At 53.0% G+C, this 53,626-nt stretch carries 48 protein-coding genes and 1 pseudogene; 37 read left to right on the top strand and 12 right to left on the bottom strand.

Annotated features, from left to right (window positions below; translation table 11 throughout):
• Positions 1 to 219, top strand: a pseudogene (locus A8990_RS31880) (group II intron reverse transcriptase/maturase); the annotation flags it as partial.
• Between the two features lie 104 nt (positions 220 to 323).
• Here the strand turns inward: A8990_RS31880 and A8990_RS26300 are convergent.
• Entirely contained in the window at positions 324 to 1,337 is a 1,014-nt protein-coding gene (locus A8990_RS26300) for a LacI family DNA-binding transcriptional regulator (RefSeq protein ID WP_281272531.1), read from the bottom strand.
• A 306-nt stretch (positions 1,338 to 1,643) separates the two neighbouring features.
• Here A8990_RS26300 and rpiB point away from each other — a divergent pair, with 306 nt between their 5' ends.
• A complete protein-coding gene (rpiB, locus tag A8990_RS26295) occupies positions 1,644 to 2,108 on the top strand; it encodes a ribose 5-phosphate isomerase B (protein WP_116192006.1) in 465 nt (154 codons plus the stop codon).
• Positions 2,095 to 2,493 carry a helix-turn-helix domain-containing protein gene (locus A8990_RS26290; protein ID WP_116192005.1) on the top strand — a complete coding sequence of 133 codons (399 nt, stop codon included), beginning with the start codon at positions 2,095 to 2,097 and terminating at the stop codon, positions 2,491 to 2,493. The genes rpiB and A8990_RS26290 overlap by 14 nt, the downstream gene beginning before the upstream one ends.
• Here the strand turns inward: A8990_RS26290 and A8990_RS26285 are convergent.
• Entirely contained in the window at positions 2,490 to 3,425 is a 936-nt protein-coding gene (locus A8990_RS26285; RefSeq protein WP_116192004.1) for a nucleoside hydrolase, read from the bottom strand. The two genes, A8990_RS26290 and A8990_RS26285, sit on opposite strands and share 4 nt — an antisense overlap.
• A 140-nt stretch (positions 3,426 to 3,565) precedes the next feature.
• Between A8990_RS26285 and A8990_RS26280 the strand changes: the two genes are divergently transcribed.
• The 4 genes from A8990_RS26280 (at position 3,566) to yunB (ending at position 9,238) form a co-directional block, all read left to right on the top strand.
• A complete protein-coding gene (locus A8990_RS26280; protein ID WP_116192003.1) occupies positions 3,566 to 4,633 on the top strand; it encodes an ADP-ribosylglycohydrolase family protein in 1,068 nt (355 codons plus the stop codon).
• Positions 4,634 to 4,680: 47 nt separating this feature from the next.
• Entirely contained in the window at positions 4,681 to 5,784 is a 1,104-nt protein-coding gene (locus A8990_RS26275) for an ADP-ribosylglycohydrolase family protein (RefSeq protein ID WP_116192002.1), read from the top strand.
• A gap of 222 nt (positions 5,785 to 6,006) precedes the next feature.
• Complete coding sequence (locus A8990_RS26270) at positions 6,007 to 8,286, top strand: ATP-dependent helicase (RefSeq protein WP_116192001.1); 2,280 nt, start codon at positions 6,007 to 6,009, stop codon at positions 8,284 to 8,286.
• A gap of 76 nt (positions 8,287 to 8,362) precedes the next feature.
• A complete protein-coding gene (yunB, locus tag A8990_RS26265) occupies positions 8,363 to 9,238 on the top strand; it encodes a sporulation protein YunB (RefSeq protein WP_116192000.1) in 876 nt (291 codons plus the stop codon).
• A gap of 69 nt (positions 9,239 to 9,307) precedes the next feature.
• On the opposite strand, the gene A8990_RS26260 is transcribed toward yunB, so the two are convergent.
• Positions 9,308 to 10,381: a M23 family metallopeptidase gene (locus tag A8990_RS26260; protein ID WP_116191999.1), complete on the bottom strand. Its 1,074-nt coding sequence runs from the start codon at positions 10,379 to 10,381 to the stop codon at positions 9,308 to 9,310.
• A gap of 192 nt (positions 10,382 to 10,573) precedes the next feature.
• Between A8990_RS26260 and lipA the strand changes: the two genes are divergently transcribed.
• Both lipA and A8990_RS26250 read left to right on the top strand, forming a co-directional pair.
• On the top strand, positions 10,574 to 11,473 hold the full coding sequence (gene lipA, locus A8990_RS26255) for a lipoyl synthase (RefSeq protein WP_116191998.1): 900 nt from the start codon (positions 10,574 to 10,576) through the stop codon (positions 11,471 to 11,473).
• A gap of 19 nt (positions 11,474 to 11,492) precedes the next feature.
• On the top strand, positions 11,493 to 12,455 hold the full coding sequence (locus A8990_RS26250; RefSeq protein ID WP_116191997.1) for a YutD family protein: 963 nt from the start codon (positions 11,493 to 11,495) through the stop codon (positions 12,453 to 12,455).
• A gap of 409 nt (positions 12,456 to 12,864) precedes the next feature.
• Here the strand turns inward: A8990_RS26250 and A8990_RS26245 are convergent, their stop codons facing one another.
• From A8990_RS26245 to ylbJ, 3 genes are all read right to left on the bottom strand, one after another.
• Entirely contained in the window at positions 12,865 to 14,604 is a 1,740-nt protein-coding gene (locus A8990_RS26245; RefSeq protein WP_116191996.1) for an ABC transporter ATP-binding protein, read from the bottom strand.
• Complete coding sequence (locus tag A8990_RS26240; RefSeq protein ID WP_116191995.1) at positions 14,605 to 15,402, bottom strand: NAD kinase; 798 nt, start codon at positions 15,400 to 15,402, stop codon at positions 14,605 to 14,607. It abuts the gene before it with no gap.
• 121 nt (positions 15,403 to 15,523) lie between these two features.
• Positions 15,524 to 16,597: a sporulation integral membrane protein YlbJ gene (gene ylbJ, locus A8990_RS26235; RefSeq protein ID WP_116192013.1), complete on the bottom strand. Its 1,074-nt coding sequence runs from the start codon at positions 16,595 to 16,597 to the stop codon at positions 15,524 to 15,526.
• Between the two features lie 478 nt (positions 16,598 to 17,075).
• Between ylbJ and A8990_RS26230 the strand changes: the two genes are divergently transcribed.
• Both A8990_RS26230 and A8990_RS26225 read left to right on the top strand, forming a co-directional pair.
• Positions 17,076 to 17,453: a globin domain-containing protein gene (locus A8990_RS26230; protein WP_116191994.1), complete on the top strand. Its 378-nt coding sequence runs from the start codon at positions 17,076 to 17,078 to the stop codon at positions 17,451 to 17,453.
• Positions 17,454 to 17,503: 50 nt separating this feature from the next.
• Positions 17,504 to 18,208 (top strand): DUF2225 domain-containing protein, encoded by a 705-nt coding sequence (locus tag A8990_RS26225; RefSeq protein ID WP_116191993.1) that lies wholly within the window; start codon positions 17,504 to 17,506, stop codon positions 18,206 to 18,208.
• Positions 18,209 to 18,267: 59 nt separating this feature from the next.
• On the opposite strand, the gene A8990_RS26220 is transcribed toward A8990_RS26225, so the two are convergent.
• On the bottom strand, positions 18,268 to 18,504 hold the full coding sequence (locus tag A8990_RS26220; protein WP_116191992.1) for a hypothetical protein: 237 nt from the start codon (positions 18,502 to 18,504) through the stop codon (positions 18,268 to 18,270).
• A complete protein-coding gene (locus A8990_RS26215; protein WP_116191991.1) occupies positions 18,501 to 18,674 on the bottom strand; it encodes a YycC family protein in 174 nt (57 codons plus the stop codon). Before A8990_RS26215 ends, A8990_RS26220 begins: the two co-directional genes overlap by 4 nt.
• 168 nt (positions 18,675 to 18,842) lie before the next feature.
• Between A8990_RS26215 and A8990_RS26210 the strand changes: the two genes are divergently transcribed.
• Positions 18,843 to 20,654, top strand: a complete 1,812-nt coding sequence (locus A8990_RS26210; protein WP_116191990.1) for a M3 family oligoendopeptidase — start codon at positions 18,843 to 18,845, stop codon at positions 20,652 to 20,654.
• A 165-nt stretch (positions 20,655 to 20,819) separates the two neighbouring features.
• Complete coding sequence (ndk, locus tag A8990_RS26205; protein ID WP_116192012.1) at positions 20,820 to 21,308, top strand: nucleoside-diphosphate kinase; 489 nt, start codon at positions 20,820 to 20,822, stop codon at positions 21,306 to 21,308.
• Between the two features lie 91 nt (positions 21,309 to 21,399).
• Here the strand turns inward: ndk and A8990_RS26200 are convergent, their stop codons facing one another.
• Positions 21,400 to 22,038, bottom strand: coding sequence for a nitroreductase family protein (locus tag A8990_RS26200; RefSeq protein ID WP_116191989.1), 639 nt, complete (start codon positions 22,036 to 22,038; stop codon positions 21,400 to 21,402).
• A gap of 297 nt (positions 22,039 to 22,335) precedes the next feature.
• On the opposite strand from A8990_RS26200, the gene A8990_RS26195 reads away from it, so the two are divergent.
• From A8990_RS26195 to A8990_RS26130, 14 genes are all read left to right on the top strand, one after another.
• Positions 22,336 to 23,463, top strand: coding sequence for a P-loop NTPase family protein (locus A8990_RS26195; RefSeq protein WP_116191988.1), 1,128 nt, complete (start codon positions 22,336 to 22,338; stop codon positions 23,461 to 23,463).
• The gene (locus A8990_RS26190; RefSeq protein WP_116192011.1) at positions 23,408 to 24,649 is read left to right on the top strand and encodes a TadA family conjugal transfer-associated ATPase; all 1,242 of its coding nucleotides are present in this window, start codon (positions 23,408 to 23,410) and stop codon (positions 24,647 to 24,649) included. Before A8990_RS26195 ends, A8990_RS26190 begins: the two co-directional genes overlap by 56 nt.
• Entirely contained in the window at positions 24,646 to 25,494 is an 849-nt protein-coding gene (locus tag A8990_RS26185; RefSeq protein ID WP_245996231.1) for a type II secretion system F family protein, read from the top strand. Before A8990_RS26190 ends, A8990_RS26185 begins: the two co-directional genes overlap by 4 nt.
• A gap of 209 nt (positions 25,495 to 25,703) precedes the next feature.
• Complete coding sequence (locus tag A8990_RS26180; RefSeq protein WP_181909789.1) at positions 25,704 to 26,405, top strand: type II secretion system F family protein; 702 nt, start codon at positions 25,704 to 25,706, stop codon at positions 26,403 to 26,405.
• A 31-nt stretch (positions 26,406 to 26,436) separates the two neighbouring features.
• Positions 26,437 to 26,622, top strand: a complete 186-nt coding sequence (locus A8990_RS26175) for a Flp1 family type IVb pilin (RefSeq protein ID WP_116191986.1) — start codon at positions 26,437 to 26,439, stop codon at positions 26,620 to 26,622.
• A gap of 61 nt (positions 26,623 to 26,683) precedes the next feature.
• Positions 26,684 to 27,295 carry a hypothetical protein gene (locus A8990_RS26170; RefSeq protein WP_147306873.1) on the top strand — a complete coding sequence of 204 codons (612 nt, stop codon included), beginning with the start codon at positions 26,684 to 26,686 and terminating at the stop codon, positions 27,293 to 27,295.
• 37 nt (positions 27,296 to 27,332) lie between these two features.
• Complete coding sequence (locus tag A8990_RS26165) at positions 27,333 to 29,516, top strand: hypothetical protein (RefSeq protein ID WP_116191984.1); 2,184 nt, start codon at positions 27,333 to 27,335, stop codon at positions 29,514 to 29,516.
• Positions 29,479 to 30,447 (top strand): TadE family protein, encoded by a 969-nt coding sequence (locus A8990_RS26160; protein WP_147306872.1) that lies wholly within the window; start codon positions 29,479 to 29,481, stop codon positions 30,445 to 30,447. Before A8990_RS26165 ends, A8990_RS26160 begins: the two co-directional genes overlap by 38 nt.
• Positions 30,448 to 30,478: 31 nt before the next feature.
• Positions 30,479 to 30,964, top strand: coding sequence for an A24 family peptidase (locus A8990_RS26155; RefSeq protein ID WP_116191982.1), 486 nt, complete (start codon positions 30,479 to 30,481; stop codon positions 30,962 to 30,964).
• Between the two features lie 20 nt (positions 30,965 to 30,984).
• Entirely contained in the window at positions 30,985 to 32,520 is a 1,536-nt protein-coding gene (locus A8990_RS26150) for a DUF6382 domain-containing protein (protein WP_181909788.1), read from the top strand.
• Positions 32,521 to 32,711: 191 nt separating this feature from the next.
• Positions 32,712 to 34,916, top strand: a complete 2,205-nt coding sequence (locus tag A8990_RS26145) for a helix-turn-helix domain-containing protein (RefSeq protein ID WP_116191980.1) — start codon at positions 32,712 to 32,714, stop codon at positions 34,914 to 34,916.
• Between the two features lie 245 nt (positions 34,917 to 35,161).
• The gene (locus tag A8990_RS26140) at positions 35,162 to 36,148 is read left to right on the top strand and encodes an ABC transporter permease (RefSeq protein ID WP_116191979.1); all 987 of its coding nucleotides are present in this window, start codon (positions 35,162 to 35,164) and stop codon (positions 36,146 to 36,148) included.
• 15 nt (positions 36,149 to 36,163) lie between these two features.
• Entirely contained in the window at positions 36,164 to 37,063 is a 900-nt protein-coding gene (locus tag A8990_RS26135; RefSeq protein WP_116191978.1) for a carbohydrate ABC transporter permease, read from the top strand.
• A 111-nt stretch (positions 37,064 to 37,174) separates the two neighbouring features.
• The gene (locus A8990_RS26130; protein WP_116192009.1) at positions 37,175 to 38,848 is read left to right on the top strand and encodes an ABC transporter substrate-binding protein; all 1,674 of its coding nucleotides are present in this window, start codon (positions 37,175 to 37,177) and stop codon (positions 38,846 to 38,848) included.
• 99 nt (positions 38,849 to 38,947) lie between these two features.
• On the opposite strand, the gene A8990_RS26125 is transcribed toward A8990_RS26130, so the two are convergent.
• Positions 38,948 to 39,853, bottom strand: a complete 906-nt coding sequence (locus tag A8990_RS26125) for a TIGR01777 family oxidoreductase (RefSeq protein ID WP_116191977.1) — start codon at positions 39,851 to 39,853, stop codon at positions 38,948 to 38,950.
• Between the two features lie 70 nt (positions 39,854 to 39,923).
• Positions 39,924 to 40,355 carry a DUF2621 family protein gene (locus tag A8990_RS26120; protein ID WP_116192008.1) on the bottom strand — a complete coding sequence of 144 codons (432 nt, stop codon included), beginning with the start codon at positions 40,353 to 40,355 and terminating at the stop codon, positions 39,924 to 39,926.
• A gap of 234 nt (positions 40,356 to 40,589) precedes the next feature.
• Here A8990_RS26120 and A8990_RS26115 point away from each other — a divergent pair, with 234 nt between their 5' ends.
• The 4 genes from A8990_RS26115 to ppnP all read left to right on the top strand — a co-directional run bounded on the left by A8990_RS26115 (position 40,590) and on the right by ppnP (position 45,360).
• On the top strand, positions 40,590 to 41,717 hold the full coding sequence (locus tag A8990_RS26115) for a deoxyribonuclease IV (protein ID WP_116191976.1): 1,128 nt from the start codon (positions 40,590 to 40,592) through the stop codon (positions 41,715 to 41,717).
• 75 nt (positions 41,718 to 41,792) lie between these two features.
• Entirely contained in the window at positions 41,793 to 42,692 is a 900-nt protein-coding gene (gene purU, locus A8990_RS26110) for a formyltetrahydrofolate deformylase (RefSeq protein WP_116191975.1), read from the top strand.
• A gap of 230 nt (positions 42,693 to 42,922) precedes the next feature.
• Positions 42,923 to 44,938, top strand: a complete 2,016-nt coding sequence (tkt, locus tag A8990_RS26105) for a transketolase (RefSeq protein ID WP_116191974.1) — start codon at positions 42,923 to 42,925, stop codon at positions 44,936 to 44,938.
• Positions 44,939 to 45,042: 104 nt separating this feature from the next.
• Positions 45,043 to 45,360, top strand: coding sequence for a pyrimidine/purine nucleoside phosphorylase (ppnP, locus tag A8990_RS26100; protein WP_116191973.1), 318 nt, complete (start codon positions 45,043 to 45,045; stop codon positions 45,358 to 45,360).
• Between the two features lie 463 nt (positions 45,361 to 45,823).
• On the opposite strand, the gene A8990_RS26095 is transcribed toward ppnP, so the two are convergent.
• Entirely contained in the window at positions 45,824 to 47,137 is a 1,314-nt protein-coding gene (locus A8990_RS26095; RefSeq protein WP_116191972.1) for an NAD(P)-binding domain-containing protein, read from the bottom strand.
• Between the two features lie 146 nt (positions 47,138 to 47,283).
• On the opposite strand from A8990_RS26095, the gene A8990_RS26090 reads away from it, so the two are divergent.
• From A8990_RS26090 to A8990_RS26065, 6 genes are all read left to right on the top strand, one after another.
• On the top strand, positions 47,284 to 48,633 hold the full coding sequence (locus A8990_RS26090) for a glucose-6-phosphate isomerase (protein ID WP_116191971.1): 1,350 nt from the start codon (positions 47,284 to 47,286) through the stop codon (positions 48,631 to 48,633).
• Positions 48,634 to 48,642: 9 nt separating this feature from the next.
• Positions 48,643 to 49,275, top strand: a complete 633-nt coding sequence (locus tag A8990_RS26085; RefSeq protein ID WP_116191970.1) for a YigZ family protein — start codon at positions 48,643 to 48,645, stop codon at positions 49,273 to 49,275.
• A gap of 186 nt (positions 49,276 to 49,461) precedes the next feature.
• Positions 49,462 to 50,265 carry a sulfate ABC transporter permease subunit CysT gene (cysT, locus tag A8990_RS26080; RefSeq protein WP_425463932.1) on the top strand — a complete coding sequence of 268 codons (804 nt, stop codon included), beginning with the start codon at positions 49,462 to 49,464 and terminating at the stop codon, positions 50,263 to 50,265.
• Positions 50,262 to 51,059, top strand: a complete 798-nt coding sequence (locus tag A8990_RS26075; RefSeq protein ID WP_116191968.1) for a sulfate ABC transporter permease subunit — start codon at positions 50,262 to 50,264, stop codon at positions 51,057 to 51,059. Before cysT ends, A8990_RS26075 begins: the two co-directional genes overlap by 4 nt.
• A 3-nt stretch (positions 51,060 to 51,062) precedes the next feature.
• Positions 51,063 to 52,127, top strand: a complete 1,065-nt coding sequence (locus A8990_RS26070; protein ID WP_116191967.1) for a sulfate/molybdate ABC transporter ATP-binding protein — start codon at positions 51,063 to 51,065, stop codon at positions 52,125 to 52,127.
• 22 nt (positions 52,128 to 52,149) lie between these two features.
• Entirely contained in the window at positions 52,150 to 53,244 is a 1,095-nt protein-coding gene (locus tag A8990_RS26065) for a sulfate ABC transporter substrate-binding protein (protein ID WP_116191966.1), read from the top strand.
• Positions 53,245 to 53,626: the final 382 nt, after the last annotated feature.

Genomic DNA, 53,626 nt, shown 5'->3' with positions numbered 1-53,626 from the left:
ATGGTGTACTGGAAACAATGGAAACGAGTGAAGACAAGGTTTACGAACCTAAAAGCATTTGGGATCCGCGCCAAACAAGCATGGGAATACGCCAACACAAGAAAGGGCTACTGGAGAACCTCCCATAGCCCGATCCTCTCCAAATCCCTCGACAACAATACCCTCAAAGAACTCGGATTCTTATTCTTTTCAGATTACTACCGACAAGTTACAACGTAAACTTAGGAACCGCCGTATACCGAACGGTACGTACGGTGGTGTGGGAGGTCGGCTACTCAACTAATGGGTAGCCTCCTACCCGATTGTGGAGGATTTCCCTACCCTTAGATCCCCTTGCGCGCCGTACTCTCCCGTATAATAAGCTCCGGCTTCCTCGGCGGTTCGGGCAGTATCGCTGCACCGTCGATCCGCTGCAGCAGCATTTCGACCATTCGGCCGCTCGACCATCCGATATCGAAGCTGACGCTGGTCAATTTCGGACGCAGCTTGTGGAAAAATTCCGTAGGGCCGAAGCCGATGACCGACAGGTCCTGCGGGATACGGTAGCCGTAATCGTAGAAATAATTGAGCGCTGCGACCGTCGTAATTTCATTGGAGATCATAAGCGCCGTCGGCTTCCGCGATTGCAGCAGCTGGTGGAGCGCGGCGTAGCTTTCTTCCATTTGGCCGGGAACTCGTACGATTATATCCTCGTTAAACGGAACGCCGTATTCTGAGAAAGCTCGCTTCACGCCTGCAATGCGATCGCTGTTGAAGGAGATAACTTGGCCGTTAATGCTTCCGACGATAAAGCAGATGTCAGAATGGTTGAGATCCAGCAAATATTTGGCTGCCATATAGCCGGCTTCCATATCGTCATGGGAAGCATAGTAGATGTCCTCGGTATTGCTCGAATATTTCATGTTGAACACATACGGAATGCCCGCTTCATCCAGCATGGCAGCAAGCGTCTCGCTCCCGGATGGGCTCAAGATAATGAATCCGTCGGCAGCTTGGCTCTTGATTACATCGAAGAAGGAGTCGGAATCGGCATTCGCCGACGTAATAACAAGAATATTGTAGCCCAATGCATGGGCCTTCTCCGTCAGCGCTTTGAAGAGCGCCTGGAAGCCCGCGTTATAGATAAGCTCGCTAATATGCTGCGCGCTCACGACAAGGCCGAGAATGCCGCTCTTGCCGGATTTGAACATGCGGGCGGTCCGGCTAGGGACATAACCGAGACTTTGGATCGCATCGAGTACGCGCTGCCTGGTATTTGGCTTGACGAGATTTGAGCCGTTCATAACTCGCGATACGGTGGAAGGCGTCACCTTCGCACGTTCGGCGACATCGTGTATGCTTGGTTTCTTAATTGCAATTTCCTCCTTGGGCGTGCTTCAATCCATGCAATGCAAACGATGCCATCATCTATCAACGATTTTAATGAATCCGCGTCCAAAATGCTAGCAAGATGTACGGTAAAATTTTGGCTGAAGCAGGTTGACAGCTGCAAGCGGCATGAGCTATGATCGGCTTGAAATGGCAACGTTGCCATAAAGTCAGTCAGTTCCATGATATGGACTGAAGGATGTAGATTATCTTCAAAAATGGCAACGTTACCATTTTATTGCGAATGATCCACTTTACTTGGGAGGGATGCGAAGATGAACATTTCACTCGGCTGCGATCACGCTGGTTTTCAGCTGAAATCGGCGGTTGCAGCACATCTGCAGTCGCTCGGCTGCGAGGTGACTGACCATGGCTGTCACAGTTCGGATGCCGTAGATTTTCCCGATATTGCCCGGCTTGTGTGCCAATCGGTTCTAAGCGGCGAAGCGGAGCGAGGCATCATGGTATGCGGAACTGGCGTCGGTGCGAGCATTGCCGCCAACAAGATTCCCGGCATACGGGCGGCGGTATGTCACGACTATCACTCGGCGCATCAGAGCGTTGAGCATGACGACGTGAACGTCATGTGCATCGGCGCTCAAATTGTCGGGGCGTGGCTCGCCAAAGATCTGATCACTTCCTTCGTGCAAGCTACATTCAGCACCGAAGAACAATTTCGCAGAAGAGTCGAGAAGCTAGCCGTGCTGGAGCGTGAAGCTGTACAGTATGTCAAACCATAATGATCATGCTTCTCTGGAGGCCTTCTACACTTCGTTTATTTACGAGTATCGCAATCAACGTAAAGTCGAGGAGGCGCTGGCATATATCGATTCGAATCTCGGAAGAGACGTTGGCCTGACGCAAGTGACGGATGTGATGAAATGCTCGTCAACTTATTTGAACCGGCTGCTTAAACAGTATACGGGCTATACCTTCTACAGCCTTCTGACCCGGAAGCGGATGGAACGTTCCAAATTGCTGTTGGCAGCGGACGGCCAGACGGTGCATGCGATCAGCGGCGCTGTCGGTTATACCAACGTACACAGCTTCATTCGCGCTTTTAAGCGCAGCGTCGGCGTTACGCCAGGACGATACCGGGAGGATCGAATTTCGGCATGCCGCTAATTCTTTGACAGCTTCTCGAACAAATCGATATAAACAAGACTGCGGTCGATATCTATCGCTTCTTTATAGAAATGCCTTGTGTCGTCGCTTGAATAGGTAAAGTTCGGATTCAAAATCGGCGTTCTGCGCACGATCGAAGGCACCCACTCCTCGCTCAGCAGCCAAGCAATTGCCGAGACATCCCACAGCACTTTGGACCAGCCCGGGCGATTGCGGCCGAACCGTTCAAATCTGCCGTGGAACAAATCGCTGAAGTATGTGCCGAGCTTGTTGCGACCGCGCAAGCAAGCATCGATCTCGTAGGTGGTTGTGAGCAGGTGCGAGGCTACGCTATGGCAAGGCAGAATGACGAGCGGAACGCCGCTGTCATAGATAATGCGCGATGCGTGATAGTCCTGCGAAAGGTTGAAAATGTCCTGTGTCGGCCACCAGTACGAGTTAGGTCCCAGCCAGACGACGACAATGCTGCGTATTATCTCCGGGCATTTGGCGATAGCGGAGGCGACGTTCGTAATGGCTCCGATTGCAACGACGTAGAGCGGCTCTTCACCAGCACTCAGAGCCAACTCGATAATCCGGTCGACGGCCTCGCTTGGAACAGGCTCATCGACACTGTTCATGAACTGGGCAGATCCCCGATATACCGGAGGCGTCTGCTCGAGCTCCATTAGTTTGTAGATATTGAAGATTTCGTTATAGCTTTTCTCCATACCCTCGCCTGGGCTTGTCGAGTTCCAGTTGAAGAATGGAGCTGCTGTTACGGCCAGCAGATCCAGCTTATCCGGCGACAGCAGGGAATAGGCCAGCGCAAACTGATCGTCTACTTCATTGAATGCATCCGTATCCAGTATCATCCTGACCCGATCTTTCGGATGGGCAAGCCGTTTCAGCATCATAGCGTCATCCAATCTATACTTTGCGTATCTTTCCATTTTACCCCGCACCCTCTCATCAATAGGTTTGTTGCTTCGAGTCCATTATAGGTGAGCTGCGAGCCCTGCGAATATGTGCATATTTCAAAGTCGGTCATTATTGCCTAGCATCCTACCAAACCAAAAGGAGATAACAAGCAATGAGCGAGCAAGTTAGCTTGTTTGATAAATTTTACGGCTGTATTGCCGGTGTTCATATCGGCTCAGCGATGGGCGCGCCGGTCGAAGGCTGGGACTATGAGCGCATCGATTCCGAGTACGGCATACTGGAGGAGCTGTTGCCTTATGAGCATTTTCATAATGGCTGGAAGCGTGAAGCGGGCACGACGGAGGACGGCGTAGAACGCCAGAAGCTGATGATATCTGCCATCATGGAGAAGCAGGACCGCGTAACGGCTGAGGATGTCCGGAAAATGTGGATCAAAGGCATTAAACCTGAATCGGCCGGCATGATCTCCGAACCGTTCGAAGCGGTATTGCTCGCTATGGCCAAGAGCGGCATTCCAGCCCGTGACATCGGCAAATATTGCGATTACGCAGGTCTCAACAGCTTCTCCCGTTCCTGCCATCCGATCGGGCTTATCAACGCCGGAGATATCTCGGCCGCCATCGACGATGTGAACGAAGTCGGGCAGCTGTATCAGACGATGAACGGACGCGGGCTGAAGTGGGCGACAGTGACCGCCGTTGCGATCGCTTCCGGCACGAAGCCTGGCGCGACGCTCGACAGCGTACTCGGCGAAATCTATGATCAGTGCGATCCGGATGTCGTCGTCGCAGAGCTTGACCGCGAGCTGAAGCGGACGGCTCATATACAGGACTATCGCGAATTTCGAAGAGCGCTCTACGATTCGTATAACATCCGAGGCATCCCCTATGAAGTCAGCTATGCGAATGAAGTCGTAACCAAGGCGGTCTGCATCTTCAAATGGGCGAAAGGCAATGTGAAAGACGCGATGGTCGCTGCAGTGAACATGGGGCGCGACACCGACTGCGTTACCGCGGTTGCCGCAGGTATATCCGGCGCGCTCACCGGCATCTCGACCGTGCCCGAGGCTTGGATCAAGCAAACCGATTATGCTACGACGCTGCATGTCGTAACCAATTCCCAGCGGACGATCAAGGAGCACGCGGAAGGATTATATCAAGCCTACCAATCCAGGTTGACGCAGCTGAAAGCCTATTCTGTACGGATGGGATCATTATAATAGCGGACGAATCGAGCGAGAGAACATAGAGAAGGAGCGTGCGAGAGATGAGTGGCAAAGTGAGCTTGCGGGATAAATTTTACGGCTGCATCGCCGGTGCACAAGTCGGTGCGGCGATGGGAGCTCCGGTACAAGGCTGGAGCTGGCAGGAGATTGCCGGCCGGTACGGCGTGCTTGATAAGCTTCTGCCTTATGAACGTGTCTGGTCACGGCCGGCGGGAACGACGGAGAGCGGCATCGAGCGGCAGAAGCTGCTAATAACGGCCATCTGCGAGCGGCAGGATCGCGTTACGGCAGAAGATGTGCGGACAATATGGAATTCGGATTTACGCAGGATCAATGCTGAGAAGGTCATGGAGCCGTTCGATATCGGCTTGATGGCATTGGCGAATAATGGCTTGCCGGCTCGTGATTTAGGCAAGTATTGCGATTATGCAGGACTGAACAGCTTCGCCGGGTATTGCCATCCAGTTGGTCTCATTAATGCAGGCGACGTGAAGAGCGCGGTTCGCGATGCATTCGAGCTCGGACAGCTGTATCAAGCTTCGCGAAGCTATGGGGTGAAGTGGTCAGGCGTCACTGCGGCGGCAATTGCGGCGGCCACCAAGCCGGATGCGACGATCGATAGTGTGATCCGCGATCTGTATGAGCATTGCGATTACTCCGACGTCGGCGCGCAGATTGACGGCTATAAGTACGGCTACTTGCGTGACAATGTGCTCGAAGAGCTGGACAAAGGGCTTGCCCTGACAGCCGGCTGCACCGATTTCGAGCAGCTGAGGCAAGCTTTCGATCGAACCTATCATGGACACGGCGTACCGTACGGAAACAGCTTCGCGAATGAAGTGGTGACCAAAGCGATCTGTATTGTCAAGATGGTTCATGCCAATGTACATGATGCGATTATCGCCGGCGTGAATATGGGCAGAGATACGGCCAGTGTTACTGCGCTCGCAGCCGGTATTGCCGGCGCTTTGAGCGGCGGCGCGTCGCTGCCGCAGGCGCTCGTTGCGCAGGTGGATCTGGCAGCGAGCGCGAACAAGTACAGCTGCAGCAAGAAGACGATCGCAGCTCAGGCGGATGGGCTGTACGGAGCATTTCAAACGCGGCTGCGAAGCATTAACAGCTTTGTGGGAGAGATGCTGGGCTAACAAGATGATGGTTAGGTTCACAAGGAAGGGCAGACGAATATGTCTGCCCTTCTTGCTATCTCGCCCCCTTTCCCCTACTAGGCAGAAAATAACTATTGCAGCATACGGCACCACAAGCGATACTAGTAACATCGGAAAAATGGGAACGTAGATTCCCTTCTTCATGTGCGAGGAAGAGGAATCGCTATCGTTTAGTGGAAGAAACGGAAGGGTTAGAACGCAATGGCGAACAGGGCGACAACGAATTTTTTTGAACGGAAGAAGGCCGAGCTTGGCGTCCAGCTGAACGAGGTTCAGCGGCAGGCGGTGCTGCATACGGAAGGTGCGCTGCTGCTGCTCGCATCGCCGGGCTCAGGCAAGACGACAACGATTATTATGCGGATTGGCTACTTAATTGAGGTAAAAGGCATTCACCCGAGCCGGATTAAGGCGGTCACTTTCAGCAAGGCGTCTGCGCAGGATATGAAGGAGCGGTTCAGCCGATTCTTCCCGGACCATCCTGCCGGCAGCGTCGATTTCTCTACGATTCACAGTCTCGCTTTTGAGCTGATGAGAGAGTATTTGCGACGGAATAAGGTGAATTGGCAAATTATCGAAGGTGCCGTAGAGGACGAAAGCGATGGCGATGCAGAAGGTGGGGACAATCTGCCGCTGCACAAGAAGTTCATTCTGCGTGATCTCTATAAGCGGATTCACCATGACAATATCACGGAAGAGCAGATGGAAGAGCTGACCACCTATATCAGCTTTATCAAGAATAAAATGATCCCGGAAGACCAGTGGGCATCCGTGAACTGCGACGTCAAGGAAGCCGCGCTGATTATGAAGGAATATGAAGCGTTCAAGCGCTCGCGCAGCGACAAGCTGCTGATCGACTACGACGATATGCTCGTGATTGGCAATAAGGCGCTCGAAGAGAGCAACGAGCTGCTCTGGAAATATCAGAACCGGTACGACTATGTGCTGACGGATGAAAGCCAGGATACGTCGATGGTCCAGCATGCGATTATCGAGAAGCTCGTGCGCCGGCATGGCTGCCTGTGCGTTGTCGCGGATGACGATCAGAGCATCTATACGTGGCGCGCGGCGGAACCGCAATATTTGCTCGATTTCAAGAACGTGTACCCGGATGCGGCGATTCTCAAGATGGAGCAGAATTACCGGTCATCGAAGAATATCGTTGCCATCGCGAACCAGTTCATTAAGCGCAACAAGAACCGTTACGACAAGAACATGTTCACCCGCAACGCCAACAACAGGCCGATTCGGATTAAGAGCCTTGCCGACTACAAACAGCAAGCGAAGTATGTAGCGGAGAAGGTTTCGCGGATTGAGGAGCTGCGCGAGGTGGCGCTGTTGTACCGGAACAATTCGTCCTCGATTACGCTGATGAATGAATTCGAACGCCGCGGCATTCCTTTCTACATGAAGGATGGCGATAACCGATTCTTCTCGCACTGGATTCTCGAGGATATTCTCGGATTCATGCGGATGGCGTATACGGACAAGAGACCGGAGCTGCTCGAGAAGATTCATACGAAGATGAGCGGGTACATTTCGAAAACGCAAATGGCGGCGCTGCTCCGCATTCAGAATAACGAGTCGGTGTTCGACAACTTGATCAACCATGTGCCGCTGCAAGACTATCAGCCGAAGCAGCTGCTGGAGTGCAAGGAAAATTTCCAATCGCTGAAAGAAATGCCGCCGCGCAAAGCCATTCGAACGATTCGGAATAAGCTCGGCTACGAGCGGGCGCTGGATCGGATGTGCGAACGGCTCGGTTTTCGCAAGGAGAGCTTGATCGGGATCTTGAACACGCTCGAGGATATTGCGGATGGCCTGGAGTCGCTGGAGGATTTTGCGAAGCGGCTGAAGTACTTGGAGGCGGTCATGAAAGCGTCCAAGAAGAACAAGAACGCCAATGCGGTCACCTTCTCAACACTGCATAGCGCAAAAGGGCTTGAGTTCGAGCGCGTGTACATGATCGATCTCATCGATGGCATCATTCCTTCGAGCGAAGATACGAAGAAGGTGGACGGTGAAGTGTCCGAGCAGATGGAGGAAGCGGTGCGCCTCTTCTACGTCGGCATGACGCGGGCGAAGCAGCAGCTGGAGCTGATTGCATACGGGAAGCGGGACGGCGAGGACGTGCGGGAATCCGAATTCGTCTCGGCGGTTCGTTATATCCAGGACCCGAACGCGGAGCCGCCGGTGCCTCAGCATTCAGCTGGTCTTACAACTTCGACGCGTAAACATGCGGGGACGCAAACATCAAGCGGCGTCACGGTCAGCAGACCGGAGGAGGGCTTCGTTCCGCCGAATCCGAATGCGCTCAAGAGCTTCAAAGGCGTAGCACCTGGCGCGCAGCTGAAGCATCGTGTGTTCGGCAGCGGCGAGCTGCTTGCTATTGATGGCGAGTCGATTGAGATCCGGTTTACGACCGGCGTGCGCAAGCTCGCGGTCAGCGCCTGCTTGCAGCTCGGTTTAATCGAGATGAACTAGCTTTCTTCTTTTTTGCCAGTTGTCCGCATAAGCTTGGAATGACACAGCGGACAACTGGTGAGAGGGGGGCGCCCATATGCGAAGATGGGGAAGAAGGGGATGGCGAAGCAGCGGACGCCGGCGCCGGTCAGGCGGCAGCGGGAAGAAGATGAGCCGCCGGAAGCTGGTTCTTATTTTGCTGCTCATATTCGGGCTGTTCTTCTTCCAGATGTTTATTTTCGTGGAGCGGAACTTGCAAGGTCCGCTGATGGCTGTTGCCAAGATTCGCGTGAAGCAGGTGGCGACGCAATCCATTAACAAAGCGATTACGGAGCAGGTTGCCCAGCAATCGAACGCCGATAAGCTCATTGATTGGAAGACGAACGCGAGCGGCAAAATATCCGGCTTCATGCTGAACTACTCCGAGCATATGCGAATCACCTCAGAGACGATCGATACCGTGCAGACGACGCTGAACAAGATGGGCGACATTCCGGAGAAAATCCCGCTTGGCCAAGCGCTTGGCAGTGCGATCATCGCCTCGTTCGGCCCGCGTATTCCAGTTAAATTCGAGCCGATCGGTGCGGTAAAGGTCGATCTGGATACACGGCAAAAGGATGCCGGCATCAATATGATCCTCGTCGAGGTGTATATGCACATCGTAGCGGAAGTATCGATTATTATCCCGTTCGACACGCAGCCGGAGCTCGTGGATACGGAGATTCCGATTTCGTACCTGCTGGTTGTTGGCGATGTGCCGATGTACTATTACGACAATAAAGGCAATCCGGTCGGAGATTCGGCATCGAATGCGCCGAACATTTCGCTTCCGATGCAGAATGGCAAGAACGGCGTGACTACGACGTCGACCGAGGATAGTGCTGCGACTAGCGCAGCGCCTGATACGTCGGCTAATGGGGACGCAAATACGAATATGAATTCGAATTCGAATGCAGGTTCAGCAGGGGAATGACCGGTATTAGCATGAAAAAAGAGCGCTCATCATACAGCTTATCGCTGCTTTGACGAGCGCTCTTCTTATTTACCATTTACGTTTGCGCAGTTTCCGTCGTTCATCGGATTCCCATTGTCTCAGCGACGGGTAAGGATCGAACGCCCACTCCACTAAACCGCGGTCTCGGTAGATGCCGTAATGCAGATGCGGCGGGAATTTGCCCGATGTTCCCGGACGACCGTAGCCGGAGCTGCCGACCCAACCGACGACTTGACCGGGTTTAACTGCAGTACCCACGGCGATAGTCTTGTCATAGCCGGACAGATGCGCATAATAATGATAATAATTATTGAGATCGCGGATGCCAAGACGCCAGCCTCCGTAAGGATTCCACCCTTTGATCTCAATAATGCCGTAGCAGGTGCTGCGAACAGGAACGCCATGACCTGCAAAAATATCGGTTCCCTCGTGAATGCGGCGGCCGCCCCAGCCGCGTTTCGTTCCCCATGTTCCTTTGTAGGAATAGTTATCGCCGATCGGGAGCGGGAACGCGTGCTCGAACAGATTGAGCGTTCCGAACGTCTCGTAGAGGCGCGAAAACTGGCGAATGCGCTGGACCGCTCTCGTATTGTGATAGTACTGCCATAGCCCGATTGAAAAATCGTCCTCCTCCGTGCCAAATCGCATCAAATGATTGGCGACGGAATACAGTAAGTCAGTGTCATTCGTGCGTACCGCGAGCCCATCTCCGTCTCCATCCTCGCCGAGCCCGCTGAACCAGCGAATCGATACGGGTTGATCATCGTTCATGTCAGGGTTTAGTTCCCCGGCCCAATCGGATTCGGATACGAATACGCTGATGTATTTTCCCAGCTGCTCGCGTGTCTTGGGGCGGGCCTTCGTGATCGTCCGTTCATACTGGTCGATCGCAGCCAGCCGGTACCAAGGAATCCGGGTGACGATGCTAATCTCATCGTAGAGAATGCGCCGTTTCATGAATGAGTCATCTTTGGTTTCTGTTTTTTGGGCGCTCGCGCTCTGCGCGCTCGGGGCTTCCCTTGCTTTTGGAGCACGAGCTGCGGCGCCAACAGTATGTTCCTGGACTTGGCCGAAGAACTGCAGGTTAATAACTAGAACGACCGTTATTAAGCGTAAACACATGGATCTCAGAAGTATCGGCCTCCAAGTGCCAACCGGCACGTTAGCTTAGGGTATCGCCGCCGGTTGAATGATTAAAATGGTTGCAATTGGTACGAGTGATGCTCTTCTGTTATGATTTGCAAATCATTGGTTTTTATCCGAAACGTGCTATAATAAGACGCAGAGATTACAGAAAGCAGGTTAACTCCCTTTATGAAGAACGAGAAAGAACGAGTACCAAAGCCGGACTGGCTTCGCATACGATTGACGACTGACGGCAATTATGCCGAAATTAAAGAGATGATGCGCACGAAGACGCTGCACACGGTGTGCGAGGAAGCGCGTTGTCCGAATATTTATGAATGCTGGGCGAACCGCACGGCAACCTTCATGATTCTCGGCGACATTTGTACGCGTGCATGCCGGTTCTGTGCAGTCAAGACGGGCTTGCCTACAGAGCTTGATCTGCAAGAGCCGGAGCGTGTAGCTGAAGCTGCAGAACAGATGGGACTGCGTCACTGCGTAGTAACGTCGGTTGCCCGCGATGATTTGAAGGACGGCGGCGCGATGATTTTTGTGGAGACGATCAAAGCGATCCGCAAACGTCTCCCGCTCTGCAGAGTGGAAGTGCTGATCCCGGACTTTATGGGCAATTGGGATGCGCTTCAAGCGGTCATGGATGCGAATCCGGATATTTTGAACCACAATATTGAAACCGTTGCCCGTTTGTCGGACCGCGTTCGGGCTAAAGCGAAGTATGCTCGTTCGCTCGAACTGCTGAAGCGTGCGAAGGAAATGAAGCCGAACATCCCGACGAAGTCGAGCATTATGCTTGGCGTCGGCGAGGAATGGGATGAGATTTTGCAGGCGATGGACGATTTGCGCGCTGTGGACTGCAACATCTTGACGCTCGGCCAGTATTTGCAGCCATCGAAGAACCATCTGCCGATTGCACGTTATGTGCATCCGGATGAGTTCAAGAAGCTGAAGGAAGAAGGTTTGAAACGCGGCTTCAGCCACGTGGAATCGGCACCGCTCGTACGCAGCTCGTATCACGCGCATGAGCAGGTTCAATCCGCATCGGCAACGGACAAATTATCGGCAACCCTGTGAGAAGGAGTGAGAAGCAGACTTGATCCATATCGGCGGTAGAACCTACGAATTAATTCATGAAAACAGAAACGGCTGGAATTTCGAAGCATTTCGCGAACGATTCAGTGAAGTACTGGAACGGTACGATTACGTAATCGGTGATTGGGGATATAATCAGCTGCGGCTCAAAGGGTTCTTCCGTGACAATCATCCGAAGGTGACTCGCGAATCCGCGATCTCCTCCATGGTCGATTATATTAATGAGTACTGCAATTTCGGGTGCGCTTACTTCGTTTTGGAGAAGCAGCCTGGCGGCTCCCGGTCCGGCGAAGACGGCGAGCTGCATGACGAGATTGATGGCGAAGATCTCGCGATGGCAGATGGTGCGCTTGACGCATATGTGACCGCTTCCCGCGCTGTCGCAGCAGCCGCGCAATCGAGCGAGGCGCCTGCGCACGAGTATCAGCAGGTGAAGTTCATGCCGCGCGCTGAGCGTGACCTGCGCCGTGAGCAGCAGCGCAACAACAACCGCAAGGACTCGGCGAAGGATCCTGAGAAGGAAGGCGGCCGCGAGGGCCGCAAGCCGTTCAACAAGGATCGCGGCGATAATGGCGGTCGTCCGGCCCGGAACGAGCGTCAGGAACGCGGCGGCGGTGAGCGTCAGGAGCGTGGCGACCGCGGCGAGCGTAATGAACGCGGCGGCCAGGAGCGCGGCGGTCAGGAGCGCGGCGGCCAGGAGCGCGGCGAACGTGGCGGCAATCAGGAGCGCGGTGAGCGGCAGGATCGCAATGATCGTGGCGAGCGCGGGGGCAGTCGCTCCGAGCGTTCGGAGCGCCGCAACAAGCGCCAGCACTTCAATAACAACAAAGCGCCGGTGGCCGCTGCTTCGGAGCAGTCGAACCACCAGCCGCGCGAACGCGGTGACCGCGACCGCGGCGGCAAGGAGCATAAAGAGCAGAGAGAGCAAAGAGAGCAGAGGGACCACAGTCCGAAGCAATCTTAATAAGAAACGCCGACTCATCGTGTGATGGGTCGGCGTTTTTTGGTGCTGAGAGTCGGAAAATCCGACTCTCGAGAGTGCGAGGTGTCTGTCTGGCTAAGTTTTTCTCCGCCACCTCCACGACCCCCGCCAACCCCGCCAATCCACCAAACCCAGCGCTCGTCGCCTGCTGAGAGAGGAAAAAAACCTCTCTCGGCGACCTCAACCGCGCAAAAAGCAAGCTGAGAGCGGAAAAAACCGCTCTCAGCATCTCCAACCCCACCAAACCAGCGCTTCTCGCCCGCCGAGAGAGGGAAAACCCTCTCTCAGCGATCTCAACTTCGCAAAAAGCAAACTGAGAGCGGGAAAACCCGCTCTCAGTCCCACCGACCACGGACAAAAAAAGCTGAGAGCGCAAACCCGCTCTCAGCCCTTACAAGTACTGTACATTATAAAGCCGTGCGTACGATCCGTTCTTCGCCATCAGCTCATCATGCTTGCCCTGCTCCACGATTTCGCCATGCTCGACGACGACGATGAGGTCGGCATGAGTGATGGTGGAGAGGCGGTGCGCGACAATTAGCGTCGTCCGGTTCTGTGCCAGTTCAGCAAGCGACTCCTGAATCGCATGCTCCGATTCGAGATCGAGTGCCGACGTCGCTTCATCGAGCACGAGAATCGCCGGGTCCTTGAGGAACACGCGCGAGATCGCGATCCGCTGCTTCTGGCCGCCGGACAGCTTCACGCCGCGCTCGCCGATCTCGGTGTCGTAGCCATTCGGCAGCGACATGATGAAGTCGTGCGCATTCGCCTTCTTGGCCGCCGCGACGATTTGCTCCTCGGAGCTTTCGGGATTGCCAAGCATGATATTTTCGCGAACCGAGCCGCTGAATAGAATATTGTCCTGCAGCACCATCCCGATATGCGAGCGCAGGCTTTCCTGCGTCACGGAGCGGATGGACCGCCCATCGATCGTGATGTCGCCTTCCTGCGTGTCGTAGAAGCGGGCGAGCAAGCTGACCAGCGATGACTTGCCGCCGCCGCTCATGCCGACAAGCGCGACCGTGTGGCCTTGCGGAATCGCCAAGTTGATGCCCCGCAGCACCCACTCGCCGTCACGTCCGTAGCGGAACGATACGTCACGGAACTCGATGTCGCCTTTCACTGTCCGAAGTAAGGATGCATCCTGCGGGTCCGTAATTTCCGGCTGCTCCCCGAGCAGCTCCATGACACGTTCCAATGAAGCTGAAGCTTGCGTCAGTTCCGTTGAAGAATTGACGAGCCGCCGAAGCGGAGCGTACAGCCGATCCAAGTAGCCGTAGAAAGCAACGAACTCGCCAAGCGTGAGCGACTTCTGCACGACCAGATAACCGCCGCAGGCAAGCACGAGCAATGGAGCAATCTCCGTCAGCGTATTAATGATCGACTGTGTGAGCGCATTCCAGCGTGTCAGCGCAAAGGCGCGCTCCAGGAATGTCTGATTTCTTTTGCCGAACTGCTGCTGCTCGTAACGCTCAAGCGTAAAGCTTTTGACAACCGGGATGCCGTTCACATGCTCGTTCAGATAACCTTGCATCTCCGCCATCGCTTGCGAGCGCGAACGGGAGTAACCGCGAAGCCGCTTGTACAGCTTCTTCACCGCATAGCCGTAAAACGGCAAAATCGCAATCGACACGAAGGTCAGCATCACGTTCATGTTAAACATGATGATAAGCGCTAGCACGAGCGTAAACATATCGAGCCAGATGTTCATGAGTCCCGTCTCGACGAGCGACTTGGTCTGCTCGGTGTCATTCATCATCCGCGAGATAATCTCGCCGGATTTGCGGTTCTGATAGAAGCGGATCGACAGGCGCTGAAGATGCCCGTACAGCTTGTTCCGCAAGTCAAAAAGCACGCGGCTCGTCGTTAGCTGCGCGAAATATTGACGGTAATATTCGACTGGATATCGGACGACGACGAAGAGAAAGAAGGCAAGCCCGATCGCCTTCATCAGCTTCGATGTTTTATCGTCCACGGACAAGTTCGACAACAGGATGTCGTCGACGACATGTTTAATAAAGAGCGGCAGCGTCAGTGGAATCGCAAACTTGACAATGCCGATAACGATCGTCACCAGAATGAGCCACTTGTAAGGCGCGACGATCCGCAAATAAGCCCGATAATGATTCATCTATTTCACGTCGTAGCCAAGAAACGCTTCGCGCACCCGGTTCCAGAAGGTGAATGGGCGGTAACGGGCAAAGCTCACCTTGCGCGTATCGACGCTGCAGCGGATCGAGCGGATATCGTTTCGAGTCATCGTCAGCTGATCGATCGTTAGCTGCAGACGCTGATCTTTGCGCGGGATAATATCGCAGTGATGATGCTGCGGCAGCACGAGCGACGAACCAAGCGTCCGGTAGACGCGATTGTTGATCGACGCGATTTCGGCGATTTGAAGCGATTCTATCGACGGGTGGATGACGGCGCCGCCTAAGCTTTTGTTATAAGCGGTACTTCCTGACGGCGTGGATACGACGATGCCATCGCCTCGGAACATTTCGAACAGCTCATCATTGACGTCAATTTGGGCAACAAGCATGTTGTTGACGCCTTTGAGCGTAAATTCATTCAGTGCTGTATAGGTCGTAATTCCCTCATCTGTCTCGAGCGCAATCTGTGCCAGCGGATAACGGACAATGCGCGGCTCGCATTCCGCCATCATGCGGACGAGCTCTTCGATTTCATCGGCCTTCCAATCGGCGAAGAAGCCGAGGTGCCCCGTATGGATACCAATAAAAGCTACATCATGAATCCGGTCTGCGTACGTGTGAAAAGCTTTCAGAAGCGTTCCATCGCCTCCGATAGAGATAATGGTGTCCGGCATTTCATCGTTGCGCGCAAGTCCTCGTGCAGCTGCAAGCTCATGGAAACGGTCGACAAGCTCCTTCGACAACTTATCGCCTCTGTCAATAACGACATAGTTCAAACAAACAAGCTCCTTCCGCGCGGGTAGTAATTTCTCCGAGTTCGTTCAGCGATTGCCGCGAAAAAACGCGACGACAGCCGTTTACACTTGATGATAGCGGAAAATGATGCTGAATACAACGTTAGCGAACAGGTCCGAGCCAGTCCCAAAGCACATAGATGAGCCCGGTCGCAATGCAGCCGTGGAGGAATCTGGCGATGAAAAAAGGTTTATAGCGCAGGTCGGTGCGGCTTAGCAAGCTGGCGACCTGGGCATGAACGGAGAGGCCTGCCCATGAGAGGACGAAGGCGGCAATTGCCGCTTGATGCACCAATCCGCTGCTCGTTGCCGTGCCCGCAGAGCGTGCGCCTAGCGTTACTTCGAAGATGCCGTTGACGACAGCATCGGACAGTGCAGGCGGCACATGGATGAGGCCGAGCAGCCCGCGTACGCCGGAAGCGAGCAGCTCAATCCCGCCGGCTTGCCGGAGCAGCTCCATAATGACGGAGAAGACGACGACGAGGCCGCCGACGACGATCATTAGCCGCAGCGCCGCTTGTACGGCGTCCTGCAGCAGCGTGCCGAAGGAACGCCCGTCCACCATCCGGGCGGTATGCATCGCCTTGATCGCTTCGGCGAGGCGGCTCTTGCGCCTGCCGCTGCTCTTCTCCGGCGAAGCTTGAGGCGTTGCCGGTGCTTTCCGGTCGTGAAAGCGCATGAGCAGGCCGATGATGAGGCCGCCGCCGTAATGCGCTGCAGCGAGCACTGGAGCGAGCGCTACATTATGGAAGAAGCCGACCGAAACGGCGCCGATCAGGAAGATGGGATCCGACGTCGTCGTGAAAGCGACGAGGCGCTCGCCTTCCGAGCGGTTGATGAGCTTCTGCTCCCACAACTGCGCCGTAAGTCTTGCCCCGACTGGGTATCCCGACGCATAACCCATCGTGACGACGAAGCCGCCGATACCGGGAATGCGGAAGAGCGGACGCATGAGGGGATCAAGGATTTTGCCGAAGAAGTGGACAATGCCTACGCCTAGAAGCAGCTCCGATATGACGAAGAACGGGAAAAGGGCAGGAAACAGCACTTCCCACCAAATAGACAGCCCTCGGATGGAAGCGCGCAGCGCCTCACTAGGAAAGCTGATCATGAGCAGCGTCAGGATGACAGCGGACCACGCTGGAATGACGGCAGGCCGTAATAAATATCGAACGATTTGCAAACGGATGTCCCTCCCTGTGAGCCGGACAAACAGCCCTACTATTGCTATATGTGGGAGGTGGGACAATCATCACTCGTTGGCTTCGAAAGGCACGGAAAGCGTCATATATTTCCCTTATATTACAGCAATATTACATTTCGAAAACGCTTGCAAATTTGATGTTATTTTGTCCGACGGTATGATAATATTGACTCACGACAATAGAACTTGGAGTGATGACTAATGAGTATTATTGCGGGCATTCTCGTCTGTGCATTCGTCTATGTCATCCGCGAGTCACTGGTGGCTCCTGGAGAAGAGGATTACGAAAGCTAAGCAACCTGCCGCCATCTATTCGTACCACACTACTTACACCACAATGCCCTCTTGATCAAGAGGGCATTTTTTTGTTGTTTTAGCCAGTCCTGAAAAGTGTTAAAATATTTTTGAGGTACCACTACAAAAGACCTAAAAAACGGAGAGAAATGTGACGATGAATAACTATAGTACTATATATGAGGCTGTTGGCGGGGCAAAGGGCATCGAAGGGATCGTTCAGGCCTTTTATCCTAAAGTGCAGCGGCATCCGCTGCTGGCACCGCTTTTCCCGGAAGATATCTTCCCGGTCATGGAGAAACAGATTAAGTTTTTGACGCAGTTTTTCGGAGGGCCTTCCCTGTACTCCGATGAGTACGGGCATCCGATGATGCGCGGGAGACATTTGCCTTTTCCAATTACGCCGGAACGGGCGGAAGCATGGCTTAGCTGTATGCGCGAAGCACTTAGTGAGACAGATTTGCCTCAGCCGTTGCAGGAGCTGGTCCTCGACCGTTTGTCGGGTCCTGCGCACCACTTTGTGAATCAGCCGTAAGGGAAGACCGTATTGTGATTTAGTCCAAAATTTGAGGGAGACGTGAGTAAATGGAGCCGCTTTATTTAACTTCAATTACCTGTATCTGCTGTGATACGCCATATAAGACTTCACGCGTGCGCCCAAGCTTCAAGAAACCGTCGAATCGCGATACGGATTTCTGCTCGCATTACAAAACCGACTTCAATCCGGACTTCTATGTCGTTCGTGTCTGTCCGCGCTGCGGCTTTGCTTCCACCGAGAACGGAGCAGAGCGCATGACGGATGCGCAGAAGAAAGATTATTACGATACATTCGGGCACCGCTGGATCCACCGCGATTATGGCGGCACCCGTACGAAGGAGCAGGCGCTGGAATGCTACAAGCTGGCGCTTCTCTGCGGCGGAATCATTAAGGAGAAGGAACGGGTCGTTGCCGGCGTTCTCCATCATATCGCTTGGCTGTACCGCTATGAGGGGATGCAGGAGCAGGAGCAGCGCTTCCTGCGATTTGCGCTTGAAGCTTACATAACCGTCTTCGAAACAGAGAGCGGATCGCTCAATAATGCGAAGCTGATGTATCTCATCGGCGAGCTGTACCGCCGAGTCGGCGAACCTCGCAAAGCAGTTCAATGGTTCTCCAGAGTCGTGAACGACAAGCGGATTACGGATGCTTCGATGATTCGGGCAAGCCGTGATCAATGGCAGATGCTGCGGGAAAATCATAATATGGAAAATTTCGATGCAGACGAAGAACCTGCTGCAATGAACGCATAGATGAAGAAAAAGCCGCTCAGGACGGATTGTCCGAGCGGCTTTACTTTTTCTTGTTGTTTTTACTTGTTGCGCAGCGTTGTGTCCGTGAGCAGGTAGTCCTGGTCCGCATCGACAACCGTTACACGGCTGTGGCAGCAAGGGAAGACCAGCAGCTTCTTCTTGCCGGAACGAATATGGTCAAGCTCCTTCGGACGCAGCGGAAGCAGCACATTGTCTTTGCGGCAGAACGGACAGGAGGAGACGTAGACGTCTTTCATAATGATATCATAAGGCCATGCGCGCTCGAACGGGATCACTTGTCGGTATCTCCTTTGGACTCATCCTCTGCCGCGCTCTTGGTCGCAAGCTCAGCGATCTTTTGCAGCAAAATATGTTTCGGCATATGCATCAGATGCTCCAGCGGGACGCCAAGCTCCTTCGAAAGTTTAATCGCCGTTTCCGGGGACAGCTGTAGTGGTCCGGTCATAGTAAGCTTCACTCCTTATCGGTGAAGTCGGCGCTGCTTGCATAAGCAGGGCTTCATTCTTCATAGTATGGGTAATGTATGGATAGAGGACAATCCTTGCGTGTTATACTTTCAGTTATACACTGACAATGCCAATTTCGCAAATCGCGAATTACGAGGGGGACAAGGATGAAAACAGCATATCCGCAAGCTTGGGATTTGGAAGCATTATATCCAGGGGGCTCGCAATCTCAGGCTTTCTCCCAAGAGTTGAACGGCCTGGAGGCTGATATTGAAGCATTGTCGCAGCAGCTGGCGGAAGCAAAGGCTGATGGAGCAAGCGCACCTGCTGAAGAGCAGCTGAACAAATGGACGGCGGCGGTGCAGTCGATTCTGCTGCGGATTCGCCAGTCGGATTCATTCGTAGGCTGCCTGCAGGCGCAGCAAATGAAGGATGCAGCAGCAAATGCGCTCAATGATCGCGTGAAGACGCTGACGGCGAAATTTAATGCCGCGCTGACCGCTTTTGACGAGCAGCTATTGAACGTTGATGATACAAACTGGACGAGCTGGCTTCAAACTTCCGAGTCCGTGGCTCCGGTCGCATTCGTGCTGAACGAGCGTCGTGAATTGGCGAAGGAAAAGCTGCCGCCGAGCCAGGAAGCGCTCGCTGCTGAGCTGGCAGTCGACGGCTATCACGGCTGGGGCGACTTCTACAACACCATCGTCTCGCGGATCCGGTTTGAGGTGACCGAGGACGACGGCAACGGCGGCGAAGCGACCAAGCAGCTGTCTGCGGGACAGATGAGCAACCGCCTAACGAACAGCAAGCGTGCGGTGCGCGAAGCGGCGTTCGAGGAATGGGAGCGCGAGTGGAACGAGCAAGGCGATCTGTGTGCAGATACGATTAACCGCATCTCGGGCTTCCGTCTGAAGCTGTACGAGAAGCGGGGCTGGGGCTCGGCGCTGAAGGAACCGCTCGCGATTAACCGAATGAGCGAAGCGACGCTGGATGCGATGTGGACGGCGGTGACGGAAGGCAAGCCGAAGCTGGTTCAATATTTGGAGCGCAAGGCGGAGCTGCTAGGTTTGAAACAGCTCGACTGGCATGATGTTGGCGCGCCGCTCGGTTCTTCCCATAAAGTAGTGCCTTATGATGACGCTGCGCAAATCATTTTGGAACAATTCCGCGCGTTCAGTCCGGATCTGGCGGATTTCTCTGAGTTGGCTTTCCGCGAAGGGTGGATCGAGGCGGAAGATCGTCCTGGCAAAAGGCCTGGCGGTTTCTGTACCGCTTTTCCGAAGAGCGGCCAGACGCGGATTTTCATGACGTATTCGGGTACGGCTTCTAATGTCTCGACATTGGCACATGAGCTGGGCCATGCTTATCATCAGCATGTGATGAACGACCTGCAGCCGCTTGCGCAGGAATATGCGATGAATGTGGCAGAGACGGCATCGACGTTCGCGGAGATGATTGTCTCTGATTCCGCGCTTAAGGCTGCAACGGATCGGAGCGAGAAGCTCGCTTTGCTTGATGATAAAATCCATAGCGCAGTCTCGTTCTTCATGGATATCCATGCCAGGTTCCTATTCGAGACGCGCTTCTACGAGCGCCGCAAGCAAGGGATGTTGACGCATGATGAGCTAAGCAAGCTGATGGAGGAAGCGCAGGAGGAGGCGTTCAGCGGCGTGCTTGGCAAGAAGCATCCGCATTTCTGGGCGTCGAAGCTGCATTTTTACTTAACGGATGTGCCGTTCTACAACTTCCCGTATACGTTCGGGTATCTGTTCAGCTGCGGGATCTACGCGGTGGCGAAGAAAGAAGGCCGATCGTTCGCAGACCGTTACGTGGCATTGCTTCGCGACACAGGCGTGATGAACGTAGAAGAACTTGCGCAGAAGCATCTTGGCGTACGGCTGGATGAGCTTGGCTTCTGGCGTGAAGCGGTGGCGCTTGCTCTGGAGGACGTCGATACATTCCTCGAGCTAACTCGTTAAACGCGATTTATGAATCGGGAATTGTGAACCCGGAATAGAATCCTCTGAAATGTGGAATACTGGCATATAGAAGGAGCGGTGCGGCCCTGTTGACTATTTCGCAGGGAGGTGCGCCGTTTTTCTGTCAGCAGGTTTTTACATGGAAAGGGGAATGCAGGCATGCAAGTGGAACAGACTTTTGTAATGGTAAAGCCGGACGGTGTGAAGCGCGGATTAATTGGACCCATCATTACACGATTTGAGCAAAAAGGGTTCACTCTTGCGGCGATTTCTCTGCGGTCGATTGACCGGGCCCTCGCGGAGCGTCACTATGGAGAGCTGAAGGAGAAGCCGTTCTTCGGGGAGCTTGTTAGTTATTTAACATCTGGCCCTGTTTGCGCGATGATCTGGCAAGGGGAGCACGCAGTGGAGAATGCACGGTCCATCATAGGCAAGACGAATCCGGTCGAAGCGACGCCCGGGACGATTCGCGGAGATTTCGCCATGGATATTGCCGGCAATATTGTGCATGGCTCGGATTCCCCGTCGAGTGCAGAGCGGGAGATCGGGCTGTTCTTTGGCAGCGGTGCCGGTGCAGCTGCCGCAGCGTCGACAGTTCCGACGCATCTGATTGCCGGGACTGATCTAGGTCATGGGGAACGGACGATACATTGATTTGATTTTGATAATAGTATGCCCGGAAAAGATGAAAGCCCTCGCGATTCTCTGCTGAGAAACGGAGGGCTTTCGTTATTGGAAAATGAGATTAGAACGTTTCGTTGATAACGAGCTTGTCGAGCGGAAGACGACCAGCCGGACGCGCCGGTGCTGCTGCTTCGCCGATTGGAATCATCATAACCGGGATGAAGCGCTCAGGAATGTTCAGAGCTTCAACCAGCTTCGCTTTGTCAAAGCCGCCCATTGGTACAGTATCATAGCCTTTCGCTTTAGCGGCAAGCATCAATTGCATTGCAGCAAGGCCCGCGTTCTTGTTCGCTTCGTCACGTGCCACTTGCTCGAACTGGTATGCACCCTCAATTTGGTTGACCATATTGTCGCGGATTTCTTGCGAAATGTGGCCGCCAGCCAGTGCGCCGTCGAAAATTTCGCGGCCAGTGATGTTAGCTTGCAGGTCGCCAAGAACGACTACGACTACGGAAGCGTCAGATACTTGCTGTTGTCCGTAAGCAATCGGAAGGATCATGTCCTTCTGTGCTTGCTCTTGAACAACGAGGAAACGCCATTGTTGCAGGTTCCAGGACGATGGTGCTGCAGCTGAAAGCTCCAAAATTTCGTTCAATGTTTCTTGCGGAATGACTACGTCTCTCTTGTATTGGCGAACCGAGTGGCGCTCGCGCATTACGGTTTCAGCGGAAACCGCTGTGTTTGTGTTTGATTGTGTCATTGTTTATCTCCCTCTCCTTGGGTTTGGAATTATTGTAAATATAAGTAACTTACTTATCTGTTGTTTACTTACCTAAGTATAGTTCACTTACAAAAGATAAGCAACTAATTTGTTTGTGAAAATTTTGGTCGGAAATGATGTTGACGAGCTGCGGGACAGTGTGGTAAATTATGGTCAATTACAAAGGACTGCTTACGGAAGCACCGTAACTGCGCAGATGATCTGCGTTGTTATGGTGCTTTTTTTGCGTCCAATTCATCCTTGCCGTATGCCCGAAGGAGCGTGGAAATTGACCACATGAATAAGAAAAATCTCATTCTTGCTGTCCAAAATGCGGATTATACCGAGCGGCTGGCGGACTATATCCGGCATTCGACTTTCGGAGAGAGCTGGCAGCTGACTGTATTTACGAATCCGGCCGCATTGATCAGGTTTATCCGCGGCGGCTACACGATTGATTTGCTCGCGGTGGATGTGGAGCTGCTAGGTGAGCTTGGCGAACTTGCGGAGGGACTGCCGATTGTTGTGCTCGGGGATGGTGCCCAAGGCAGCGCTGACGGTGGTCGGCGGGCGAGAGCTGCGCATGAGGTGCTGATGGTGCAGCCGCTGCCGCAGCTGCTGCAAGCATTGACGGCTGCATTCGCAGCGTATGGAGGCATTGCTGTTCAATCCCGGAACAGTGGAGGTGACGAAGGGGAAGTTACGGTTGCTGCGGTCTATTCGGCTTCCGGCGGCATTGGGAAGACAACACTTGCGCACCAGCTTTGCCAGCTGGCTGCGATATCGGGAGCTCGTGTCTTTTATTTGAACCTCGAGCAGTGGAACTCTTCTGTCTTGGGAGAGGGGGCGGAAGGCGGCGAGGATTTGGCACAGCTGCTGTATACGGTGCAAACCGAGCCAGAGCGGGCTGCCTTGCAGCTGACCGCACTCCGGAAGAGGCATGTAGCGTTTGGTGTTGATTACATCGCCCCATGCGGGAACGCAGAGGAGCGGTTGTCGCTTACAGCTGAGCATGTGTCGAAGCTGGTAGAGGTGATCAAGGCGACTGGTGAATACGATGTGATTGTCGCCGATTTGGACAGCCGGATGGATCCGATGCACATCGGCGTCTTCGGAGCTAGCCAGCATGTTCTGTGGCTCGTTTCGCGGCATCCGGTCGGCATGCGGAAGCTGGAGCTGGCCAAGGCATATGGCGAGCAGAAGTACGGCGATGCATTTCGCCAGCTGAGATCGAAGCTTCATATGGTCGAAGTAGGGAATGGAGGTGAGCTCCCTTATGTGTCGGAACTGGCAGATGGAGGAGCTGGGACATCGGCGTATCGAGGAGCGGTCGAAGCGCTGATGGGCAGGCTGGGAATTGGAGGCGAGCATCGTGGACGAAGCAACCGTACTGCTGCTCAAGGAGCAAATCCGCGGCCAGCTTGAGCTTGGCAGCACGATCACCGATGAGGTGTTCAGAAGTCGCATCGAGCGGACAGTGTTCCAGTGGTGCCGGGATCATCCGATGACAGCTGCTGAGAAAGCGCTGCTCGTTCGTCGTTTGTTTCATGCGTTTCGCGGGTTGGATTTGCTTCAGCCGCTGATGGATGACCCGTCGGTCACGGAAATTATGATCAACGGTCACGAGGAATTGTTCGTGGAGCGGGATGGCCAGCTCAGCCGGCTGCCATCTGCATTCGAGAGCAAAGAGCGGCTGGAGGATCTCATTCAGACGGTCGTTGCGGCTGTGAATCGTGTCGTGAACGAATCCTCGCCAATCGTCGATGCGCGGTTGAAGGATGGTTCGCGTGTGCATATCGTACTGCCGCCTATTGCGCTGAAGGGGCCGACAATGACGATTCGTAAGTTTCCGGAGAAGCCCTTGTTGATGGGTGATTTGATTGCCAGGGAAGCTTTGTCTGCGGAAGCAGCGGCGTTACTTGCGGCACTGGTGAAGGCGAAATATAACATCTTTATTAGCGGTGGGACTGGCTCTGGGAAGACGACGTTTCTCAATGCATTGTCGCAGTTCATTCCTGCAGATGAGCGGATCGTTACGATTGAGGATGCGGCGGAGCTGCAAATCCGGTCGGTGCCGAATCTTGTTTCTCTGGAGACCCGCAACGCGAACACGGAAGGGAAAGGGGCGATTTCAATGAGGGACCTCATTCGCGCTTCGCTCAGGATGCGGCCGAACCGGGTTATCGTTGGCGAGGTTCGGGGAGGGGAATGCATCGATATGCTGCAAGCGATGAACACCGGACATGAGGGTTCGTTGTCCACGGGGCATGCGAACAGTGCGAGGGATATGGTAGCGAGGCTTGAGACGATGGCACTGAGCGGAGCTGACTTGCCAATCGCTGTTATTAGGCAGCAGATCGGATCTGCGATCGATATCATTATTCATCTCTCGCGGCTGCGTGACCGCTCACGGCGGGTGACCGAAATTTGCGAGGTTACCAGCGTTTCTGGCGGTGAGGTGGAGATTCAGCCGATCTACCAGTTCGTCGAGGAAGATGAACGGAAAGGGCGTGTTGTTGGCAGCTTGCGGCGAACCGCTCATCGGCTGCAGCGGACTTGGAAGCTTCGGATGGCGGGACTGAGTGCTGTAGCGGAGTGTGAAGGAGCTTGAAGAAAGCGATATATGGGCGGCAAAACACGTGGCAAATCAGGTGGGGACAACTGCTGCATTGGCTAGGATGGCCGATTGATTCCGTGATTGAAAGACGTGGGGAGCTGTCCCGCTATGATCAGTCTCATCTGACGAGGCAGGAATTTCGCATCGCGGCATGTGCGGGATACTTGATTATGTTTGGTGCTTCATACCTCTTTTATCGCTCTTTAGTTGCTGCGGCTCTGCTCGCTGTCGCGGGCATTGCCGCACCGCGGTACCATCGTCGGTCGCTGCTTGAACGGCGAAGGCTGCGATTGTCGCTGCAATTTAAAGAAGCGCTCTACTCGATTGCTTCTTCACTTGCGGCAGGCAGGTCCGTCGAGAATGCTTTTGTTACGGCGCTTACGGACCTCAGGCTCTTATATCCTAACCCTCAGACCGACATTCTTGTCGAGTTCGAAATAATTGAGGCGCGAATGGCTTATGGCGAGTCGCTTGAGCAGGCATTGCTTGATTTCAGCAGGCGAGCTCGAATCGATGACATTTCGGAGTTTGCTGATGTCTTTACGACCTGTAAGCGATCTGGAGGAGATTTGGTCGAAGTGATACGCCGAACCTCGCAGACCATCGGAGAGAAGCTCGACGTGCAGCAGGAAATCGCTGTGATGATCGCTCAGAAACGGTTGGAAGCGCGCATTATGATGGCTGTGCCGTTCGTTTTCCTTGCTTTCATGAGCTTCGCGGCGCCTGACTATATGGCTCCGCTCTATGGAGGGATAGGTTATGTGCTGCTTACGGTATCGATGCTGCTGCTCGGTTTGTGCTACGTATTGATGAACAAGATCATGAATATTCGCATGTAGCTTGATTTTTTACGTGCCGGTGCTGGGAGGCTGCGATGGTTTTATCTATCTGTATTGGCACTAGTCTGTTTGTGATATGGCTAGGAGCTGTAGTCTACTGCGAACGTCGAGGTCTTGGGGAAGGTGGTGGTGGGGATGGACGTCGATACGAGCCGATTGATCGCTTGGTCAGATTGCCTTTCCTGTTCTTGCTTCGGAGAGCCGGGATTATGGACCGAATGCAGCCTTTCACGGCAAGTCTTCACAGCAAGCTGCTCATTCTTCATGGCGGCAGCTGGTCAGTCGATTTGACTAACGGCTGCATCGCAGGCGTGGCAGCGGCAGGTTATGGTGCTGTTTGCGGCGCGGCATGGTTGAGCGCTCTTAGCGGAGAGCCCGTGCTGCTGTACATTGGGCTGCTGCTCGGGATCGTCATTCCCGCGGCAAAATGGAAGGATGCCGCAGGAAAGGTCGAGAAGCGCAAGCAGGATATTTTGCTGCTGCTGCCAGAGGTGACGAATAAGCTCATGCTGCTGCTTGGAGCGGGAGAGAACATCCAGCGGGCGCTGCTGCGCTGCGCGGAACGAGCGGATGAGAAAGCGAATAACCCGATGCTGATTGAGCTGCGCAAGGTGAATGAAGCAGTACGCAATGGAGAGTCGTTCGCAGCAGCGATGGAGCTGTTCAGCAGGAGATGCGCGGTACAGGAGGTGTCGCTGTTCACAACGACACTGCTTCTTAATTACAGACGCGGCGGGGACAAGCTGGTGCTCTCTTTGAAAGAGCTGTCGTACGCCATCTGGGAGAAGCGCAAAGCGGTGGCGCGCGCTCGCGGAGAAGAAGCGTCATCGAAGCTGGTGTTTCCACTTGTGGGCATTTTCTTTATTCTGATGGCGCTTGTCGCCTCGCCCGCGATTCTACTAATACGATAACAATTACTAGCGAGAAGGAGTCGACAATATCATGAACAAGATGGGACAAGCGATGGAGCGTTTTTGGGAGGAAGATGAAGGGATTGGCACGCTCGAGATTGTGCTTATTATCGCGGTCATTATCATCCTGGCGCTGCTGTTTAAGGACTGGATTATTGCGCTGCTGCAGAAATTGATGGGCGATGCGGATGACAAAGCGAACGAGATTTTCAACTAGTTTGCGAGCTTGGCGGAGATTGCTGGAGCGGGAGGAGGGCAGCTTTACGCTGGAGGCGAGCATGGTTCTTCCTTTGATCTTTCTTGCGCTCCTTTCCCTGCTGATGCTCAGCATGTGTACCTACCAGCACGTCATGCTCTATAAGGATGCTTCAATTGCTGCCGAACGGACGGCTTTTCGATGGGATAACAGCTATCGGGATGCGTTAAGCGGAATGGGAGCGACTGGGCAATATGACGGGCTGTATTGGCGGATGTCTGATAACGGTGCATTGCAATCGCTATTTGGCGGGGAAAGCTCGGAGGAGCGGATTTCGGTTAATATCGGCTCTTCTGTACAGCCGTCTTCGAATAGTGAAGGAGATGCTGCACACTCGCTCCCGGAACGTAAGCTGATCCACGGTGCAGGCTATGTGCCGGAACCGCTTGCAGGCGAAATCTCCGTATCCGGGATGCTGGAGAAAGAAATTGAAGTGAAGCTTCGGCATCCGATGAGCATTCCGCTGCTGGATCTATTAATGGGATGCTCGGAGCCACGAACGGTGAGCAGTGTAGTTGTCGTGGACCCTGTGGAGCTCATAAGAAATGTCGATCTGGTCCGGTATTATGCGGGGCGATTTAATGGAAAAGAGAAAGAGCAGGCGAAACAGATATTGTCTGAACGCAGTAGATGAGTGGTCGAAGAGTCATGAAGAAAAGGAGGTGGCAGCATTGAGCAGTGATTTGATTTTACGATTCTGGAGGCGGGCAGACGGTGCAGTTAGCATCTATATGATTGTCTCGACTGCAGCGATGCTGCTGCTCACTTCTCTGCTCATTGATTTTGCGAGAATTGCAGCATTTGAGAGGCAGGCTGAGCTTGCTGGGCAGTCTGGCATTCGTTCGTCCTTGTCGGCTTACGACGATAGACTTTATGAGCGGTATGGTTTATTCGGCACGGGCGGGTCTGATCGGGGAGAGCTGTTCGCTCATGCGGTTCAGCATAATTGGACAGCGGAGGAGGCTGACAGCTTCCGGCTGTTGGATATGAAGTCGGAAGCTTCTCATGTTGACAGCTACGAGGTGCTTGGCAATCATGCGGTATTCAAGCGGCAGGTGTTGGAAGAGACGAAATATAAGGCGCCGATTGATTTTACGCTTGAGATTGCTTCGAAATTTGCGCCAATTGCAGGAGCTATGAAGGAAGTTTCGACATCAGTAAAGCTTCTGGGGGAGGTTCAGAAGCTCTATGAAGAGCGGGAGCGACGGTTAGACGAAGTGCTGGCATTGCAGAAGAAAGCTGCTGCCGCTGTTTCGGAGCGGATTCCTTCATTACTCGGAGCGACTGCCTCTTCCATCGTGGACGGCTATGGGGATTATCTGCGATGGCAGTCGGAGGATGCGGTATTGGAAGAAGGTGAAGAACCGGCGCATCGGGATAAGATCAGAGCATATAGCGAGCGAGCTGTGAATGGTGCTGATTCCATTGCTGACAGCGCAAGTCAGGCGCTTAGCAGTCACCGCGAGCATGAGCAGCGAGCACAGGCAGCACTGCGAGAGGCGAAGCAATTGAATGCTTCCATTCAAGCGGCGGCTGAAAGGTATGTGACGACGGAAGGAAGCGGCAATTATGACCGCATAAGCCAGATGGAGATTGCGGGTAGCGAGTCAGCCTCAATCGATTTGAATGAAATCGGGCAAACGAGAGGAGCGGTCTCGGAGCTGGTACTTGATGATAGCTGGTTCGACAATTATGCAAGTGCGCTTTCGGAGCAAACAAGAGCGATTCAGCAGGTCAATGATCGGGCGATTGCTTTTAGAGCTTCAGTTCGCTCTGCACTAGGCGGGCAGGGAAGTTCGTCTACGTCTCTGAAGCTTACACTCCAGAGCTTGCAGAACGCTTATCAAGTCTATGAGGATAGCTATGGACCCTCGGGTACCGTTATCCAGTCGAGAGAGGAGGAGCGAGTTAAGCGGCAAGCGAATGATCGGGAGCGGAAGGCGAATGAAGCGGCCGCGAGCTCCAAGCTTGGCGAGGTCAAGCGGCTTATTGAGCAGATGAAGTCAGCCCCGAATCAGGAAGAGAACCGCAAAGCGTTCCGACAAGTGAAGCAGCACTTGGAGGCTAATTTGCAATTCAATCAGGCTGCTCAGCCTGAAGATGAAACCGGTGATCCACTGCGAGGGCAGTCCGGTGAGACAGTACTGAATTCGATGAGCGCAGTGGGTACGATTTTTGGCGGCATGGCGGATTTGCTGGAGGACATACGCGATCCACTTTATATCAATGAGTACATAGCGCATCGGTTTCAAGCTTTTGACCCGAAGCAGTTTAAACAATTTGCTGGAGGTGGCGGGCAGCAAGCTGCATTGTCTGATGCCCTCTCTCTGGAGAATCAGGAAGTGGAGTATATCCTGTATGGCATTCATGATCCTGTTTCCAATATAGCTGCTGCTTACGGCGAACTGTTCGCACTCCGGCTTGCTGTGCGAACCATGGAGGGCTTCATTGAATGCCGTGCCCTCGGACATCCGCTGCTCGTGCTCTCCGCTGCGGTTGTATATGGCATAGAGAAAGCGATGGCAGACATGGCGACAATCAGCCAGAAGGGGACCATCGCATTGTCCAAATACGCACCGGCGGAGCTAAGTTACTTGGATTATTTGCGGTTATTTCTCATCTTGCATGGGAACAGCGATGGACGAATAGCCAGAATAATCGCCGTTATTGAGCAGAACACGGACACTGTTCTGTCGCAGGTTTCCACTGGATTAACCGGGGAGCTAACCGCGTCGGTGAACCTCTGGTTTTTGCCGGGGCTGATGAGAAGCTTCGCTTTAACAGGGATTTTGAACGGCAAGGTGAAAGGGAACCGCTATGAAACGACCCGTACAATCGGCTGGTCTTATGGATAAGAAGCGGCGCGGCGAGAACGGGAGTATCACGCTGGAGGCTTCACTCATTATGCCGATCGTGCTCATGGTGTTTATCTTTCTGATCTGCATCATACGGCTCAGCATGGTGCAGATGGCGCTGCATGGGGCCGTCTCGCAAACGGTGAGAGAAGCTTCGACGAATATCCATCCTGTGGAGCTCGCGATCGAAAGTTTTGCAACGGCTGAAGAGGCCGAATCGCGTTCCAGTGAACAGAAGGAGCTTCCTGGCGTAAGTTTCGTAGCGGATAAGCTGGAGAGCTGGCTTCCGTCGCCATCGGGTCCGCTTCTTGCTGCTGCGCTTCGTGGAGATTGGAAACCGGTAGAGGATATGGCGGCGACAGAGATCGGCCGTTCGATTGTTGAACCGCTGCTTAGGCGGGCTGCGGATGTATCGGTCCTTGAACCTGAGCAGCTGCATCTTAGTAAGCTGTCGCTGCCGGATTTGAAAGAAAAGCAAGATGCTTTTCTGTTAATCGAAGCTTCCTACAGCTTCAAGCTGGGATTTCCTTTTACGAAGAGAGACCTTGTCCTGAAGGAGCGGGCGGAAGAACGAGTCTGGGTCAGCGATCCGATTCCTGCACCGCCAGGAGATTCCGGTCACGCAGAAGCTATTGATCCGATCCAAATCGTGCTTGTGGAGCCGAGTCCAGCAAGGCCCGGCAATAAAGCAAAGGTAATTGTGAAGACAACGCCGGGCAGAAGCTTGTCCATTGAAGTGCTTTATAAGAGCGGCAGAAGCGTTGCGAAGCATCTTGGTGATGTGTTTGCAGGGAAAGACGGTATGGCGGAGTGGACTTGGCTCGTGTCTGGCAATACGACTCCGGGAATATGGGAGATCGTTGTTACGTCGAGCGATGGGGCAAGAGCAGCGAGACATTTTGTCGTAGAGAAGAAACCTGCGGACTCATAAGTAACGTTCAGAGAAATTGAGGTGGCTGAATATGGGAGGCGCAATGATTTGCGTGATGGTTGCCCTGTTTGTGGGAGCGGCTTTTGTAAGTGATATAAGGTCGATGCGAATTCCAAACGTATTGACCGTTTCCTTCTTTGCAGCGGGGATGGTGGTTCACTTGTATACCGGGGGGCTCGATGGCGTTGTTTACGCGTTGCTTGGAGGACTAGCGGGTTTGGTTCCGCTGATTGTTATCTATTCGCTGAAGGGTATCGGTGCAGGTGACGTGAAGTTTTTTGCAGCATTAGGGACAATTGTTGGCGCGGTGAATGTGCTTCATGTCTTGATGTATTCGATCCTGTACGGCGGATTACTTGGCGCGCTCCTGCTTGCTTACAATCGAACGCTGGGCAGAAAGTTGATGCTCGGCATTGTATCCGTGTTTGTCTCGAGTAAGGTAGAGGGAACGAAGTTTCCGTTCATGATTGCGGTCGTTCCGGGTGTTGTCACTGCATGGTACTTCGTACCTGCATAGCAAAGAGAGGAGGAAAGGCGATGTTGATGGATGAGCTAAAAGTCGATTTTGCCATAAAACGCGGCAATGAAATGATTGTTGATCTGGAGTCTGGCATAACAAGAGAGCGGCTCGATCCGCTCGAGATTCAAATGCTGCAGCGCCAGCGCATTCCGATGCTGCTCCCTGTAGAGTGGTTAGAGATGGACGGCCAAATTACGTTCAGGTACCTGTTTACAGGCAAAAGAATATTGATGCACCGGCTTCAGACGCAGCAATTATCGATGATGGAGTTCTACACGCTGCTGCTTGCTATTGTGGAGACACTTGACGACTGCCGGCATTACATGCTGCGAGCGGAAAATTTCCTGCTGCATGAGCAGTATATCTTCGCCGGCGATAGCTGGGAACATATTTCGTTAGTGTACGTGCCACTGCGAGGAGAGCGAATGGTCGCGTCTGCCGGAGAGGCAGTTCTAGCGATGGCGGTGCGCTTCGTCGGAGCGATTGATCAGCCGAACGGTGCGGGCCTTCAGCGTGTGTTTCAGCATCTGCGCGACGAGTATGTTTCGTGGACAAGTCTTAGGCAGACACTGTTGTCGCTGCTTGGAGACGGTTATCGCGCTGAACGTACAGGTCCATCGCCAGTGATTGATTTTGATGCGGTTCGTACGCAGCAGTCTAAGGCTGTTGAGGATTCAGCAGAGCGTGAACCGCTGAACTTCCGAGATGAAACGCCGGCAAGGCCAGCGCGTTTCAATCTGTCTGAGGAGCCAGAACGCGATGCGATTATGGCTGATCAACTGCCAGAATCGCAGCAAGCGGAAGCGACTGTCTCGCGAACGAAATGGATCATTGGGGCGCTATTCATGCTCGTGAATGGCTTGATTTGGCGCTATCTCTACATGGCGGCGCCATCTCGTACAAGCCTACTCATGAGCAGCGGGTTGTCGCTGATGTCTATCGCTGCACTGCTTGTCTTCCGTCAGAAGAGGAACAGCCATGCAAGTAACGAGGAAGCAGGCTGGACCAGCCATCAGAAGCAAAGTGAATGGCAAGAGGAGGACGATTTCACGCCTGACTCCCGACTGCTGAGCAAGCTTACTTACAAATCGTCAACGCAGCTGCACCTGGCTAATATTGAGACGGCAGTATCCAAGACGGACGAATCCCAGTTATGGGACAGAGCGACGCCGAATGATGCTACAGTGCTGCTAGGCAGCAGCCAATCTGCAAAAGGAGGGGCTGAAGCAACTGACGGATGTTCGTCTTGGCTTGAACGCCAGACTGGAGAAAGGACCGAGCAGATCAAGCTGGAGCAGCAGCATTTTGTTATTGGACGATCGGCAGAAGGTGCACAGTATGCAGATTCCTCTTACGGCATATCGAGAGCGCATCTTGAGTTCATCAATAGCAAGGGGAACTGGTCAGCGAAAGATATGGGGTCCCGCAATGGCAGTATGTTAAACGGGAATACCATGATCCCGTACAAGCCGTATGCGCTCACCGACAAAGATTTGATTCAGCTTGCAGGCGAGAAAGGCCCGAAATATATATTTCGCACCCATAGCACTTAATTAAAGCGAACCCGGCGTTAGGCTGATGCTAAGTTTGTCGGATTTTAACAAATGATGGGAGATACAATTACTGCCAATAGTTACATGGACGATAATTGCGGCTGCGGGTATAATTAGTAGTAATGAATGCGGTTACATTGTGGGGATTCACCATGAATACACGCAAACTTCCTTTAAAGGAATGATGCTATTTGAACCGTGCATGGCTGCGAAGAATGATATGGTCCTACCTGCCGATTTTCTTTATTATGTTCTCCTTTCTCTTCTTCGTCTTCTTCCAGACGCTGGTCGAGCAAAACAACCGGAATACAAAAGACGCCAGCAAGGTCTTTGTAGGTCAGCTGCTCCAAACGGTCGATGTCAGCTTAAAGACGCTGGACACGATGATGATTCGCGAACTCGTATCCAGCAAGCTGCTGAGCGATTTCTTCCTGGCGAGCGGCGATAATAATGTCTATCTGAACTATCAGGTCGTCAACCGAATGCTGCAAATGCAGCACGAGATGTCGATCATCGATTCCTACTACTTAGTTCGTTACAAAGACGGTATCGTCTTTAGCGGAATGACGACGAAGATGGAAGATTTCCAGGATATCGCGTTCATTCGAAGCCAGCAGCATAGCAAGGAAAGTCATACCTCAACGTGGAGCTCGATTCGGTTATATCGTGAATTGGTTGCCCAGAAGCCCAAAAGCGTCATTAGTCTCGTTCACCGCGTGTCCGTTGGCAGCGACGCGGACGGACTTATTGTTGTCAATGTCAGCACCGCATCGCTTCGCGCGATGATTAAAGAAATGTACAATCCGGACCAAGCATTCGTCCAAATGTACGATCACGATAACCAGCCGCTGTTCTTCCAAAATGATGCGCTCCAATCAGGCAAGGTTCTAGCGACGCAAACATCCTCGTATTCGGGATGGAAGGTCGAGAGCGGTGTTGTAAACGGAAAAATCGCTGCAGGGATATCGAATTTGTCGAGTATATGGCTCGTGCTCGGATTCATCGTTTTCCTAACAGGCAGCATTTATATCGTCTATATAACTCGTAAAAATTATAAGCCGATCGAAGAACTCGTTTTTCGCATTCAGGATCAATTCGGAGCGGGCAAGCCGTCTCTCGGGAGACTTGCCGTGGATGAGTTTACGTTCATCGAAACCGCAATTAATAACTTTGCCGAGCAGACGAAGCTGTTCCGCAAAGAAGCCGAAGCATCGGCAACTCGCAAGCAGAAGGCGCTCTTCAGGGAATTACTGCAGTTCGAAAGAGGCATGCATGCAGAAGCCATTGATCTGTCTGCGCTGCCGCAGCATGATAAGCAGCAGGTGTTCGTCATCGAGATTGATCAGCCGGAGCAGGTGTTCAATCAGTATAAGAGCCGCGATCAATCGCTATTCAAATTCGTCATAAGCAGCGCCGCCCATGAACTGTTCACGCAGAATGGCATTGCGACTTGGCTGGAGTGGACCTCTTCGTTGCAATTGACTGGTATTTTGTTCTTACCGGATTCCGCAAGCGATGAGGCTGAAACGATCTGCGAGCGCATCACCGCGTGGATTCATGAGCAATTGGCGTTCACGGTAACCATCGGACTCGGGGAGGCTGCGACTGGTGCTGAGTTAACGGGAGTGTCCAATAAACAAGCATTGGAGGCGCTGACGTTCAAGGCAGCGCTTGGCCATAATCGGGTCATCCACTACAGGGAGACTCAGCAGACCGCGACGGAGAAAGCAACGAATAAGCATCTTCAGGCGATACACAGGCTTATCCAGCACTTCCGTCTCCATGAAGAGAACTGGCGGGAGAGCTTCGACGCCATGTTTAGCGGAATGCGGAGCTGCCGATTGCCGAAGAGCGAGATTGCCGAGCTGTGCCGCTACTTTGTCGCACATATGGATCTTCAGCTATCGCAGACGTCCAAGGATTATTATGAGGTATGGATGTCCGGAGCATCAGGAGCGCTTCGCCAGATTATAGAAGAGTTCGATACGCTCGACGAGCTGCAAAATCTGTGCTGTGCGACACTGACAACGTATGCAGACAAGATGGGGCAATTATACAGCAGTCGGCTGCATCATCAGCTCTTGCAGGATATTCGAGATTATATCAGTCACCATTATTCGAATCCGGACTTATCGCTGGAGTACTTGGCGGACAAATTCGGCATAAGCGCCAAATATATCAGCCAGCTCTTTAAAGAAGAGTTCGGCGAGAATTTCCTCGATTATTTATCCCTGCTGCGAATTTCCGAAGCGAAGAAGCGTCTGCTCGAGCAGCCAGATTCCATCCAGGAGGTTGGCGAGCACGTCGGCTACATGAATGCGGCAACGTTCAGACGTGTTTTCCGCAAAGTTGAAGGCATATCGCCCGTTGATTTCCGCAAGCGTCATGCCATGTAAGAATTAAAGGGTCGTCCCAAGCAGAAGGGCTGCTTGCGGGCGGCCCTTTTATTATCTCTAGGCTGCCATTGGAAAGTTGAGCGCTAACGGAAAGTTGAGCGATAGTTGCCAAGAACCCAGTAATGGCGCGGTTCTAGAAAAATGAACATCGGCTGGATTAGTGGTTGTTGCCCGCTCTGTCCTCTGTCCATTATCGTTGAAAGCAATCAAGGCCAACACTTCAATAAGGGATGTGATGTGCAAGCATGCCTTCATCGACAGGACTTATCGAGAGGGAGAAAACGGCGGCTCACGCGACGGACACCGGCAGCGGCAGCTTGCTCCTGCTAAGGGATCGCGGCAAACGCATCAAGCGGCATTGGCAGCTTTATCTGCTTGTTCTGCTCCCGCTGGCGTATTTGGTTATTTTCAAATATGTCCCCATGTACGGGGCTCAAATCGCCTTTCGGGATTTCAGTCCGGTACGCGGCATCACCGGGAGCGAATGGGTCGGCTTAACCAATTTCAACACGTTCTTCAAGTCGCCGAATTTCTGGATGTTAATTAAGAACACGCTTATCATCAGTACTTATTCGCTGCTGATCGGGTTTCCAGCGCCGATTATTCTGGCTCTAGCGTTGAACGAGGTAAGGAGCATGCGCTTTAAAAGGTTCGTTCAAATGGTGACGTTCGCGCCTTACTTCATCTCGACAATCGTCATGGTTTCTATGATCATCTTGTTCTTATCGCCGAGACTTGGTTTTATCGATCATATCCTGAGCGCGTTTGGCGTAGAGGCCGTTAACTTCATGGGCGTTCCTAGCTACTTCAGCAGCATCTTCGTATGGTCGAACGTATGGCAAGGCATCGGTTACGGCGCGGTCATCTATCTAGCCGCACTGTCCGGCATTAATACCGATCTATATGAAGCGGCCAGAGTGGACGGCGCTTCACGCATCCAGAAAGTATGGCATATCGATATTCCCGGTATCATGCCCGCCGCAACGATTTTGCTCATATTGAACGTCGGTCAGATCATGAACGTAGGCTTCGAGAAGATCTATTTGATGCAAAATCCGCTCAATACAAGCACCTCGGAGGTTATCTCGACCTACGTGTATAAGATCGGTCTGCTAGGCGCGAACTTCAGCTTCTCTGCTGCCGTCGATTTATTCAATTCGGTCATCAATCTCATTTTGCTGCTCAGCGTGAACTATTTTGCCAGGCGCGTGTCGGACAGCAGCTTATGGTAAGGGGGCGTTAGAGCAGTGGCGCGTACAAACGCAATTCGTGAATCGTTCGGAGACAAGCTGTTCTTGACAATCGTCTATATTTTCTTGTCTATTATCCTGCTGGCCGTGCTTTATCCGCTCATTTATATTCTGAGCTCCTCCTTCAGTTCACCTCAAGCGGTGATCAGCGGGAAAGTGTGGCTGCTGCCTGTGGACTTTAGCTTAGCCGGCTATAAGGCGATCTTCTCTAACCCGCAAATCATGACGGGCTACGGCAACTCGCTCTTCTATACGGTGTGCGGTGTATTGATCAACGTATGTTTGACCGTCATGCTGGCCTATCCGCTTTCCAAATCGACGTTTTACGGCCGACATCTCATCATGGTCATCCTGATTATTACGATGATGTTCAGCGGCGGTCTGATTCCGTACTACTTGACGGTGAAAAGTCTTGGCATCTTGAATACCAGATGGGCGATGCTGCTTCCCGGCGCAATGGCCGTATGGCAGGTTATTATCGCTCGTACCTTCTTCCAGTCCAGTATTCCGAAGGAGCTGGGGGAAGCTGCGGAGCTCGATGGCTGCACGGACATAGGGTTCTTATGGCGGGTCGTCTTGCCGCTGTCGAAGCCGATCCTAGCCGTACTGGTGCTTATGTATGCGGTCGGACATTGGAATGCCTACTTTGATGCGCTAATCTTCTTGAAGACGCAAGGGCTATTTCCGCTTCAAATCGTGCTGCGAAATATTCTGATTCTGAACTCCATCGATTCGAGCATGATGGTGGATGCCAACAAAATGGCCGCGATGCAAGGCTTGCGTGACTTGCTTAAATTCTCGCTTATCGTAGTTGCAACCGTACCGGTGCTCGCAATCTACCCGTTTGTTCAGAAATATTTTGTACAAGGCATTCTGATCGGCTCCCTAAAAGGATAAAAGGCCTTACTCGGTCATGGAGGTGAAGCCGTTCAATTAGCTGTAGCGAAGCATGTGCGTTAAAGATAAGCGTGATAAGATGGAAATATTGAGGAGGCGTCGGCTTTGAAAATGACAAGAAGCTCGAAATTGCTAGCACTATTAGTCATGATCGCTTTAATCATCACGGCATGCGGAAGTAATAGCGACAATGGCGGCAATACCGGCAATAGCGGCAGTACTGGATCAGATAATGGTTCGAGTAATAAGACGGATACCGGTAAAACCGTTACGTTGAATACATTCGTCAGCGTTTCGCCTAAAATCGAAGACATCAATACGAACGAAGTCACGAAGTATATCGAGAAGAAGCTGAATATCAAGTTCAAGTTCGATGCGACGCCAAGCGCCAACGCAGCGGACAAGAAGAAGCTGATTCTGGCGAGCGGCGATTATCCGGCGGTCTTCCTCTCGGGTGACTTCACGCAAGCAGAGCAAATCGACTACGGCAAACAAGGGATTCTAAGGCCTCTGAATGATCTGATCGACAAATACGGCGATGAAATCAAACGCGCTTTCGCGGAGGATAAGGATCTGAAGGATGCGATTACGGCGCCGGACGGCAACATTTATTCGCTTCCGCATATCAATGACTGCTTCCACTGCTGGTATTCGCAGAAGCTGTGGATTAACAAGGCATGGCTCGATAAGCTGGGGCTCAAGATGCCGACGACAACGGACGAATATTACGAGGTTTTGAAAGCGTTTAAAACGCAGGATCCGAACGGCAACGGCAAGGCTGACGAGATTCCGCTGACAGGCGCATTTAATACTTGGCATGCGATACCTTCCAATTTCTTAATGAACGGCTTTATTTATGATAATGACGAAGATTTCTTCTACTTGAAGGACGGCAAGGTGCAGCTGGCGGCTAACCAGCCGGAATGGCGCGATGGATTGACGTACATTAACAAGCTCTTCAGCGAGGGTCTAATCGACAAAGAAGCGTTCACGCAAAATATCGACCAGATGGCGCAAGTGGGCAACAAAGAGGGCGACAATATCGTAGGCAGCGTGACGGGCGGACATATCGGCATGGCATTCAGCTTGGCAGATGGACAAACTCGTCATAAGGATTATGTTACCGTTCCGCCGCTTAAAGGCCCGAACGGAGTAGCTTTTGCCGGCTACTATAAGGCATATGGCAACGGACAGTTCGCCATCACGAATAAAGCGTCGGAAGAGGAAGCCATTGCAGCGATCAAAATGGCTGATTACATGTATTCCGAAGAGCATGCCATCATGAACGAATACGGATTGGAAGGGAACTACTGGGAGAAGGCGAAGGACGGCGAGAAGGATGTTCACGGCAATCCGGCAAAATACAGCCTGAAGCCAAAATATTGGGACTCGACGGAGACGACCTTCAACGATACATGGGATCAGATGGGCATCACAAGACGGACGCGCGCGATCCGCGAGTCTTGGACGGCTCCGGCCGATATGTTCTCTCAACAAGGCTACGAGTTCCGCCTGTTCACCGAAACGGCGAATAATTATGAGAACAAGCAGCCGGAAGAAACGTTCCCGCTGACCATATTCATGGATGAGAACGACGCGAAGGAAACGATCATGCTGCGTACACAGATCAACGAGTATGTTCGCTCCAATATGGCGCAGTTCGTGACGGGCTCCAAGAAGCTGACAGACGCGGAGTGGGACAGCTATGTGAAGGGCTTCGACGGCTTGAACCTCACTCACTACTTGGATATTTACCAAAAGGCATACGACAGCAAGAAGAAATAAGACGAGTTAAGAAAAAATAAGAAGACAGCGACAGCCATGCGACAGGAGCGAGAATTTCAGCTCTTGTTACATGGCTGTTTTCATAGTCATGGCGTCAAATTAAGGTCTTCCATTCAACTGTTTGAGGGCTTCTCCGATGGTAGAATAAGTAAACGTGAACCCATTATCGAGCGCCTTGCGCGGTACAGCCCGCGACCCTTCCAACAGGAGGATCGACAGTTCGCCGAGCGCAGCTTTCAGCGGGAAGGCGGGGACAGGGAACCAGTGCGGTCTGCCTGAAGCTTTCCCGATCGCACGGCCGAACTCGTCATTCGTGACTGGCTCCGGCGCGCAGGCGTTAACGGGTCCTGTCACATTCGGGTTGTCGAGGCAGAATAGAATGAGGCGAGTCATATCGTCCTCATGAATCCAAGGAATCCACTGCTTGCCGCTCCCCATGCGACCGCCGATGCCGAGCCGATAAGGCAGCATCATCTTCGGAAAAGCGCCGCCGTGCATGCCGAGCACGAGGCCGATTCGCAGCTTCACGAGTCGATCGACCGGAATATGGTCCGCAGCTGTTTCCCACTTCTCGACGACGGAAGCGAGAAAATCATGGATGCGCGATGGACTCGATTCATCGGCTGCTGCCTCGTCAGGCGCGCTGTTGCCGTAGATGGAGATGCCCGAAGCATTCACGACGACACGAGGCTTCACGTCCACAGCCGAGACAAACTGCTCAATCGCTCTCGCTGCATCGAGTCGCGACTGCAGGATGGCGTGCTTGCCTTCTTTTGTCCATCTGCGATTGATCGACTCGCCTGCAAGGTTCACTATGGCATCGACGCCTTCAAGCTTCGCCGGATTGCTCGCAAGCTCTTGCCAGCTCAGCAGATGCAGCCCCGGCTTCGCCGTCTGCTTGTTGCTCGATCTGGAAATGATCCACACTTCATCGCCCCGCGCGAGCAGCGCCTTCACCACAAGGCTTCCGACATAGCCAGTACCGCCCGTCACTGCAACCTTCATCTTATTCTCCTCCTTGGCTCTACCCCGAATTTACCGCCATGTACAGCAAAAGCCGCCAAGCTGGCGGCTTCTATTTATTGAGCAAATGCCGATACGGCGCGTAGTCGATTTGCTCCTTCTCCAGGAACGTAATCAAGCTGCGATAGTCGCGTTTGGGCGTTGCCCGGATATAACCTTCAATACAATGGCCACGCGACACTTCAGACGCCCCGCCTTCAACGGCCACTTGCGCAATCTTCGCGGCGATTGAATGCTTCGCAATGTCGCGGAACGCGGTTGGAACCGGAGAAACCAGCTTATCGAGGAAGCTCTTCGCGTCGTCCGTCCACATGTCGCGGCTGCGTTCCACCCAATAATTCTGCCAATCGAGCTTCGACTTGCCATCGCGCATCGGGAGCACTTTAAGAAACTTGCGGAACATGAAGTAACCGCCGATGGACATAAAGCCGATCATGACAAAAGCCCAGAACATAATAAAATACATAAACCAATTCGGTGCCATAACGCCGTCTTCACCTCTGACTGCTGCAATAAAATTGCTTTCATTATAAGCCAATTCTGCCCATGCCCGCAACAAAGGAGGCAATTGTTGAACCTAGATTTATTTGAACATTCCTTGTAAAATAGGAAGGACAAGCATTTTCGATAGGATTTGATAGGATTTATTGTTTTAATGCATGTGATTTTTGCTGAAACTAGTAGAAAAGCAAAAAACACTAAAGGAGCGGACTAGTCCATGTTAAAAATCGGTTCACACGTTTCATTTTCGGATAAAGGCTTGCTGACTGCAACGAACGAGGCTGTTTCTTACGGCTCGAGCACATTTATGATTTATACAGGTGCTCCTCAGAACACGCGCCGCAAACCAATTGAAGACTTATATATTCCAGATGGCAAAATTGCTATGAGCGAGGCTAACATCGATGAGATCGTCGTTCATGCCCCATACATTATTAACCTTGGTTCGTACAAGGACGATACGTTCGAGCTCGCGGTTCGCTTCCTGCAAGAGGAAATCCGTCGCACGGACGCGATCGGCGTGCGCAATATCGTGCTTCACCCAGGCGCATACACGGACAAAGATGCCGAGTACGGCATTGCCCGTATTGCGGAAGGCTTGAATGAAGTGCTGAATGGCACGAAGGAAACGAATGTTAACATCGCCCTTGAGACGATGGCTGGCAAAGGCACGGAGATCGGCCGCAGCTTCGAAGAAATCGCTTCGATTATTGATAAAGTGAGCAACAACGAGCGTCTGACCGTATGTATGGATACATGCCATATGCACGACGCTGGCTATGATCTCGTGAATGATATCGACGGCGTTTTGAAAGAGTTTGATAGCATCGTAGGCTTGAATCGCGTAGCCGTAGTTCACGTCAATGACAGCAAAAACCCGCGCGGCGCGGCGAAAGACCGTCACGCACCGGTCGGCGCAGGCTGGATCGGCCATGATGCGATTCGCAACATCGTTCACCATGAAGCGCTCAAAGGCCGTCCATTCATTCTGGAGACGCCTTGGATCGGTCAGAACGACAAGACGCAGCGTCCGATGTACGAAGCGGAGATCGCTTTGCTTCGCGGCGATGCGCATACACGTTTCGGCGGCGAATTCTTGGAAGACGTGGAGCGTCTGCACCACTTCTTCAATAAACAAGATATCAGCCACCGCGATTATGTACTCGCCGTGTGGGATGTTCTGAAGAACGACGCGAAAGCGAAGAAGGCTGACCCTCGCGAGCCGATGGATCGCCTCTACGATCTCGTTGCAGAGCACCGCGTTCTGCCTGAGATTTCGGAAGAGGGCATCAACCAACGGATTACAGCTTGGTTTGCGGGCAAAACCTTGCTCGTTAATGCATAAGAAATAAGCGTCGGAGCGGCCAGCGTGCCGCTCCTTCAACTACCTAATTGTCGATGGAAGGAAGACTACCGATCTATGCAAAACATCATTCAGTCTGGACAAGCCGCGCAGCGTCCGGATAAACGCAATCGCGCCAGAATGCTCATCTCCTGCCCGGACCGTCCGGGTATCGTAGCAGCCGTGTCGCATTTCCTATATGAGCATGGCGCTAACATTGTACAATCCGACCAGTACTCGATGGATCCTGGCGGCGGCATGTTCTTCATCCGTTTCGAATTTGATCTGAACGATCTCGACAAGGAGCTGCCTGTGCTGCAAGAGGATTTTGCACGTGTCGCAGACCGCTTCGAGATGAAGTGGCATACGTTCCGCGCAAGCCGCAAGAAGCGTCTCGCGATCTTCGTCTCCAAAGAAGATCACTGTCTGCTCGAGCTGCTCTGGCAGTGGCAAGCAGGTGACCTCGACGCCGAGATTGCCATGGTTATCAGTAACCATGCGGACATGCAAGGGCTTGTGGAATCGTTCGGCATCCCGTTCCATCACGTGCCGGTAACGGCGGATACGAAGCCGGAAGCCGAGAAGAAGCAATTGGAAATTGTATCGGACAAAGCGGACATCATCGTCCTCGCCCGCTATATGCAAATTATTTCGCCGAAGTTCATCGAGCAGTTCCCGAACCGGATTATTAACATTCATCATTCCTTCTTGCCTGCGTTCATTGGGGGCAATCCGTATAAGCAAGCGTACAACCGCGGTGTCAAAATCATCGGCGCGACAGCGCATTATGTAACGGAAGAGCTGGACGGCGGCCCAATTATCGAGCAGGACGTACAGCGTGTAAGCCATCGTGACGATATCGACAACTTGAAGCGAATCGGCCGTACAATCGAACGCGTCGTTCTCGCGCGTGCGGTGAAATGGCATGTAGAGGACCGGATTCTAGTTCATCAGAACAAGACGGTTGTTTTCAACTAAACGAAATACATAGCGTGTCTGCCCGGAAATCTCCGGCGGGCACGCTCTTTTTTTGCCTTCGGCGGCTCCGTTGTCGAGTTTTGCTGCGTTACCGCATTAAGGATGGAAAAGCCTCATTGGTAATGGTACAATGTTTCAAAGCAAGTAGGGGCAAAACTGCCTAATTTACAGAGATATCGTTTGTTATGAAAATGATGCAAGCTTAATCGGATTTAGGAGGAGTTTACGTAATGACAGTTACACAGAAATCCATCGACCAGCTTTCCATCGACACGGTCCGTACGCTTGCGATCGACGCGATCGAGAAAGCAAATTCCGGACACCCAGGCATGCCTATGGGAGCTGCACCGATGGGGTACCAATTGTTTGCGAAAACAATGAAGCACAACCCGTCCAACCCAACATGGATCAACCGCGACCGTTTCGTTCTGTCGGCAGGTCATGGTTCCATGCTGCTGTACAGCCTGCTTCACTTGTCGGGCTACGATCTTCCAATCGAAGAATTGCAAAACTTCCGTCAATGGGGCTCCAAAACTCCGGGTCACCCGGAATTCGGCCACACAGCCGGCGTAGATGCAACGACTGGTCCGCTTGGACAAGGTATCGCAATGGCTGTTGGTATGGCAATGGCTGAAGCGCACCTCGGCGCGACTTACAATAAACAAGATTTGAACGTAATCGATCACTATACATTCGCAATTTGCGGCGACGGCGACTTGATGGAAGGCGTAGCAAGCGAAGCCGCTTCGTTGGCAGCTCACCTTAAGCTCGGCAAGCTGGTCGTGCTTTACGATTCCAATGACATCTCCCTCGACGGCGAGCTGAACCTGTCGTTCTCCGAGAACGTGCAAGGCCGCTTCGAAGCTTATGGCTGGCAAGTGCTGCGCGTTGAAGACGGCAACGACCTGAACGCGCTTGGTAAAGCGGTAGCAGCTGCGCAAGCAGATACAACCAAACCGACACTGATCGAAGTGAAAACAACGATCGGCTACGGCAGTCCGAACAAAGGCGGCAAAGGCGGTCACCAAGGTACGCACGGCAGCCCGCTCGGCGCTGAAGAAACTGTGCTGACGAAGCAATTCTACGGCTGGGAGCACGAAGCATTCACGGTTCCGGCTGAAGTACGCGCGCACTTCGCAGATGTGAAAGCAAACGGCGAGAAAGCAAACGCTGCTTGGGATGAGCTGTTCGCTTCTTACAAAGCGGCACATCCAGAGCTTGCAGCTCAATTCGAGACTGCAATCAGCGGCAACCTGCCTGAGGGCTGGGATGCAGATCTTCCTGCATATGCACCAACAGACAAAGCTTTGTCCACACGTGTTGCTTCCGGCAACGCGCTGAACGGCCTGGCGAAGAACATCCCGAACCTGATCGGCGGTTCCGCTGACCTTGAGAGCTCGACAATGACGCATCTGAAAGGCTTGCCGGTATTCAAGCCAAGCAGCTACGAAGGCCGTAATGTGTACTTCGGCGTTCGTGAATTCGCAATGGCTGCAGCAATCAACGGGATGAGCCTGCACGGCGGCGTGAAGCCATACGGTGCGACATTCTTCGTATTCACGGACTACCTGCGTCCGGCAGTTCGTCTGTCGGCTCTGATGAAGCAGCCGGTTGTTTACGTGCTGACGCATGACAGTATCGCTGTAGGCGAAGACGGCCCGACGCATGAGCCGATCGAGCAGCTTGCATCGCTGCGTATCATTCCGCAGCTAACAACGCTTCGTCCTGCAGACGGCAACGAAACTTCGGCAGCATGGGCTTATGCATTGTCGCAAGCAGATCAGCCGGTAGCGCTCGTTCTGACGCGTCAAAACCTGCCAATCCTTGATGGTTCAGCAGAGCAAGCCCGCGAAGGCATTGCAAAAGGCGCCTATGTAATCTCCGAAGCAGCAAACGGCCAGCCGCAAGCACAGCTGATCGCAACTGGTTCCGAGGTTCAGCTTGCTGTAGCTGCGCAGAAGGCACTTGCAGCAGAAGGCATCCACGTACGTGTCATCAGCATGCCAAGCTTCGACCTGTTCGAGCGTCAATCGCAAGAATACAAAAATTCCGTTATCCTGCCTGACGTCAAAGCACGCGTTGCTATCGAGATGGCTTCGCCATTCGGTTGGGAGCGTTATGTCGGCGACCAAGGTACTGTTATCGGTATCAGCACGTTCGGCGCCTCGGCAAAAGGCGACCGCGTCATTGCAGAATACGGCTTCACTGTAGAGAACGTTGTAAGCAAAGTTAAAGGCCTGCTGTAAGAGAAGCGCGGGCACAGCGCCCGGAACCTGTTTCTTCGGTTAACATGCGGGGCTCTAAGCCCCGCTTTTTTTCCACCTATACTTACTTAAGGAGCGAATAACGAATGTCCCAATACGCGAACGTAACCGTAGTCAAGAAAGCAAACGTTTATTTCGATGGTAAGGTAACTAGCCGCACAGTGCTGTTCGAGGATGGAACGAAGAAAACACTCGGCATCATGATGCCGGGTGAATATGAATTCGGTACAGATGTGAAAGAAATTATGGAGATTCTTGCAGGGGATCTGAAAGTGCTGCTGCCAGGCGATTCCGAGTGGATCAGCATTTCCGGCGAAGGCGAATTCACGGTTCCGGCGAACGCGAAGTTCAAGCTTCAAGTGGCGACTGTAACTGATTACGCTTGCTCTTATATTCAAGAATAATTCATATGCGTTAATTAAAAAAACTCCCCTATGAGAAACGGGCTTGTAAGAAGCCAGATCTCAACAAGGGGAGTTTCTTTTGTATGACGGAGATGCCGGGAAGGATAGATCAATTGGAGTTGGAGCTCGATCACGTTGCAGGGTGAAACGACTAACTAGCTTGCTAGGACTGCACCTCACGTGTGATGGATATTTCCACTATAGAACTCCATTTTCGGGCGAAATAGCAATCTATAATGGATTTTTCCACTCATTCCCTCTGGGAATTCCCCATTTCGGCACTTTTTCCGAAAAACGAGTGGATTTATCCAACATAGCCTTGGATGCCAGGAAGATGAAGGGTAAATTGGCAGGAAGGATGAATCAAGGGGCACTCGAGCACGATTTGTCTCTGTAAGTTCTCGCTCAAATAAAAGAAACCCAACGCTTCAAAACGTTGGGTCTCTCTATAACGAGCTGCTGGTTAGTCTGCAGTAATCCGTTGCTTATTAATATAAGCTTCCAGCTGCAGTCGTTGGTACGGTGCGAGCCCTGCAAGCAGACAGCCGTAACGGAAACGGCTTGCCGTCGTCTCGATGCGGATAATGCGTCCGATCATCGGAGGCAGCTCGGAATCCTGCGGGAAGTGGATAACGACGAACATATCGAGCTCAAGCGGAGTCGTCGTCGACAGCTGCAAGCCATTATCGGAAATGTCGCAAAGCGTGCTGTCGATGAGCTGGCCGGAGAATGCGCCTTCCTGCTCCCATTGATAAACGGAAAGCTTTAAAGGCACGTTCAGCGTCAAACGCTCGCTGCGTCTGCGATTCTGGCTAGAATCTTCTGAAGCAGTAGTCGCCTGCTCTTCCGCCATCTGAGACGCTGCCGCAACGGTATCTTCTGCGCTGCTGTGGTTCGTAATCCGTTTATTAATCCACTGCTCATAGTTATGCGCGAGTGAAGAGAGATCAAGATCGGCGAGGCCCATCGCATCGCCCATCTGGTACAGGCTCTTCACCGTTTCGAGAATTGGTGTCGGTGTCTTCAGCTCATCCGAAAGCGTGGATGCAAGGCGCAAGTCTTTCAACATCAGGCCGAGAGAGAACTGTACGCTGAAGTCGCGGTCAAGCAGCTTTGGCGCTTTCAGAATCGCCATTTTGCTTGATGCGCCTCCGGCCTGAACAAGCTCCAGGAAGTTCTTCGCATCGATATCGCCGCTTGCAGCGATTGCCATGCCTTCGAGCAGCGCAGCTACGTTAGCGCCGACGATCGTATTGTGCGCCAGCTTCGCGATCGAACCGTTGCCGCCGGGACCCATCGGAATGACTTTGCTGCCCATTGTCATGAGCACGTCTTGTACTTTATGAATGACCTCGATGTCACCGCCGACCATGAACACTAGCGTGCCGCTCTCTGCAGCGGGCTTGCTGCCCGTAACAGGCGCATCAAGGAAATCGCCGAACTTAGCCGAAATATCACGGTGCAGCTGACGAGCAAGGGTTGGTGAAATCGTGCTGCTGTCGATCACGATCGAGCCTGGCATCATGGAGCCAAGCAAGCCGTTCTCGCCATAGTACACTTCACGAATCGAATCGTCGTTGCTGATCATTGTGATGATAAGGTCTGAGTTGCGCGCAACGTCTGCAGGTGAGGACGCCGTGTCCGCACCAAGCTCGATGAGCTTGTCCGCTTTGCCAGGTGTACGGTTATATACCGTAACAGAGTAGCCTTTGCGAATGAGGTTGGCTGCCATTGGCTCGCCCATTACGCCAAGACCGATAAAGCCGATTTTGAACATCAAATTCATCTCCTTGGAACGGGATTTTAGCTGTTTTCATTTTATCACAAAATAGAGGCAAGAAGCATCAGTGCAATCGTAATCCCTTGTGTTTAGCTGGCAAATCCTTTATCCTAGTGCTAATGAAAAAGGAGGTTTTACGCGGAATGAGTAAAGCGGTTCAGTTTGACTACAGCAAAGCACTGTCTTTTATCGGCCAGCATGAAATTGACAATTTGGCGGCGCAGGTGCGGTCCGCACATGATCAGCTCCACAATGGAACAGGCGCAGGCTCGGACTATCTCGGTTGGATTGATCTTCCGAATAGCTACGATAAAGAGGAATTTTCCCGCATTCAGAAAGCAGCTGCGAAGATCCAATCGGACTCCGAGGTGCTTGTCGTAATCGGCATCGGCGGCTCCTACCTGGGCGCTCGCGCGGCAATCGAGATGCTGTCGCATTCTTTCTATAACTTGCTTCCGAACGGTCAGCGCAAGACGCCTCAAGTGCTCTTCGCGGGCAACAACATCAGTTCTACATATGTAACACATTTGCTTCAATTGCTCGAAGGCCGCGACTGGTCGATCAACGTGATCTCGAAATCCGGTACAACGACAGAGCCGGCAATCGCGTTCCGCGTATTCCGGGCAGCGCTTGAAGCGAAGTACGGCAAGGCTGAAGCGCGCAAACGGATCTACGCAACAACTGACCGTGAGAAAGGCGCACTGAAGAAGCTTGCTACTGAGGAAGGCTACGAGTCGTTCATTATTCCGGACGATGTAGGCGGCCGTTACTCCGTGCTGACAGCGGTTGGCCTATTGCCAATTGCAGCAGCTGGCATCAACATCGAAGAGATGATGAAAGGTGCAGCTGATGCATCGCAGGATTACAGCAGCCCTGAGCTGTCCGAGAACGAAGCTTACCAATACGCTGCAGCGCGTAACGCTCTGTATCGCAAAGGCAAAGTAACGGAAATTCTCGTTAACTACGAGCCTGCGCTTCACTTCGTATCGGAATGGTGGAAGCAGCTGTACGGCGAGAGCGAAGGCAAGGACTTCAAAGGTATTTTCCCGGCAGCTGTCGACTTCTCGACGGACCTGCACTCCATGGGTCAATTCATTCAAGAGGGTAACCGTAACATCTTCGAAACGGTCATCCAAGTGAAGAACGTCGCTGAGCAAATTACGATCGAGCACGACGAGAACGATTTGGACGGGCTGAACTTCCTGACGGGCAAGACGATGGACTTCGTGAACAAGAAGGCATTCGAAGGTACGCTGCTTGCGCACACGGACGGCCAAGTGCCTAACTTTGTCGTGAACATTGCAGACATGACGCCATACACATTCGGCTACCTCGTGTACTTCTTCGAAATCGCATGCGGCATCAGCGGCTACCTGCTTGGCGTGAATCCATTCGACCAACCAGGCGTTGAAGCTTACAAGAAGAACATGTTCGCGCTGCTTGGCAAGCCGGGCTACGAGAAAGAGAAGGCTGAGCTGGAAGCTCGGTTGTAATCTGCGGCCATGCTAGCCAGATACAAGACGCTGCGCCAGCAGGCGAGCGGCGAAATCATCATTAAGAAATCCCGATTTATCGGCTATGGCAAGCCCGTCACGTCGGAAGCGGAAGCGATCGTTTTCATTGAAGAGCTGAAGAAGCAGCACTGGAATGCGAATCACAACTGCTCCGCATACGTGATTGGCGAAAGGGACGAGATCCAGAAGGCGTCGGACGACGGCGAGCCAAGCGGCACCGCGGGCAAGCCGATTCTCGAAGTGATCAAGCATCATGGCCTGAAAAATATCGTCATCGTCGTGACCCGTTATTTTGGCGGGATTATGCTCGGTGCCGGTGGTCTTATTCGTGCGTACACGGACGGAGCGGTTGCTGCGATTGAAGCGGCGGAAGCGATCGCGTACGTGCTGCATCGCGAGGTCATTGTCGATGTGGACTACACGTGGTACGGCAAGCTCGAGAACGAGTTCCATGCCCGCAGCGTCCGGATCGGCGGGACGGACTTCGCGGATCGTGTCATCATCACTTGCCTGCCTGAAGCGGCGGATGCCGAGCGATTCAGCGCTTGGATAACCGACGTGACCCAAGGTCAGGCCAAGCTGACGATTGGCGAGGACAAATACTATATCGAGGGCGAGTAGCCCTTATATGCAGAAACTCTCTGGCGCTCTGGCGCCGGGGAGTTTTTTTATTGACTAGACGCGCTCCTGTCTGCTAAAGTTAATACCAAGTAGTTTGATGGGAATTAATTTGTCTTATAAATATCGTAAAAGCACCCGCGATTCCTCATGGAAAGCGTCAGGAGGTAAGTCAGCTTGAACATCATAATGCGCAGCCGCTTGTGGACCTTCGGTTTCCGAAGTACGATAATGCTCTATTTCGTGGTCTTGATTGTACTGCCGATTATTGGGATTTACTCGCAATCGCTTCACCTAGGTTGGACGCCATTCTGGGACAGCATTACCGACCCGCTGGCATGGAAAGCGGTCCTGCTCACGATTAAATTATCTGTCATTGCCGCACTTATTAACGTTGTACTTGGAACGATGATTGGCTGGGTGCTTATTCGCTACCGGTTCCCCGGACGCCGCATCTTGAACAGCCTTGTCGATTTGCCTTTTGCGCTGCCGACCGCAGTCGGCGGGTTGATGATATTGCTATTGCTTGGACCGAACAGCTTCGTTGGCAATCTGGCGGATCAGCTCGGGTTTCAAATTGTGTTCCATGAACCGGCGATTATTGTAGCGATGGTGTTCGTCACGTTCCCGTTCGTTATCCGCGGCGTGCAGCCGCTGCTCGAAGAGCTGGATAAGTCGGAAGAAGAGGCGTCCTATACGCTTGGCGCTTCGCGGGCAAGAACGTTCTTTCAAGTCATTTTTCCATCGATGCTGCCTGGTATTATTAGCGGCGCGATGCTTGCTTTCTCCCGTGCGCTTGCCGAGTTCGGCGCAGTCGTGCTCGTGGCGGGCAACATTCCGGGCAAAACGCTGATCGCCTCGGTTTATATTTTCGGAGAGATTGAAAGCGATAATGCGCAAGGAGCAGCGGCTGTCTCCGTCCTGCTATTGACACTGTCCTTCCTCATTCTAGGCGCAGTCAACCTCGTGCAGTCGAGGAGGCTTGGCAAATGAGAAGACTTTGGATCACACTCACTTATGCGGTTTTCCTCGTGCTGCTGATCGCTCCGCTCGTGAAGATTTTTACCGGCTCGTGGGGAGATGGCTGGAGCGGCTTTGCCGATGCGCTGACCCGTCCGGAATCGCTGCATGCACTTATGATGACTGGCATAATCGTCGTTGTTGTTACGCTGCTCAATACGCTGTTTGGCGTTATGTTAGCGCTCTATCTCGTTCGCGGAACTTGGCTTGGCAATCGACTTAAAGCATTCATGAACAGCATCGTCGACCTGCCGTTCGCGGTATCGCCTGTTATCGGCGGTTTGATGATCGTACTTATTCTTGGACCTAGCTCAGCACTGGGAACGTTTTTCGAAGAAATCGGATTTAAAGTTGTTTATGCACTGCCTGGGATGATTCTTGCGACGTTGTTCGTTACGTTCCCCCTTATGGTGCGCGAAGTAATGCCCGTTCTGCAGGAGATTGGTGCTCAGCAGGAGGAGGCGGCTTCGACGCTCGGCGCGTATTCGTGGTATACCTTCTGGAAGGTGACTTGGCCTTCCATCCGCTGGGGCGTTATCTACGGCGTCGTGCTTACGGTTGCGAGATCGCTTGGGGAGTTCGGGGCAGTACTCGTCGTTTCAGGCAATATTATGAATAAGACGCAGACGGCGACGACGCTCGTCTATCAGGATGTAGAGAATTTCAATGTATCGGCGGCGAGCAGCGTGGCGCTCGTGCTAGCGGCTTTCTCCGTCGGACTGCTGCTGCTTATGGAATGGGCCAAGAAGAGAAAGGAAGTGCATTAAGCGATGCATATCGAGGTGCGCGGTTTAAATAAACAGTTTGGTGACTTTCAAGCGGTAAACGATGTCAACTTCGACATTGCCAAAGGTCAATTGATCGGCCTGCTTGGGCCAAGCGGCGGCGGCAAAACGTCGATTCTCCGTATGCTGGCGGGACTTGAGACACCGACTTCCGGCGATATCATATTCCATGGCAAAAGAGTAAACGATCTGCCTCCGCAGGAGCGCGGAATCGGATTCGTATTCCAGAACTATGCACTGTTCAAACATATGACCGTTTACGATAACGTGGCTTTCGGGCTGAAGGTGAAGAAAGCGGCGAAGGATGTTATCCGCGAGCGCGTTATGTCGCTGCTGGAGCTGACAGGGCTGAAAGGCTTCGAGCATCGTTATCCGCACCAGTTGTCTGGCGGTCAGCGGCAGCGGGTTGCTTTTGCAAGGGCGCTTGCGCCTCAGCCGCAGCTGCTGCTGCTGGATGAGCCATTTGCCGCGATTGATGCGAAGATTCGTACGGAGCTGCGCACGTGGTTGAAAGAGATGATCGAGCGGCTTGGCATTACGTCGATCTTCGTTACGCATGACCAGGACGAAGCGATTGAAGTGGCAGATGAGATTATGATTATTAATAAAGGGCGCCTGGAGCAAAAGGGTACGCCCTGGGATATTTATAAAAGCCCGCAAACGCAGTTCGTGGCGAGCTTCATCGGCGAATCGACGATTGTGGATCAAGTGGAGCTGCTGAAGGGCTTCGAAGAAGCGGCGAGCTGGCCGGGCACCAAAGCACTTATTCGTCCGGAATATATTGAGATTGGCAAGCGCAATGAGTTCCGCCTCCCATCGGCGACGGTGCCGGGGATCGTAAAACATCTGCATTTCCGCGGAAGCGAATGGATGGTTGAAGTGATGGTCGGCGACATAAAGCTCATTACGTACCGTTCGCTGGAGAAGGACGTTCTGCAGCCGGGCCAAGAGATCAGCGTCCTTATCCACCGTGCATATCTCTTTAATGACAATGACACTTGGATTATGGAGAACAAGCTGAAGGAAGACCCGATGCCAATGCATATCTAACTAGGAAAGCGTTGTGTACACGATGAAACCTACCCTAACAAAAGGATGGCGCACGGCGGGACTGGCGCTAATCGCATTCGGGATGCTGCTTATGGCCGCTTGCGGGAATAGCGGTAATGCTCAGCCGGCAAACGGCAGTGATTCCGGTACTGCTTCTGGCGCTGCTGCTGGGAAGAAGGGCGATGTCACGCTTGTCATCGGCGCATATTCGGTGGCGAGAGATGCGTTCAGCAAGCTGCTGCCTGAGTTCGCGAAGGAATGGAAGGCGAAGACGGGGCAGACCGTCACATTCCAGGAATCGTATGAAGCGTCAGGCACGCAGGCGCGCGCTATTGCCGGCGGCTTCGAAGCGGATATTGCCGTTCTCGCGATGGAGAGCGATATTGATAAAATTGCAAAAGCGGGATTTATTACGAGCGATTGGCGATCTGCCCCATATGGCGGCATGATTACGCGCTCGATCGCCGTGATGGGCACGCGCAAGGGCAATCCGAAGGGCATTCACGACTGGGAGGATTTGACCCGCAAAGGCGTGAAGGTGCTCTACCCGAACCCGAAGACATCGGGAGGGGCGCAATGGGACATTAATGCGATGTACGGCGCAGGGCTGAAGGAGTCCGAGGCGAAGACGGGGGTTAAGGACCCGGCGTATGCGAAGGATTTTCTGAAGCGGATCCACAAGAACGTGGAGTCGCTGGACAAAAGCGGCCGTGCTTCGATGGCGGCCTTCGAATACGGCTTCGGCGATGTCATCGTGACGTACGAGAACGAGCTGCTTGGCCGGATCAAGAGCGGCGTTGCGTACGATATCGTCGTGCCGAAGTCGACGATTCTCATCGAGAATCCGGCGGCGATTGTCGATAAGAACGTCGACAAGCACGGCACGCGCGAGGTAGCTGAGGCGTTCCTGGCGTACATGTTCACGCCGGAAGCGCAGCAAATCTTCGCCGATTACGGTTTCCGTCCGGTCGATCCTGCTGTGATGGAGAAGGTGAAGGATAAGTACGAGGTTCCTGAGGATCTGTTCGATATCAGCTACTTAGGCGGATGGGATGAAGTGCGCAAGACACTCTACTCGCCGAAGGGCGTATGGTACCAGGTGCTTGCGGGGTTATAGGTTGAAGGTTGTTGATTGGCAGTTGGCAATTGGCAGAGCAGGGGGATCCTGCTCTGCTTTTTGTGCGCTTGGCAGCGCAATCGACTAAGGAGTGAAAGTCTCTAGCACACCGCGAGGTGGCGGAAGTGCATAGCTGACGCATAGTGCTTTGTCCGCGAGGAGAGGTGCGGAGGATGCGAAGGCAAAACCCGGAACAGGCGGCATACCAAGTTGGCTGACAGAGCCGGATAACCCTGCAAAAGAAGGGGAGGTCCAATACCACCAGTGGCTCTGGAAGTTAGGAGGACTGGTTTCGGGGGAAAGTCGGTTGACGTGACCCAAGGAGATCTCATCGTCTCCGCTAAGAAGCGGTAACCCTTGTTCGAAACCGTGACGGTTAAGG

The sequence above is a fragment of the Paenibacillus taihuensis genome, assembly GCF_003386535.1.
GTDB classification, from domain to species: Bacteria; Bacillota; Bacilli; order Paenibacillales; family Paenibacillaceae; genus Paenibacillus_Z; species Paenibacillus_Z taihuensis.
Note: the sequence above shows the minus strand (reverse complement) of the source record. Positions and strands in the feature narration are given on the sequence as shown.

Bases quoted from the DNA above. Each gene is read 5' to 3' on its own strand.
- rpiB (WP_116192006.1), top strand. From the start codon at position 1,644: ATGAACATTTCACTCGGCTGCGATCACGCTGGTTTTCAGCTGAAATCG.
- A8990_RS26290 (WP_116192005.1), top strand. From the start codon at position 2,095: ATGTCAAACCATAATGATCATGCTTCTCTGGAGGCCTTCTACACTTCG.
- A8990_RS26285 (WP_116192004.1), bottom strand. From the start codon at position 3,425: ATGGAAAGATACGCAAAGTATAGATTGGATGACGCTATGATGCTGAAA.
- A8990_RS26280 (WP_116192003.1), top strand. From the start codon at position 3,566: ATGAGCGAGCAAGTTAGCTTGTTTGATAAATTTTACGGCTGTATTGCC.
- A8990_RS26275 (WP_116192002.1), top strand. From the start codon at position 4,681: ATGAGTGGCAAAGTGAGCTTGCGGGATAAATTTTACGGCTGCATCGCC.
- A8990_RS26270 (WP_116192001.1), top strand. From the start codon at position 6,007: ATGGCGAACAGGGCGACAACGAATTTTTTTGAACGGAAGAAGGCCGAG.
- yunB (WP_116192000.1), top strand. From the start codon at position 8,363: ATGCGAAGATGGGGAAGAAGGGGATGGCGAAGCAGCGGACGCCGGCGC.
- A8990_RS26260 (WP_116191999.1), bottom strand. From the start codon at position 10,381: ATGTGTTTACGCTTAATAACGGTCGTTCTAGTTATTAACCTGCAGTTC.
- lipA (WP_116191998.1), top strand. From the start codon at position 10,574: ATGAAGAACGAGAAAGAACGAGTACCAAAGCCGGACTGGCTTCGCATA.
- A8990_RS26245 (WP_116191996.1), bottom strand. From the start codon at position 14,604: ATGAATCATTATCGGGCTTATTTGCGGATCGTCGCGCCTTACAAGTGG.
- A8990_RS26230 (WP_116191994.1), top strand. From the start codon at position 17,076: ATGAATAACTATAGTACTATATATGAGGCTGTTGGCGGGGCAAAGGGC.
- A8990_RS26225 (WP_116191993.1), top strand. From the start codon at position 17,504: ATGGAGCCGCTTTATTTAACTTCAATTACCTGTATCTGCTGTGATACG.
- A8990_RS26215 (WP_116191991.1), bottom strand. From the start codon at position 18,674: ATGACCGGACCACTACAGCTGTCCCCGGAAACGGCGATTAAACTTTCG.
- A8990_RS26210 (WP_116191990.1), top strand. From the start codon at position 18,843: ATGAAAACAGCATATCCGCAAGCTTGGGATTTGGAAGCATTATATCCA.
- A8990_RS26200 (WP_116191989.1), bottom strand. From the start codon at position 22,038: ATGACACAATCAAACACAAACACAGCGGTTTCCGCTGAAACCGTAATG.
- A8990_RS26195 (WP_116191988.1), top strand. From the start codon at position 22,336: ATGAATAAGAAAAATCTCATTCTTGCTGTCCAAAATGCGGATTATACC.
- A8990_RS26180 (WP_181909789.1), top strand. From the start codon at position 25,704: ATGGACCGAATGCAGCCTTTCACGGCAAGTCTTCACAGCAAGCTGCTC.
- A8990_RS26175 (WP_116191986.1), top strand. From the start codon at position 26,437: ATGAACAAGATGGGACAAGCGATGGAGCGTTTTTGGGAGGAAGATGAA.
- A8990_RS26170 (WP_147306873.1), top strand. From the start codon at position 26,684: ATGGTTCTTCCTTTGATCTTTCTTGCGCTCCTTTCCCTGCTGATGCTC.
- A8990_RS26160 (WP_147306872.1), top strand. From the start codon at position 29,479: ATGAAACGACCCGTACAATCGGCTGGTCTTATGGATAAGAAGCGGCGC.
- A8990_RS26155 (WP_116191982.1), top strand. From the start codon at position 30,479: ATGGGAGGCGCAATGATTTGCGTGATGGTTGCCCTGTTTGTGGGAGCG.
- A8990_RS26150 (WP_181909788.1), top strand. From the start codon at position 30,985: ATGTTGATGGATGAGCTAAAAGTCGATTTTGCCATAAAACGCGGCAAT.
- A8990_RS26140 (WP_116191979.1), top strand. From the start codon at position 35,162: ATGCCTTCATCGACAGGACTTATCGAGAGGGAGAAAACGGCGGCTCAC.
- A8990_RS26130 (WP_116192009.1), top strand. From the start codon at position 37,175: ATGACAAGAAGCTCGAAATTGCTAGCACTATTAGTCATGATCGCTTTA.
- A8990_RS26125 (WP_116191977.1), bottom strand. From the start codon at position 39,853: ATGAAGGTTGCAGTGACGGGCGGTACTGGCTATGTCGGAAGCCTTGTG.
- A8990_RS26120 (WP_116192008.1), bottom strand. From the start codon at position 40,355: ATGGCACCGAATTGGTTTATGTATTTTATTATGTTCTGGGCTTTTGTC.
- A8990_RS26115 (WP_116191976.1), top strand. From the start codon at position 40,590: ATGTTAAAAATCGGTTCACACGTTTCATTTTCGGATAAAGGCTTGCTG.
- purU (WP_116191975.1), top strand. From the start codon at position 41,793: ATGCAAAACATCATTCAGTCTGGACAAGCCGCGCAGCGTCCGGATAAA.
- tkt (WP_116191974.1), top strand. From the start codon at position 42,923: ATGACAGTTACACAGAAATCCATCGACCAGCTTTCCATCGACACGGTC.
- ppnP (WP_116191973.1), top strand. From the start codon at position 45,043: ATGTCCCAATACGCGAACGTAACCGTAGTCAAGAAAGCAAACGTTTAT.
- A8990_RS26095 (WP_116191972.1), bottom strand. From the start codon at position 47,137: ATGTTCAAAATCGGCTTTATCGGTCTTGGCGTAATGGGCGAGCCAATG.
- A8990_RS26090 (WP_116191971.1), top strand. From the start codon at position 47,284: ATGAGTAAAGCGGTTCAGTTTGACTACAGCAAAGCACTGTCTTTTATC.
- A8990_RS26085 (WP_116191970.1), top strand. From the start codon at position 48,643: ATGCTAGCCAGATACAAGACGCTGCGCCAGCAGGCGAGCGGCGAAATC.
- cysT (WP_425463932.1), top strand. From the start codon at position 49,462: ATGCGCAGCCGCTTGTGGACCTTCGGTTTCCGAAGTACGATAATGCTC.
- A8990_RS26075 (WP_116191968.1), top strand. From the start codon at position 50,262: ATGAGAAGACTTTGGATCACACTCACTTATGCGGTTTTCCTCGTGCTG.
- A8990_RS26070 (WP_116191967.1), top strand. From the start codon at position 51,063: ATGCATATCGAGGTGCGCGGTTTAAATAAACAGTTTGGTGACTTTCAA.
- A8990_RS26065 (WP_116191966.1), top strand. From the start codon at position 52,150: ATGAAACCTACCCTAACAAAAGGATGGCGCACGGCGGGACTGGCGCTA.